A 56883-nucleotide genomic window follows, 5' to 3' on the forward strand; every position below is an offset into this window, starting at 1 on the left:
GAGAGGCTGTGCCATTGGCCGAGCAGGACGGCTTTGAACATGGAGAGCAAAGGATAGGCGGGACGGCCGCCGTTGTCGCGCACGTAGCGGGTTTTGCGGCCGGCGAGGTATTGTTCGATGGGTGTCCAGTCAAGAATACGGTCGAGTTTGATGAGGGGGAAGCGGTCGAGATGTTTTTCGATATGGTTGAGGGCGTCGGTGTGTAAAAAGCTGCTCATGAACAAAATCCTCTAAATTCTCGGAGTTTGATGTGAGTGGGAATTTAGAGGATTTTTGAGGGTTTTGCAAAGGTCTCAGGCTTTCATGCCGCAGCAGCTTGTCTTTTTAAACCTGCAATGTTATGTTGGGCAACCGTTTTCCAATGCCAATCCAATATGCACCAATCTTCCAAATTATTGATTTTATGCGCATGCCTGAGCGCATTTATGTTAAATGCCTGCGATTTCAGCAATGCCCGCGCCCAAACCGCCGCCGCATCTGCCGAAGTTGAAGCCGTCGTTGCCCAAGGTAATTTTTTGGAAAACGCCGAAGCGCTGCAAGCTGCCGAAACAGCGTTGAAAAACCTTCCCCAATTCCGTGGAAAAAGCCTGATTTTCTTTGAAAATATCGACTTTTTCAGCGGTGTCCGCCCCCGCATCGAGTTGAACATACAAAACCCGCACAAACCCGGGCAAATCGATCACTATCTCTACGAACACGGCAAATGGCGCTACACAGACACTTTACGCCTCACGTCCGAAACGAATGTAGCAGCCAATCTTACCCCGCTCTCTATGGTGCGTTTTGCAGACGCTGCAACCATTGCCGCCAAATGGGCGGAAAAAGCCCGCTCGGTGGACGCAGCCGTTACCGAACCTTATTATGTTTCTTTTGTTTTGCTGGAAAAAAACCAAAAACGCTTTTGGCACACCGCCACTATCGAAGCGGTGGGCAAACAGTATTATTTGAGCTTCCATTCAAACGGTACGGTATGGGAATTCAAGAAACTCTAAACCAACATGAAAGGCCGTCTGAAAAATTTTTCAGACGGCCTTATTTAACATACTTATCAAATATTTAACTCTCAATCATCCCATATTCGACAGAATCAGAACAGAGAATCCAACTGCTTCGACGATTGACCCGCTGGTGCCAAAGGTTCAGGCTGAGCCTGACCGCCGTTTCCGCCGCCCGAATTGCCGCCTCTGTCATTACGGCCGTTGAGCGGTTCTAACACTTGCTCGATCGGTGCGTAGTCGGAAGGTTGGGCTTTTTGTGCGGCGGGTTTCGCAGCCTGCCCGATTTCCGGATCGCGCTCTTCATTGCGCACCGGACGGCTTGAACGGTTATCCAGCGGCAAATCGGGGTTGGTTGTCTGCTGCTCTTTCAAGAAATAATCGTTGCCTTTGGTTACCATGCCTTCGGGTGCTTTCATGCCTTTTACCGGCACGCCTTTCAGCGCAAAACGCATGTATTCCACCCAAACCGGCAAAGCAATCGTTCCGCCGTAACCTGCACGGCCCATGCTGCGCGGCTTGTCGTAACCGATATAAACCGCCGTTACGATGTCGGGATTGAAGCCCACAAACCATGCATCTTTGTTGTCGTTGGTCGTACCCGTTTTACCTGCGATATCAGAGCGGCCCAAGGCTTTGGCACGGGTTGCCGTACCGTAGCGCACCACGTCCTGCATCATCTTATACATAATAAACGCATTACGCGGATCGATCGCCTGCGGTGCATTCTCGCCTGCAACTAAAGGCTGCATTTGCGCACGCAAACGACCTTGGCCGTCATAAATACGGTCGATCACATAAGAAGAAACTTTATAACCGCCGTTGGCAAAAACCGTATAGCCCTCGGCCATTTTCATCGGCGTGGTTTCGCCCGTACCCAAGGCCATCGACAGACCGGCAGGAATTTCAGACGGCTTAAAGCCGAAACGCTGGATATATTCTTGCGCATAATCCACTTTGATAGACATCAGAATACGGATCGACACCATATTTTTCGAAGCAGTCAAAGCCTGACGCATGCTGATAAAGCCTGCATAGCGGCCGTCTGAATTTTTAGGATTCCAAGCCGCACCGTTACGCCCTTGCCCGGGCAGCGAAATCGGCGCATCGTTCAACGGGGTAGCCATCGTCATGCCCTTCGACAAGCCGGCGGAATACACAAACGGCTTAAACGAAGAACCCGGTTGGCGCAAAGCCTGCGTAGCGCGGTTAAAGGTTTTACTGTGGAAATCGTAACCGCCCACCAAGGCACGCACCGCACCGGTTCTCGCATCCAACGCCACCAACGCACCTTGAAGCAGCGGCTGTTGTGCCACCGACCAACGCTTGCCGTTTTTCTTCACACGGATAACGGCACCGCGGCGGATTTGCGCGTCTTCCATTTTTTTATTGTTTACCGCTCTTGCCGCGAAACCCAGCTCGGCATTGCTCAAAGTGGTGCGGTTACCGCTGGCCAACTGAATTTCCACGCCTTTTTTAGACGTATTCAACACAACCGCCGGCATCATACCGTCTACCGTATAAAGTGTTGAAAGATATTGTCCAACCGTTTCTTCCACATTATCGGTCTGGCTTAAATCAAGATAATGCTCTGCACCGCGGTAGCTGCTGCCTTGGTCGAAGCCTCTCAATGCTTTACGCAAAGCTTCGGTGGCTACACGCTGATGAGCCGTACTTACCGTGGTATAAACCTTAAAACCTTGCGTGTAAGCTTCTTCGCCGTATTTTTCATACAACTCTTGGCGCACCATTTCGGCAACATACAAAGCACTTTGGTCTATTTTCTGAACATGGCGTTCGAAGTGCAGATTTTCCGCCAACGCTTTTTCACGATCCTGCGGCGTAATCATCTTCTCTTCAACCATATTGTTCAAAATATATTTCTGACGCAACTTGGCACGTTCAGGATTCACAATCGGATTGAATGTCGAAGGCGCTTTCGGCAATCCTGCCAGAATCGTTGCTTCGGCAAGCGTCAAATCTTTCACATCTTTATTAAAATAAATTTTAGATGCCGCCGCAAAGCCGTAAGCGCGCTGGCCAAGATAAATCTGATTGAAATACAGCTCCAAAATCTGGTCTTTAGTTAAAGACTTTTCGATTTTGTAAGCCAAAAGTGCCTCATTGAATTTACGGGTAAATGTACGCTCGTTACTCAAATAGAAATTACGCGCCACCTGCTGTGTAATCGTACTCGCACCCGATTGCACTCCGCCGGTCATGTTTCCGATCGCCGCACGCATCACGCCGATAACGTCTACGCCCCAATGGTCATAAAACCGCTTGTCTTCCGCCGCCAAAACGGCATCTTTCAATATTTGGGGGAAATCACCGATTTTGGTAAAAGACCGCCGCTCCTCTCCATACATGCCGATAACTTCGCCGTCTGAAGAATAAACCGTCAGCGGCATTTTCGGCTGGTAGTGCTGAACCGCTTCTAAAGAGGGCAGTTTCGGATATGTAATCAGAATGGCAATTGCAACCAAACCTACCACAAAGAGTAATAAACCTAAAACCAAACCAATACAGGTCGTTATAATTTTTTTAATCATGACTAATTAATAAAGTTGCCATTAAAAGCATTAAATAAAGTAAAATAGCTAAAGATTTCATCAACACACGGTTATTTTTTGTGTAAACCATGAAGAAATCCGTTACGGATAAAAACTGTTACTCTTCTCAAAAACACAAGGCGTTACATTATGCGATTAACAAAAAAGCAAAACAATACAAATAGTAAAACGTCATCCAACCTTGCCCACCGTTCCGCTGTCGGTATCGATATCGGCCAACATGCCATTAAGATGGTCCAGTTGTCAGGCCGTAGTTTAAACCAAATTCAGTTGGAAAAATACGTTATTACCAAACTGCCTAAAAATATTATCAAAGGCAACAAAATTCAAGATTACGATCAGCTTGTTACATATCTGCAACATTCTTATACGCAGCTCAACAGCTCTTCCAAAAACTTCATCGCAGCACTGCCTCAAAGCCTGGTTACGATTGAAACCGTTGTCTACAACGAAAAAGATTCGGACTTAGACTTGGACGGTTTTGCAGAGTTTGAAGTTTCACAAATCGCTCCGATCGAAGAAATGAACTTCGATTACCACACGATAGGTACATCCGTGGTTCCGGCCGGCACCCGTGTACTGCTTACTGCCGCAAAAAAAGACGACGTAGAACCGCGTATCGAAGCGTTTAACAATGCCGACATGCCTTTATCTGCATTGGATATTGATTTATTCGCACAAAACAATGCTTTTTCTTTTTGGATCAACCAACATGCACCCGAATTGGAGCATGAAAAAATCGCCATATTCGGCATTCATGCCACTCAAATGTATGCCGTTATTACCCAAAATGGCCAGATTCTCTACAAGCAGGAAACCACTGTCAGCACCGAACAGCTTAACCAACTCATCCAACGTACCTATCAGGTTACCGAAGAAAAAGCTGCGCAAATGATGAATGCCGCCACCAAGCCTTCCGACTACCAATCCGCAGTAGCCGACCGCTTCAACATACAGGTTGCGCAAGAAATCCAACGTGTGCTCCAGTTTTACTACACTACCCAACCCGGCGACCAATATTCGAACGTCAAACATATCCTGCTTACCGGCACGGCGGCACAACAACCCGGATTGGCGGAAACCATTTTCTCGCACACGAATACGGCAACCGAATGCATCCACCCGATTTTATATGCAGCCAACAGCAGTAAAGTCGACATTTCCCAATTACAAATAGACGCATCAACATTAACTCTTGCCTTCGGCTTGGCATTAAGGGGGCTTTAATATGATTCAACTAACCAGAATCAACCTTCTTCCCTACCGTGAAGAAATTCAGCAGAAGCAAAAACAAAACTTTAAATCGCTCATGTTGCTTGCCTTGTTAACAGGTATCGGCCTTTCTGCGCTGACCTATTTCGGCATCAACCGAGCCATCAGCAATCAAGAAGAACGCAACGGCTTTCTTTCTCAAGAAATTACCAAGCTTGATGAAAATCTTCTTGAAATCAATAAATTAAAGAAAGAGAAAGAAGAGTTTTTGGCTCGAAAACAAAAAGTTGAAGAGTTACAGGAAAAACGGTTCCAAGCCGCACAAATTATCGATACCTTAAATGTGCTGATTCCGGAAGGTACTTATCTGACTGCAATTACAGCCGAAAGCCCGACCTCATACAACATCAGCGGCAAAGCGACCAGCGATAACAAAATTGCCATGTTTATGAGATCAATTCCCAGTACAGGCATTTTTATGCAACCCGAATTGGTAAACATCAAAAAGGTAGATAATGCACAAGAATTTACACTTAAAGTGCTGTTAAACCAATCTTATTACACATTACCGGACGTTTCAGCCGCTGCTCCGGGCACAAGCGGTACGGTTTCCGACCAACAGGGAAAATAACATGGCAGCAAAAACACTAAAAAATATTGATACCAAAAACCTGCACTTATTAAGCATGCCGGCCAAGCTGGTATTGGCATCTTTGGTGGTGGTTAGCGTTCTGGCAGCCGGCTATTTAGCACTGTTCAGCAACCAGTTGGAAACATTGGACGGCGCGGTTCAGAAAGAAACCGAGTTAAAAGAAACCTACACACAAAAAAGCATTGAAGCCGCCAACCTTGATAATTTGAAAGAAGAATTGGCAGCCATCCGTTCGTCATTTAATGTTTTGCTCAAACAGCTTCCTACCGATGCAGAAATTCCGAATCTCATTCAAGAACTGCATCAAGCCGGAGCAACCAATGGTTTGCGCATGGACAGCGTTGTTCCTCAAACACCTGTAAACGACGGCCCCATCCAAGCATTGCCTTATGAAATAGCCATTACGGGCAAATACAGCCAAATCAGCCAATTTGCACGCGACGTAGGCAAGCTCTCGCGCATTATTACTTTGGAATCATTGAAAATAGGCAGCAGCAAAGATGAAAAAAGCAATCTTCTGACGCTAAGTGCAACTGCCAATACCTATAAAGCCCGCCCTGCAGAGGAAGTGGCTGCTGAATTGGAAGCAGCGAAAGCTGCAAGTGAAGCGCAGGCTTCCCAATAACCCCTGAGAGAAACATTATGAAAAAAACACTACTACTCGCAGGCATATTGGCTGTTTCGGCCTGCACATCTTCACACGACGATCTAACCAAATGGATGCGAGATACCCGCCAACAGGCCAAATCAAAAATCATTCCTTTTGAAGCACCTGCCGCTATCCAAGCAAAAAACTATACTGCTCCGAATTTTAGCGGACTTCATGCCTTCGACAGCAAAAGGCTGGTTGCCATGCAGCAAGGTGCAAACGCACCCAATAATAACCGGGCAAAAGAAGTTCTCGAAAGCTACAGCCTTGAAAATCTGAAATATGTGGGCAGCCTGACTAAAGGAAAACAAACTTCAGGCTATGTTGAAGCCAATGGCCATGTTTACACTGTCCTTCCTGGCAACTATATCGGGCAAAATCACGGTCGCATCCAATCGATCACGGCAGACAAGATTTTGATTACCGAACTGGTTGAAGACAGTTATGGAAATTGGGCATACCGTAAAGCAGAACTACCATTGAGCGGCTCAGACAACGGCAGCGATGCAGCTCAAAACAACAATTAAAGGGGCATTACTTATGAACTCACGCAACATTACAAAGATTCTTTCAGCCATTACTCTCGGCTTCGCCGTTCAGACGGCATATTCGGGCAACATTACCGATATCAACGTATCTTCTTTGCCTGACAATCAGAAAATTATCAAAATCAAATTTGATAAAGAAGTTACATCTCCCCGCGGTTTTGTAACCACTACGCCTGCCCGCATTGCACTTGACTTCAGCGGCACGTCTATCCAATTACCCCAACCTGTTTTGGAGTACGCCGATCCGCTGTTAAACCAAATTACAGCGGCACAAAATGACGACCGTGCCCGTATCCTTTTGGGGCTGAATAAGGCCAGCCAATACAACACCGAAATCAAAGGCAACGAAGTTTGGGTATACATCAGCGAAGCTAATAATAAAACCAGCAATACCGCGCCTTTGCAAAGAAACGCAGCACCAATGCCGGCTCCCGTTGCTACACCTGCTCGCCAAGAACAGATTGCGGCTTCAGCCAACATTGATTTCCGTAAAGGTACCCGCAACTCCGGTATCGTAGAGTTGAATGCTTCTTCTTTCAGCGGCGAACCTGAAATTAAGAAACAAAGCGACAGAATCATCATTACGTTGAAAAACTACCCATTGCCGACACAGGCACAGCGTAGTTTGGATGTTGCCGATTTCAACACCCCGGTACGCAACGTAACCATCAAACGCATTGGTAACAACACCCAACTCATCATCCGTAATCAAGGCAGCTGGGACGTACGCACCCAAGGAGCACATGGCCGTTACAGTTTCGAAATCAGCCAAAAAGCCAATATTGCTGCCCAAGGCTTAGCCAATACGCCAAATAAATCGTTTAATGGACGAAAAATTTCTTTGGATTTCCAAGATGTGGAAGTGCGAACCATTCTCCAGATTTTGGCTAAAGAATCAGGCATGAATATCGTTGCCAGCGATACTGTGAATGGCAAAATGACTTTATCGCTCAAAGATGTGCCTTGGGATCAGGCACTTGATTTAGTGATGCAAGCCCGTAATTTGGACATGCGCCGTCAAGGCAACATCATCAACGTTGCCCCACGTGAAGAATTATTGGCTAAAGATAAAGCAACCTTACAAGCCCAGAAAGAAATTGATGATTTGGGTCCGCTGTTGTCTCAAACTTTCCAATTGAAATACAAAAACGTAGAAGAATTCCGTAAAATTCTGCGTCTTGACGAAAGCGGCAATAATAGCGACCGCAACAGTCTGCTGAGCGGAAGAGGCAGCGCGCTGATCGACCCAGCTACCAATACCCTAATCATTACCGATAACCGCCACGTTATTCATAAGTTCCAAAAACTGATTGAAGAATTAGACGTACCGACACGTCAGGTTATGGTAGAAGCGCGCATTGTGGAAGCAGAAGACTCTTTCTCGCGCAACATCGGTGTAAAATTCGGTTACAACGCCGTCAAAGGCCGTAACACTTGGGGTTCCAACCTTAACAATGCACTAAGCAACCACAGCACTAAAGTAGATAACAACCGTACAATAACCAACAATATTTTGAGCGGTGCAAATACCGTCCCTACGACTAAACCTTTAGAGTTCTCTCCCAACATCAGTTTACCGGTTTCAGCTGCCACCTCAAGTATTGCACTGGTTCGTGCACTTTCTTCAGGCGCATTAGGTTTAGAGTTGGCTGCAATGCAGGAACAGGGTAGGGGCAAAATTATTTCCAACCCGCGCGTTTTAACGCAAGACCGTAAAGAAGCCACGATTGAGTCGGGCTCTGAAATCCCCTATGAAGAGGCAACTTCAAGCGGTGCTACTTCCATTACCTTCAAAAAAGCGGTGTTGGGTTTAACCGTTACGCCCAATATCACCCCCGACGGGCAGGTAATCATGACGGTTAAAATCAATAAAGACAGCCCGTCCGACTGTATTTCCGGCGGTGTAACAACCAAGTGTATCAGCACCAAACAGCTTCAAACCCAAGCAATGGTTGAAGATGGCGGCACTTTGATTGTCGGCGGTATTTACGAAGAAGAAAACGGTAATACTGTAGCTAAAGTACCCTTGCTGGGCGATATTCCCGTTGTGGGCAACCTGTTTAAATCACGCACCCGCAGCGAAAAACGCCGTGAGTTGTTGATTTTCATCACTCCGCGAATTATGGACAACGTAGGCAGCAACTTACGCTACTAAGGCCGTCTGAAACCGCACAAACGCAAATAAACACCTAATATGTATATTTTCGTTTACAATGCCTGCTATGGAAAACATAGCAGGCAATTTATTTTTAATCGGCTTAATGGGCGCAGGCAAAACCACTATGGGCAAACATATCGCCCAAGTTTTAGGCCGTTCTTTCTATGATAGCGATCAAGAAATTTGCAGGCGCACGGGCGTGTCGATTCCTACTATTTTCGAATTAGAAGGGGAGCAAGGCTTTCGCGACAGAGAAACTGCCGTAATAGACGAGCTAACCGCCATGAATAACATCGTGTTGGCTACCGGCGGCGGGGCAGTGCTTCGCAAAGACAACCAACATTACCTTCGCACACGCGGCACAGTAGTATATTTACACGCCACTCCCGAGGTATTGCTCGAGCGTACCAGATATGACAATAACCGGCCTTTGCTTCGAGTAGAAAATCCTTTAGCCAAACTTCAAGAACTATACGGTATTCGGGATAAGATTTATCGAGAAACTGCCCACATTATTATCGAAGCCAACCGCCCGAGCTGTTATAAAACTGCCGAACATCTTTTAACACTATTGAAACAGCGGCAAAATAAAAACTCATAAACCCCCTTCATGTAATACCCAAAATTATGCGGTTTGTTTTCAGCCAATCTCCAACCAATAAGCCGGGCATGGCCATAATAAAGAGGCCGTCTGAAAACATTTATCCAACAGTTTTCAGACGGCCTAACCTTAATCACTTTTACAGCGAATCATCAATATGCGTACACTCAATGTAGCTGCTCCATCCCACCAATATCCCATATTCATCGGCGAAAATCTGCTCTCTCAAGCAGGATCTATTCTGAAGCCTTATCTCACCAAAAAAGCAGCCATCATTACCAATGAAACCATTGCCCCTTTGTATTTGAATACCCTTCAGACGGCCTTAGCGTCAGAAGGTATCGACTGTTTCAATATTATATTGCCTGACGGCGAACAGTATAAAAATTGGGAAACCCTCAATCTGATTTTTGACGGACTGATGGAAAACCGTGCCGAGCGCAAAACCACACTGATCGCACTGGGCGGCGGCGTTATCGGCGATATTGTCGGATTCGCGGCCGCAACCTACCAACGGGGCGCTCCGTTTATTCAGATACCCACCACCCTGCTCAGCCAAGTCGATTCATCGGTGGGCGGGAAAACAGCCATCAACCACCCTCTCGGCAAAAACATGATAGGTGCGTTTTACCAACCCCAAGCAGTGCTCGCCGATTTAAACACCTTATCCACTCTGCCCGCGCGCGAACTTTCCGCCGGCATGGCCGAAGTGATTAAATACGGCGCACTCGGCGACAGCGCTTTCCTGTCATGGCTTGAGCACAACATAAGCGAACTGATGCAGCAAAACAAGGCTTTACTTGCCGATGCGGTTTATCATTGCTGCAAAATGAAAGCCGACATCGTTGCACAAGACGAAACCGAACAAGGCATTCGTGCATGGCTGAATTTAGGCCATACGTTCGGCCATGCGATTGAAGCTGAAATGGGTTACGGCGTATGGCTGCACGGAGAAGCAGTAGCAGCCGGCATGGTTTTGGCCTGCCGCCTTTCAGAAGCATTAGGCCGTCTGAACGCAAATGATACTGACCGCATGATAAGCCTAATCCAAAAAGCCAATCTTCCTACCACACCGCCTAAATTTGCTTTTGAAAAATGGATTGCCCACATGCAGCACGATAAAAAAGTCAGCAGCGGGGTGATGCGTTTCATCGCTTTGAACCGTTTAGGAGAAGCCAACATCACCGAGATTACGGATACGGCTGTTTTGAAACAAGCCATAACGCCTTATTTGTAAACGTATAGGCAAGTTGCAAAAATAAGCACACGAACTTTACTGAAGGGGTTGTACCGGATAAGCAGCTTATTATGACTGCTTATCTGGTACAGCCCCTATTTTTTAATACAAAACATCACCGCCGTAGTAAAAGTTAAGCCGTAGAGATAACATTCCGGCGAAGTTTTCGGGTCTTGTTTCAGGCGGCCTCCTTCGGAGCGGAAACCGGCAAACGGATGACGCGCGGCTGAGGTTTCGGTATATTGCGCCTTACGTTTTAATTTTATGGTAGTTGATACATGGATTCGCCCCGACCTTTGGTACAAGTGGTTGCCGGTGTGGTGCTCGACCGGCAAGGACGTTATTTGTTGAGTTCCCGACCCGAAGGCAAGCCTTATGCCGGCTATTGGGAGTTTGCCGGCGGTAAGGTAGAGGCGGGCGAAACCGAATTTCATGCCTTGCAGCGCGAGTTTGAAGAAGAGTTGGGCATCCGTATCCGGCGAGCCCGCCCGTGGCTGACCAAAATCCACGATTACGAACACGCGCGGGTGCATTTACGTTTTTTCCGCGTAGAGGCCGACGAATGGTCGGGTAAGCCTGAATCGCGCGAAGGGCAGGCGTGGTCGTGGCAGCGTGCGGGAGATTTCGACGTATCGCCCATGCTGCCCGCCAACGGCCCGTTGCTGGCGGCATTGGCCGTACCTACCGCTTTAAAAGGCCGTCTGAAAACAGGTTTTTACGGCGAAAACAGTATGGGCGAATACCGTGTTGTGCCGTTTGAATTGGCCGAGCCGCAGCACAAACATGTGTTGATTGATGAAGAAACTCTGCGTCGCCGAGGTAAGATGCCGCAGGCCGACAGCGTTTGGGTGGTGATTTCGCAGCCGCAGCAATGGCCGTTGGTTCAGGATGCCGATGTAGTGGTGTGGCGCGTGCAGAATGATGATTCTGCCGCCGCATTGTCGGCGGTGCTGGCCGACGGAGTGGGTATACCGCTGGTGGTGCTGGCAGATGAAGAGCGTGTGAAGCAATGCGGCCGACAATGGCTTGAGCGCGGCGCACATGCCGTATTGATTGATAAAGAAACCGAATGGGCTTGAGGCTGTCTGAAAATGTCCAGTTTAACCCGTCGTCAAAAAATAACCATTGCCGTTTTGCTGCTCGCATTTGCAGCGGTGAAAGTGGTGGCTTTGCTGTGGTGGCAGAGCAAACAGCCGGATGTTACGGCTATCCCGCAGGCTGCCTGTAATGTGCATGCAGGCTGTACGCTGCCGAACAGTGCCGTTGTCAAATTCAGCGACCGGGTGCATGCCAAGCAGCCGTTTGATATCCGCGTGAACAACGTGCCGCCGCAGGTTCAGGAAGTGTTTGTGAGCTTTTCGATGAGCGGCATGGATATGGGTTTTAACCGCTACAAACTGGTTCGCCAAGCCGACGGCACATGGGCGGCAAACCAAATCCGCCTGCCCGTGTGCGTGCAAAACCGCCATGATTATTTGGCGGATATCCACATCAACGGCGATGTTTTTCAGACGGCCTTTACGGCGGAGTGAGGGCGGCGGGATTGTGTTGAATGATTTGCTGTAAATAAGGTGGAAAAAAAGAGAGTTTGCTTGGGCGTAGATATTTAAAGTATATCGAGGCCGTCTGAAAGCTATGTTTTCAGACGGCCTGAGACCTTTGTAAAACCCTCAGATGTGGATGCAGTTCAAGGCGTAGCAGCACAGCGAGTGCAGACATATCATATAGATAGGCAAACGAGCGAGCAGCGCACAACGCAGAAATGCGCCGCAGATGAGGGTTTTGCAAAGGTCTCAGGCAGTGCCTCATAATGAGGCACTTTAAGGGGACTTTAGGGGTGGCTTGTCTACTTTTTACGCAAAAACAGCCGGAACATGATGAAGCATGTTCCGGCTGTTTGTTGGCGTAGGGTTTTGCAAAGGTCTCGGCCTTTGCCTATTTTTAGGAAGGCTTAGGCATCGGCATCATCAACCAGCCCTGCGGCGGTTTTTTCAGGTGTAAAGCGCACCGATTGGGGGTAGGGGAAGAAGTCGTCGTATTGGCCTTGTTGGAGGTGGTCTTTTTTAGCCTGCCAAAATTCGGCGGTGAGCAAGTCTTTATGGTGCTGCAAAAATACTTGCCGTACATCGGGTTCGCCGAGCAGGAACGGGCCGAATTCTTCGGGGAATACGTCGCCTTTGTTGACGGGGTACCACACTTCGCCCGACATTTCGTATTCGGGGTTGGGGGCGGGCGGGATTTTGCGGAAATTGCAGTCGGTCATGTATTCGATTTCGTCGTAGTCGTAAAAAATCACGCGGCCGAAACGGGTCATGCCGAAGTTTTTATACAGCATGTCGCCGGGGAAGATATTGGCGGAGGCCAGCTCTTTGAGCGCGTAGCCGTAGTCGATCACGGCGGCGGCTTTGTCGGCGGGTTTGGCTTTCTGCATAAACAGGTTGAGCGGTTTTAAGCGGTATTCGACATAAACGTGTTTGATGATCACCCAATCGTCGTTTTCTTCAAACTGGCTCGGTGCGAGCGTGCGCATTTCTTCTAAAAACTCTTCGTCGCAGCGTGATTTGGGCAGGGCGACGTTGGCGAACTCAAGCGTATCCGCCATGCGGCCGACGCGGTCGTGTTTTTTCACGAGCAGGTATTTTTGGCGCACGTATTCTTGGTCGAAATCTTTGTTCGGGCCGAAGGTGTCTTTAATCACTTTAAACACATAGGGAAACGAGGGCAGGGTAAACACGCTCATCACCAGCCCTTTTATGCCGGGCGCGAGAATGAATTTGTCGTGCGAGTATTCGAGGTGTTGGGCAAACTCGCGCCACCAAATGTTTTTGCCCTGTTTGTGCAGGCCGACCATGGTGTAGAGGTCGCCTTGCGAGCGCATCGGCAGCATGTCGCGCAGGAAATGGATGTAGCCGCTGGGCACGGGCATGTCCACCAAGAAATAGGCGCGGGCAAATGAAAACAGCACGGCAATCTGTTGGGCTTCAAACAAGGCGGCATCTACTTTCAGACGGCCTGATTCGTCGTGCAGCACGGCTAAGGCAAAGGGATGGCGCACGCCGCCGTTGATAATCTGCCCGAAAATGTAGGCGGCTTTGTTGCGGTAAAACGGCGAATGCAGCACGCGCACATGCAGGTTCATTTCTTGCGGCGGCCATTCGGCTTGGAAGTGTTTGCGCGCCGAGCGCAGAATGTTGCTGATGTCTTTGCCGAGATGGGCAAACGGTACGTTCCAGCCGAAGTGGTGCAGAATATCGCGCAGGCAGCCTCGCAGCCCTTGTTTGCTGGGGTAAAACGAGCAGAAAGTGGGCGGGTCGGAATCGATATATTCGGTGCTGGTGGAAGGTTTAACAAAGATAAACTGGTTGTTGTAATACTCTTTGGCCAAGAGTTTGGTGGAAACCGAATTGAAAAAAGTTTCGGCCAGCTCGGGCTGTTTGTGGTTGACCAGCAGGGCGATGTATTCGGTTTTGGCCGCCGCCCATACTTCATCGTTCAAAGCCGTGGCGGCATGTTCGCGGTTGAGCGATTCTACCGCTTCGCGCACGCGCTGGTCGTACATTTGGATGCGTTCGGCCACCAAATCTTGAATACCGCGCCAGTTGCGCTGTTCAAACAATTCTTTGGCGCGGGCGGTAACTTCGCGGTAGAGGCGGTAGTGTTTGTTGAAGCCGGCCAGCATGGTTTCGGCTACCGCGCGCCCAAGTTGTTGGGTAAGTTGTCGGGACATTATTTTTCCTTTGCGTTGGCGGCCGGCGTTGTTTCAGACGGCCTTTTTTGTTTATATGTTATCCGATGTAACCTTAGGGGGTTTTGTGCGGTTTGGCAAGTGAGGGATTGTGAAAAGCGGTGGGCTTAAAGAGGTTTCGCAGAGTATGCCGGGAAGTAGGGTTTCAAAATAGTCGAGGCCGTCTGAAAATCATTCAGACGGCCTTCAACGTTTCGGTTTGGATGGGAACGAGCGCATCAATCGCCGTTTTCGTGGTCTTTCAAAATCTTGCGGTACACAGGTTCGGGCAGATAGCGGCGAACCATGTCTCGCCAGCCTTCGGGGCCGACCAAGCCTTTGACCATGGTGGACGACACTTCGGCAAATTCGCGCGGCGGCATCAGAATCACGGTGGTGATGTCGGGTTGCAGGTCGCTGTTGATGTAGCGCATCGAGCGTTCGTATTCGTAGTCGGATGCGGTGCGGATGCCGCGGATCACAAAACGCGCACCGATGCTGTCGGCGTAATCGACCAAAAAGCGGTTGCCGAACACGGTAACTTTCACATTCGGAAATTCGCTCGTGATTGCTTCCAACATTTCGCGGCGTTCTTCAACGGTGTAGGTGCTGCGTTTTTCGGGGTTGACGCCGATGGCGATGATCAGTTCGTCAAACATGGCTTGGGCGCGGCTGATCATCCATAAATGGCCGTTGGTGGGCGGGTCGAAACTGCCGGCATACACCGCGCGGCGGATTGGGCGTGTAGTCATGTCGAAAAGATAGAAAACAGGATGGAATGTACGGCTGGCAGGATAAAGCCTGATAAAACGAATGTCAAAGCCAAAGGCCGTCTGAAATGCTTCAGACGGCCTTTGGCTTTGATTGGTATCAATTAATCTTCACCACCCAACGACAGCAGAATGTTGAGCAGGCTGCTGAAAATGTTGTAGAGGGAAATAAAGATGGTTAAAGCCGCGCTGATGTGGCTGGTTTCGCCGCCGTCGATTACGGCGCGGATTTTCCACATGATCAGCAAAGAGCTGAAAATCACGAAGCCGGCAGAGATGGTTAAACCCAGCGCAGGAATTTGCAGGAACATATTGGCTACTACGCCCACCATCAACACAACCGCACCCACCACTAAGAAGCGGCCGAGCGAATTCATGTCGGCTTTGGTGCGGCGGGCCATTGCGGCCATGGTAAAGAACACGGCGGCGGTCATGGCGGCGGCAAGGCCGACGATTTTCGCACCGTTGCTGAAGCTGAGGCTGTATTGCAGCAGCGGGCTGATCAGCACGCCCATGCCGAAAGTGAACACCATCAGCAGGGCAGCACCCACATTGCTGTAACGGTTCTTCTCAATCAGGACGCACATGCCGTAGAAAAAGGCCAGCACCACGCCGAAAGCGATCCAGCGGTTGCCGAACATGGCGTATAAGTTAAAGCCCATTTGGCTGCTCAAAAATGCGCCCGCAGCACAAGGGATGAAAGAAAGACCGAGCAGGCCGTAGGTTTTGCGCAGCACGGTATTTTTTTGTACCGCGCCGGCGGTTTGGGTGTAATCGTAAACGTCGTTTTGCATGGCGTTTGCTCCCTATTTGAGAAATGTGTGTAAAAAATGAATGAAAATCGATTTTAACAGCAAATCAAAGCTTTTTGCTGAAAATTATTACCGGCGGTTCGAATGCCGGTGCAAAAGTTTCAAATGTCAAACATGCGCCCACAAAAACAACACCCACAGCAAAATCGTGATGCTCCATTGCGGCAGCAGCTTGTCGAGCTGCGTGCAAGATTGGGCTTTTTTAAGAAAATACAAGTGGATGAATGATGCCGCCAGTAAAAAAGCATTCAGACGGCCTGCCGCCGCGTTGAAATATTGTGGCAGCCAATACCACCACATCAATCCCGCCGAAGCCAGCAAAGCAGTGTGATACAGCTTGGCGAGGCGCAGCCCCAAGCGCACGGCGACGGTGGTTTTGCCTGTGGCCGCATCGCTGTCGATATCGCGCATATTATTGAGATTCAACACCATGGCACACCACAAGCCGAGCGCGGTAGCAGGCAGCCACGACCAGGCATTCAGACGGCCTGTTTGCAGACATTCGCTACCCAATACGCCCACCCAGCCGAAAAACACCATAACGGAAAGGTCGCCCAAACCGATATAGCCGTAAGGCTTTTTACCTGCGGTATAGGAAAAAGCCGCTGTGATGGCCGCCGCACCTAGCAGCAGCCACAACATCCAATTGTGCAGCCCGCCCATGCCGATAGAGGGTAGGGCGACTGCCAACAAAGCAAGACCGCACAGGCAGCAGATCAGCGCCGACACGGTTAACCCGCGCTTCATGGCATTACGGCTGATGTTTCCTGAGCTGACCATACGTTTCGGCCCTTTGCGCAGGCATGAGTCGGCACCGTTGCAGGCATCGCCGTAATCGTTGGCGAAGTTGCTGAATATTTGCAGGGCGACGGCGGTAATCATACATAACACCAAAACCGGCGGATTGCTTTGCTGATTTAGAGCAGCAAGCACACCGCCGCATAATGCAGATGCAGCGGCCAGCGGCAAGGTACGCGGACGGGCGGCGGCGAGCCAGTGTTTAAAAGCCATGTGATGGAGGTAATGTGTTTGGGAATGTTAAAGATGGATATTATATGACGAGGCCGTCTGAATGATAACCGGATAGGGATGCAGCGCGGCGAAATGAGGCATTGCGGCAGATGGTTACGCGGCTGAATTTTCAGACGGCATTGATTTGATTAACTTAAAGAATATGGTATAAGCGATTAAAGAGGCTGGGGGAACGATTCTGCAAAATCAATTTTGTGTGTTGTCTGTTGTATGGTTTGGAGCTTGCGGTCAATATGGCCAATTGATTTTTTTAGGTCGTTTTGGGCGGTGATTGAGCAGTATTGGTTTGTTTTTTAGTTTAAACAGGTAACAAAAAAGGACGCTGAAACAGCGTCCTTTTTGCTTCCGATCAGGCCGTCTGAAAACGGCTTGGATCAGGCTTAGTCTTTTTTGTCTTTCACTTCTTCAAACTCGGCATCTACTACATCGTCGTTGCCTTTGGCACCGCTGTCGGCTTGTTGGCCGGCTGCCTCACCGTTGGCTTCGGCTTGCGCTTGGGCATACACCATTTCACCCAGTTTTTGGCTGGCTGCGCCCAATGCTTCGGCTTTAGCGTCGATGTCGGCTTTGTCGTCGCCTTTAACGGCTTCTTCGGCGGCTTTCAAAGCATCTTCAATTTTCGCTTTTTCGTCCTCATCCAGTTTGTCGCCGTATTCGCCCAATGATTTTTTCACCGAGTGAATCAGAGCTTCGGCTTGGTTGCGTGAAGCCACGAGTTCGGTCAGTTTTTTGTCCTCTTCGGCATTGGCTTCGGCATCTTTCACCATGCGCTCGATTTCTTCCTCACTCAAACCTGAAGAGCCTTGGATGGTAATCTTCGCTTCTTTGCCGGTGCCTTTGTCTTTGGCAGACACGTGCAGAATACCGTTGGCATCGATATCGAAGGTTACTTCGATTTGCGGAATGCCGCGCGGCGCAGGTGCGATGTCGCCCAAGTTGAAGTTACCCAGCGATTTGTTGGCAGAAGCGCGTTCGCGTTCGCCTTGCAGCACGTGGATGGTTACTGCGCTTTGGTTGTCTTCGGCAGTCGAAAACACTTGCGACGCTTTGGTCGGGATGGTGGTGTTTTTGTTGATGAGTTTGGTCATCACACCGCCCATGGTTTCGATACCGAGCGACAATGGGGTTACGTCGAGCAGCAATACGTCGCTGCGGCCGCCGCCCAATACTTCGCCTTGGATCGCTGCGCCCAAAGCCACGGCTTCGTCGGGGTTCACGTCTTTGCGCGGCTCTTTGCCGAAGAAGGCTTTAACGGCTTCTTGTACTTTCGGCATACGGCTTTGGCCGCCTACCAAGATCACGTCGTCGATGTCGCCCACGCTCAGGCCGGCATCTTTTACGGCTACGCGGCAAGGCTCGATAGAGCGTTCGATCAGGTCTTCAACCAAGCTCTCGAATTTGGCGCGGGTGATTTTCATTGCCAAGTGTTTCGGGCCGGTGGCATCCATGGTGATGTACGGCAGGTTAACTTCGGTTTGTTGGCCGCTGGACAATTCGATTTTGGCTTTTTCAGCCGCTTCTTTCAGGCGTTGCAGCGCCATTACGTCTTGTTTCAGATCAATGCCTTGTTCTTTTTTGAACTCGGCGATGATGTAGTCGATCAAGCGTTGGTCGAAGTCTTCGCCGCCCAAGAAGGTGTCGCCGTTGGTGGCCAACACTTCAAATTGTTTTTCACCGTCCACATCGGCGATTTCGATGATGGAAATATCGAAAGTACCGCCGCCCAAGTCGTAAACGGCAATTTTGCGGTCGCCGGTGGTGTTTTTATCCATACCGAAAGCCAAGGCTGCGGCAGTCGGTTCGTTGATGATGCGTTTAACGTCCAAACCTGCGATACGGCCTGCATCTTTGGTGGCTTGGCGTTGGCTGTCGTTAAAGTAGGCCGGTACGGTGATCACGGCTTCGGTTACCGGTTCGCCCAAGTAGGCTTCGGCGGCTTGTTTCATTTTGCGCAATACTTCGGCGGAAACTTGGGGCGGAGACAATTCTTTGCCTTGTGCTTTTACCCATGCGTCGCCGTTGGCGGCTTTGACGATTTCGAAAGGCATCAGATCGATGTCTTTTTGCACTTCTTTGTCTTCAAATTTATGGCCGATCAAGCGTTTGGCGGCATAAATGGTGTTTTTCGGGTTGGTAACGGCTTGGCGTTTGGCCGGTGCACCGACGAGGATTTCGCCGCCATCGAGGTAAGCGATGATAGACGGGGTGGTGCGTGCGCCTTCGGCGTTTTCGATTACTTTGGTTTGGCCGTTTTCAGAAATAGCCAAACATGAGTTGGTTGTACCTAAGTCGATACCGATTACTTTTGCCATATGTTTTGCTCCTTAGAAATTTTTTCAATTCAAATAGATCAAATAGAATAATGTTTGAAACTTAAACTTGGTGGGGAATCTTTCCCCTGTCGGATTCGTAAATAAGGCGGATTTTTCACTTTTCAAGTGTTGCCGTTTAATTTTTTTGGCTAAATAATTATTTTTAATTCAAGTGCTTGATTTACTTATCCACAGATAATGTTTTCAGACGGCCTGTATTGATGCAGGCCGTCTGAAAACATGTGCCATGTAAATAATCAGTTCTCGTTGCCTTGATTTTGGGCAACCGTAACCATGGCGGGGCGCAACACGCGGTCGGCAAGTTGGTAGCCTTTTTTCATAACACTCACAATGGTATTCGGTTCTTGTTCGCTTTCCACCATCTGCATGGCTTGGTGGTGGTGGGGATCGAGTTTTTCACCCGGTTGGGGATTGATTTCGGTAATTTGGGTATGCTCGAATGCTTTGTTCAGCTCGTTCAAAGTCATCTGTACGCCCATTTTCAAGGCGTCGAAATTGCCGCTTTGGTCGAGTAGGGCCATTTCCAGATAATCTTTAACCGGCAGCATTTCGGAAGCAAATTTCTGACCTGCAAATTTGTGTGCGGCTTGCAGCTCTTCCTGATGGCGGCGGCGCAAATTTTGCTCGTTGGACAAACCGCGCAGCTGTTCGTCTTTGAGGGTGCTTTCAAGTTCGGCGATTTTGGCTTCCAAATCTTCGTAAGAAGGTTTTTCCTGCACTTCTTCTGTTTGCTCGGTTTCAGTTTCAATGGTTTCAACCGATTCTACTGCTTCTTCTGTTGCTGTAACGGGGTTGTGTTCGCTCATGTGGATTATCCTGTATAGATAAGATGTGAATGGTGCTTTATATAAGGCCGTCTGAAAGCTTATTCAAGCCGTGCCGAACAAAACGGTTGGAAAAATTTTTTGTCGGTAATCTGCTGTGGATAAACCGGAATATTTCTGTTTTTTTTGACATATGTTGGGCATAGTCTATCAATATATTTTTAATGCAAGGCAGCAAGCCGCAGACGGTTGTTTTGCAAAGGTCTTTTTATCTTGGCAATCTTGATTGCGGGCGAAAAATAAAAAAGGCAAAACCAATGGGTTTTGCCTTTTCATGTGCGGAAAAGAGATTAATGAACGTCTTTCCAGTATTCTTTTTTCAGGAAGTAAGCTAAAGGCAACATCACTGCCAGCAAGAAAATCATCACGATATAACCCGTGCGTTTGCGTTGCAACTGGGCAGGTTCACCCATGTAAACCAGATAGTTCACCAAGTCGCGGGCATATTCGTCATATTCTTTGGTAATGACTTTTCCGTTTGCCAAACGGCGGGTTTGCAGACCGGTAGATTCCCAATAAAGTTTGGGAACCATGTTGCCGTGTTCGTCTTTTACCATGACCGGTTGGCCTTTTGCATCCAACTCGACGGCCTGTACGCCTTGTTGTTGCCAAAGCGGATGCGGCATACCTACTTTATCAAACACGGTGTTGTTCCAGCCGGTAGGGCGGGTCGGGTCTTTATAGAAGCCGCGCATATAGGCATACAGGTAGTCCGCACCACGGGAGCGGGCGATGAGTGTCAAGTCGGGCGGTTCTGCACCGAACCATTTCGCGCCATCTTTAGGATTCATGGCAGACTGCATGACATCGCCCACCTTATCGGTGGTAAACATCAGGTTTTTCTTGATTTCGTCTTCGCTCAAACCGATATCTTGCAGGCGGTTGAAGCGCATGCCGGTAGCGGAGTGGCAAGACAAACAGTAGTTGGTAAAAATCTGTGCGCCACGCTGCAAGCTGACTTGGTCGCGCAAATCAATATCTACCTTTTCGTAGTGGCCGCCACCGCCTGCGGCAGCGGCGATACTGATGGGTGCTGCAAGCAATAAGGCAGCAAACCAGTTTTTCAGTGTTTTTTTCATTTTCACTGCCCTCATTAAATAATTATTGCAAACAGGTATGAACCCGCCACGGCAATCGCCACATAAACAAAGAACATCAGTTTTTGTTTGGGGGTGCCCATGGTAACGCGCTCCGGAACGGGACGGTCTTTATCCATTTTGGTATAGAACGGCATGCCAAGGAAGAATGCAAAGTAAATGATAGACAGGATACGTGCAACAATCGTGCGGGTGTCGGTAGCCACTAAAGCACCCAAAATGCCCAAGCCGATGAAAGAAATGATGAACAATACCAACATGGTTTTGAAAATCGGGCCGCGGTAGCGGATGGATTTCACCGGAGAGCGGTCAAGCCACGGCAGCAGGGCAATCAATACAACCGCTGCGCCCATGCCGAGTACGCCCCAAACCTGTGTGCCGAAGAACGAAGGAATCGCGCGCAAAATAGCGTAAAACGGTGTGAAATACCATACCGGTGCGATATGTGCAGGCGTTTTCAGCGGGTTGGCCGGGTCGAAGTTCGGTGCTTCCAAGAAGTAGCCGCCGCCTTCGGGTGCGAAGAACATGATGGCACAGAATACGATTAGGAATACCACTACGCCCAGAATATCTTTAACGGTGTAGTAGGGGTGGAACGGAATACCGTCTAACGGAATGCCGTTTTCGTCTTTGAGTTTTTTGATTTCTACGCCGTCGGGGTTGTTGGAACCTACTTCGTGCAGGGCAATCAGGTGGGCAACTACCAAGCCGACCAATACCAGCGGTACGGCGATAACGTGCAGAGCGAAGAAACGGTTCAAGGTAACGTCGGATACGTTGAAGTCGCCTCGGATCCAAGTGGATAAATCGGGGCCGATAACGGGAATGGCGGCAAACAGGTTAATAATTACCTGTGCGCCCCAGAACGACATTTGACCCCAAGGCAGCAGATAACCCATAAATGCTTCGGCCATCAAAGCCAAGAAAATCAACGAGCCGAATACCCACACCAATTCGCGCGGTTTTTTGAATGAGCCGTAGATCAGGCCGCGGAACATGTGCAGATAGACCACCACGAAGAACATGGATGCGCCGGTGGAGTGCATGTAGCGGATAATCCATCCGCCCGATACGTCGCGCATGATGTATTCTACGGCGGTAAAGGCGGCGGGCAGGTGGTATGAATTCAGGTTGCCGTCGGGCTTGTAATTCATGGTCAGGAAAATACCGCTGACGATTTGAATCACCAGTACCAGCATGGCCAGCGAGCCGAAGAAATACCAGAAGTTGAAGTTTTTGGGCGCGTAATACTCGGTTACGTGCTCTTTCATCATTTTAGACAAAGGGAAACGTGCGTCCACCCAGCCTAACAATGATTTATTTTCATTATTGGTTTGGTTTGCCATGATAAGTCCCTTTATTTGTCGTCGCCTACCAAAATGGTGGTGTCGCTCAGGTATTTGTAGGGCGGAATAATCAGGTTGGTAGGTGCGGGTACGCCTTTATATACGCGGCCTGCCAAGTCGAATTTGGAACCGTGGCACGGGCAGAAGAAACCGCCTTTCCAATCTGCGCCCAAGTCGGCCGGAGCAACGTCGGGGCGGAAAGTGGGCGAGCAGCCCAAGTGCGTGCAGATGCCGATGGCAACGAAAATATTGGGCTTGATGGAGCGCATTTCGTTTTTGCAGTATTCGGGCTGCTGTTCTACTTCGGAATTGGGGTCGGCTACTGCGCCGTTGAGTGAGGCCAAATCTTTCTGCTGCTTTTCGGTGCGGTTCAGCACCCAAATGGGTTTGCCTTGCCACTCAGCTGTAACCAACTGACCGGCTTCGATTTTGCTGACATCCACTTCAACCGGCGCACCGGCTGCCTTGGCTTTTTCCGATGGGAAAAAGCTGGCAAGAAACGGTGTGGCTACGCCTAAAGCGGCCACTCCGCCCGCACCGGCGGTCGCCAGCGTCAGAAAGCGGCGGCGGCTTTGATTGATTTCTTGATTTTCCATTATTCAGTCATCCTAATTAGGGGGAATACCGAGCCATTAAACTCTTTAATTCTACCTGATTTTATGGGGATACTTAAAGAGTTATTTAAAATAAGGTAAAAATTTTGGAGTATTTTTTGATTTTATGCGGGGTTTTGTTCGTCAAAAAATACGGTTTCGATACCGAATGTTGCGGCTATGGCTTCTCCCAGAGCCTGTATGCCGTAACGCTCGGTGGCGTGGTGTCCGGCACTGATGAACGCGGTGCCGGTTTCGTTGGCCAGATGAAACTGTGCTTCTGAAATTTCTCCGGTAATGTAGGCGTCGGCACCTTCGTCTATGGCCGTCTGAAAAAAGCCCTGTGCGCCGCCCGTGCACCAAACGATGTTTTCGATGATGCGGGTTTCATCGCCTATGGCAACGGGTTTGCGACCGAGTTTCTGATGCAGCTTTGCGCTGAGTTCGCTGAGTGTTTTGGGTGTGTTCAGACGGCCTGCATTTAACAGGTTTTGTTCGCCGAAGCGGCGTTCGGTCGTCCAGTCCATAAGTTTGGCCAAACGGGCGTTGTTGCCCAGTTCGGGGTGGGCATCGAGCGGCAGATGGTAGCCTGCCATATTGATTTCGTGTTTGAGCAGGGTGGCGATGCGGTCTTTTTTCCAGCCGGTAATGGTGGCGGGTTCGCTTTTCCAAAACATGCCGTGGTGCACCAGCAGCATGTCTGCCTGCTGTTTGACGGCGTAGTCGCAGGCTGCGCGGCTGGCGGTAACGGCGGTAACGATTTTGCGGATTTCGCTGCGGCCTTCGATTTGCAGGCCGTTGGGGGCGTAGTCTTTGAATAAATCGGTTTGCAGGGTTTCATCGCACCAGTCGAGAATGGTGCGGCGCGAGTGTGTCATGGTTGTTCCTTTACTGTATGAGACCTTTGCGGAACTTTCGTCTGCGGCGCATTTCTGCGTGTGTGCCGCCCGCTTGTTTGCTTATTTGTATGATGTGCAGCACCCGCTGCGCGGTTGCGCCTTGAACTGCATCCACATTCGAGGGTTTGGCAAAGGTTTCTGTATGTATACTCAACACCGGGTGGCGGCTGTGTTGCGGCCGGATTCGGGATGTTTGAGACTGTCGGCGTATTTTACCGCAATTTTTTCAAACTTCGTTGCAGACGGTTTGGGCGGGGTGCGATATACAAACCTATTTGGCTCGGCTACAATCGGGGCCGTCTGAAACATTGGAATCAAGGAAACCGATATGACCCGTATGGTTCACTGCATCAAGTTGGGCAAGGAAGCCCCCGGTATGAAATTTGCGCCGCTGCCCAATGCTTTGGGTAAGCGTATTTTTGAAAATGTGTCGCAAGAAGCGTGGGACGCTTGGACGCGCCATCAAACGATGTTGATTAATGAAAACCGTTTGAGCTTGGCCGACCCGCGCGCGCGCGAGTATTTGGCGCAGCAGATGGAAAACTATTTTTTCGGCGAGGGTGCCGATCAAGTGCAGGGTTATGTGCCGCAAGAATAATGTTTGCGGCAGAAGTATCCGAAAGGCCGTCTGAACGTATGTTCGGTACGGCTTTTGTTGTATTCAGACGGCCTGAAACTTTTATAAAAACCTATTTGCCTGCGGATTTTTGCGCTGTGTGCTTGGCTATATGATATGTCTGCGCTCGCTCTGCTGGGCCCGGCACTTCCCTGTATTTTGGCGCAAAGTTTCAGGTTGCCCTGCTTTGAAAAACCGCTTGGAAAGCAGGTTTGAACAGACTTTTGCAGATTTGATACAAAACAATAAATAAAGCAAAAACGGCGCAACTTAAATGCTTGGCGCAGGTCTGTATGTTATAAAGGTTTCATGCCGCAAAACAACAGCGTTTTTCCACAATCTGAGGAGGTTAGCGATGTATCAACGTATTATGGTCCCCGTAGATGACAGTACGGCTTCTTTGTATGCTTTGAAAGAAGCGGGCAAACTGGCCAAGCAGCTTGGTGCAGTCGTGTTGGCTGTGCATGTGGTGGACTTGGGTCAATTCAATTGGGGTGCGCCGGGATACACCGATGCCGCTGCCGTGCGCAAGGCGGTGGAAGAAGCGGGGGTGAAAGTATTGGAGCGTGCCAAGCAAGAGCTGGACGGGCTGAGCGTGGAGCATGATGCCCTGATTATGGAAAGTGCGGGCGATAAGATTGCCGATCTGCTGATTGAGCAGGCCGGCATAGAGCGTTGCGACTTGATTGCGATGGGAACGCACGGCTTTTCGGGTTTGATGCACTTGCTGATGGGGTCGGTTGCCGAAGGCGTAGTGCGTAAGTCGGATATTCCGGTGCTGCTGGTACGCCATAAAGATGAGGATTAACGGTTTGTTTGGGTAACTAGGAAACTAGGATTAGATTTGGTTATAATAGACGGGAAGTTTGTTTAAATATGTTAAAAATTTAATCATACTTAACTCAAATTTTATTTTTAATTCAATTGCTTTATGTTGATAAGTAGCTAAATTGTCCTAATTTTTGCATACAAGTATTAAGTTATTAAGGAGTCCAGCATGAGACCTGCTAAGTTTGCACGTGATGTTTTGGACAAATATTGGGGTTTTAATATTCCTGTTAATGTTGAGCAAATTGCTCGTAATATGGGGGTAGTTGTTCGTTATGCTCGATATTTGGGTTCGATGGAAGATGATATTTCAGGTAGCTTTGATATAATTAACGGTCAGCCTATCTGCATGGTTCGTAGTACAGATGCTTTAGTTCGCCAGCGTTTTACCTTGGCACACGAACTTGGTCATTTTGTCTTGAATCACGGTAAGGCTTTCCGTGATAACGCCGCCAATTTTAATTCATATACAACTGATTACCGTGAATATGAAGCTAACCAGTTTGCAGCAGAGTTGCTGATGCCGGAAAGTGCTATTGATTATTTTGTACGCCAGTCAAATTTTACGGTTGGCGAGTTAGCAAAAAAATTTAATGTTTCCGGAGCTGCCATGGAGTTTCGTTTAAACAACTTGGGTTACTTATGAGAACAGAAGAAAACACCATATCTGCTGCAGTTGGTACTGATCTTTCGGAAGAAGAAGCATCGGCAGGTGATGCTATACCAAAACCAAAAGAAGATACTTTTAAAAGTTTGGTTAACAACAGGGAAGAGCAACGCAAGAAAACATTTGTTTGGATTATGTGCGTTGCTGGGGTGTTTTCCCTTTCACTCCTAGGGGTTTCTATGTATTTTGTTTGCAAGATAATTCTTTTTGTGAGTAATGCTGATAACCAGATTAGTGAAGCTTTAGAATCTGCAGGTAGTTTGTGGCATATTCTATTGATTTTGATTGCTCCCCCTACTGCGGTTATTACTCTCATGGTGCGAAGCATTAGCTTTACTGCCAATGAGCGTGATTTTGGGAAAAACAGCCACGATGATTCCAGCAATATTCCGATTTTGAATATGTTAAATGAGTTGGGTAAGGCTTTAATTGACCTAGTTAAGACTAAAGCAGGTTAAGTCGATTGAGCATTAATATTATGCTTTTTATGTTTAAGATTTTGATTAATTAGAATATTTTAAACTATTTAGATATAGAAAACGGGTAGATACTTTGTATTTACCCGTTTCTTTTTATTATGTTCTCTGTGTTATGTATTTTTCGGATAGCTTGAAACAGTTGAGCAGTTACGGTTGGCGTTTATTTGGCAGGGCTTTCCGGCTCTTCTTCTTTATTCATGTTTTTCAGAAGTTTTTCGACTTTTTCAGGGTCTTCGTTGCGCATCAGGCGGGCGGTTTCGTTTTCCAAATCCATGGTGTTGCTGTGCAAAACGATGTCTTTTACCGACAGCAGGTTGTTGGTGTTCATGGAAAAACGGCGTAAGCCCATGCCGAGCAGCAGGCGGGTGAAGGTGGTGTCGCCGGCCATTTCGCCGCACACCGACACGGTTTTGCCCATGCGGTTGGCGGTGCGGATGACGTGCTGGATGAGTTTGAGCACCGCGGGGTGTGCGGGTTGGTAAAGGTAGCTGACGGCATCGTCGCCGCGGTCAACCGATAAAGTGTATTGGATCAGGTCGTTGGTGCCGATGGAAATAAAATCGACGTGCTTGAGCAGACTGCCGACGGTGAGTGCCGCAGAAGGGATTTCGATCATGCAGCCGACCGATATTTCGCCGAAAGGTTCGTCGCGCTCGCTAAGCTGCCTTTGGGCGGTTTCGAGGTGAATCAGGCATTGTTTGAGTTCGGTGATAGAGGTGATCATCGGCCACATCATTTTAACGGGGCCGTGCACGGCGGCGCGGAGGATGGCGCGCATTTGGGTGCGGAACATCACGGGTTCGGCCAAGCACAGGCGGATGCCGGTCAGACCGAGTGCGGGGTTGGTGCTGCCGTTGGGCGTGCCGTTTTGGCCGAACCAGCGCGGGTTTTTGTCTACGCCCAAATCTACGGTGCGGATGGTCAGGCTTTTGCCTTTGAGTTTTTTGACGAAATGGCTGTATACCTCGTATTGCTCGTCTTCAGACGGCATGGTGTCGCGGTTGAGATAGAGAAATTCGCTGCGGAACAGGCCGACGCCGTCGGCACCCATGTTGTGTACCGATTTGATGTCGTCGGCCGATTCGATATTGGCGAGCAGTTCGATATTGACACCGTCTTCGGTGGTGGCGGCGGTTTTTTTGATTTTGTTCAGTTCGCGGGTGCGTGCGCGGTATTCGCGTGCGCGTGCGCGGTATTCGGCCAGCACGGTTTCATCGGGGTTGATGATGAGAATGCCGTTGATGCCGTCTACCACCACCCATTCGTTTTCGCTGATGAGTTTGCGGGCGTTGTGCAGGCCGATAACGGAAGGAATGTTGAGACTGCGGCCGAGAATGGCGGTATGGCTGGTGGAGCCGCCGGCATCGGTAACGAAGGCGGTAACGCGCTGTTCTTTGAAAAATACGGTGTCGGCGGGGGAAATGTCGTTTGCTACCAGCACGGTGTCTTCAAGCAGGTCTGTGTCGAGGGTAAGTTCGTTGCCTTGGCCGGCCAGATTGTTGTGGATGCGTTCCACGACTTGCAGCATGTCTTGTTTGCGGGCGCGCAGGTAGGCATCGTCGATTTCGTCGAATTGGGCGGCCAGTTTGTCGGTTTGCAGTTTCAATGCCCATTCGGCATTGATGTGCTGCTCTTCGATAATATCGACGGGTTCGCGTGAAAGGGTTACATCGGTAAGCAGCATCAGGTGCAGCGAAATAAACGCACCCAATTCGGTGGGGGCGTTTTCGGGAATGGCGCTGCGCAGCTGTTCGAGTTCTTTGCGGGTGGCTTTGACGGCAGCATCGAAGCGTGCGGTTTCCGCTGCCACTTCCGTTTCGTCCAAATCATATTGCGGCACTTCGTTCATGCCGCGTGTAATCAGGTGGGCGCGGCCGATGGCGATGCCTTTGCCTGCGCTTACGCCGTGCAATACGATAGACATATCATTCGCCTTCGCCGAAATAGTCGTTAATCAAATCGACCAATGCCTGCATGGCGGCGGCTTCGTCGGCACCGTCGGTTTCCAGTTCGACAACCGTGCCTTTGGCGGCGGCCAGCATCATTAAGCCCATGATGCTTTTGCCGTTGACGCGTTTGCCGTTGCGGCTGACCCATACTTCGCTTTGGAACTGGCCGGCGGTTTGGGTGAATTTGCTGGAGGCGCGGGCGTGCAGGCCGAGTTTGTTGATGATTTCGACTGACTGTTTCAGCATACGGGTAATCCTTCGGGCGGTTCGGTGATGTCGATAATGCCGCTGATGGCGGCCTCTTTCACGGAGCGGGCAAATGCGGCCAAGTCGGTGGCCGTGGGCGAGTAGTTGGCTGCTTTAATCATCATAGGCGCGTTCAGGCCGGTGAGCATGGCGGTTTTGCCGCTTTCGACCAGTTGGCGGGCGGCGTTGCAGGGGGTGGCGCCGAAAATGTCGGTCATGATCAGCACGCCTTCTACGCAGTGCAGGTCTGCCACCATCTGTTGGGCGCGGTTGATGATGCTTTCGTGGTCTTCGTCGGTGTGTACGCCGAGAATGCGGATGTTTTCGGGCGTTTGGCCGAAAAAGAAGTGGCGGGCAAGGCTTTGGTAGGCTTCACCTATGGCTTCGTGGGTAATAATCAGTAGGCCTATCATGTGTGTTCCTGTTGAAGCGGTGGGCAGGCCGTCTGAAAAGCGGTTCAGACGGCCTGTGCGGTTTTATTCTTGTGTATCGCGCAAGGCGTAAACCGCGCCCAGATTGCGCCATGCGCCTGCGGCATCCATGCCGTAACCGAACACATAGCGGTTGGGTACGTTGATGCCGATATAGTCGGCGGCAATCGGTTTTTCTTTGTCGATCAGTTTGTTGGCGAAAACGGCGGTGGAGCAGGATGCGGCGCCTAAATCCAATACCTGCTGTTTGATGGCGGCCATGGTGTGCCCTTCGTCGAGAATGTCGTCGAGAATCAGCACATGGCGGCCGGCCACGCTTTCTTGGGGCGCGCGCAACCAGTTGAAATTGCCGCCCTTGAGTTTGTCGCCGTAGCGGGAAACGTGCACATAGTCGAAATCCAGCGGAAAGTGCAGCAGCGGCAGAAGCTGGCCGGTAAATACTACGGCACCGCCCATCACAGGCAGAATCAGCGGATATTTGCCGCCCAAGTCTTCGGTGATTTCTCCGGCCAGGCGCAAAAGTTCGCGGCGGCAGGCGTCTTCGCCGAACAGGATTTCGGCGTTATCGAGCATGGATTGTGTGTGCAGGCGTTTGGTTTCAATGTCCATAAGGTCATTCTAAAACAGAGTAGTCAAAACCGTATTATATAGTAAGCCTTGAAAAACCACTCAATATTACCGGATGCGGTTTTTTGCCCGGCAGAACGGGCAGGCGGTGCAGAGGCCGTCTGAAACGACGGGGCGCGGGCATAGTGAAGGCTGAAATATTTGACTATAATGCCGATTTTTTTCAGACGGCCTGCCCACCATGCACGACCCTTATCTTTATCTGGAAGACCTCGATTCCGCCGCCACGCAGCAATTCGCGGCCGATGCCCATGCCGAAACCCAAGCACAATTTACCGATGGCGAAGCCTTCGCGCGCACCGTGGCCGATATGGTGAAGCAGTTGCAAGACCCGCGCCAGATTGCGTTTTGCCAAGAACACCGCGCCCGCATGTATCACTTCCATCAAGACGACGAATACCCTAAAGGCGTGTATCAGGTGTGTACGGCGGCATCTTACCGTTCCGGCTATCCCGATTGGCACAATATCTTTTCCGTGGCCGATTTCGACGACATTCTCGGCGACGACGTGTATCTCGGAGGCGTATCGCATTATGTCGAAAAGCCCAATATGGTTTTGCTCAACTTAAGCCGTGCGGGCGGCGATACGGCCTACACGCTCGAATTTGATTTGGATGCCGGCAAAATCGTCGAAGGCGGCTTCCACTTTCCCGCCGGCAAAAACCACATTTCTTGGCGCGACGAAAACAGCGTGTGGGTTTGCCCCGCGTGGGACGAACGCCAAACCACCCAAGCGGGCTATCCGCGCGAAGTGTGGTTGGTAGAACGCGGCCAAAGCTTTGAAGAAAGCACACCCGTTTACCGCATGGATTCAGACGGCATGATGGTCAGCGCATGGCGTTACCTCGATGCCCAAGGCGCGCCGATCGACCTAATCGAATCTTCAGACGGCTTCTATACCAAAACCTATCTGCAAGTGGGGGCCGACGGCGAAACCCTGCCGCTGAACCTGCCTGCCGACTGCGAACTTTCCGGCTATCTCGCCGGACAGCTCTTGCTGCACTTGCGCAGCGAGTGGAAGCGCGCCAACCAAAGCTATCCCGCCGGCAGCTTGGTGGCGGTAAAACTCAACAAAGGCACGCTCGGCGCGGCGCAACTGCTGTTCGCACCAAACGAAACACAAGCGCTGGAAAGTGTTGAAACTACCAAACGTTTCGTTGTCGCCAGCCTGCTCGACAACGTATCAGGCCGTCTGAAAGCATGGCGTTTTTCAGACGGCCTCTGGCACGAAGTCACCCTGCCCAATCTGCCGCAAGGCGCGTTGGAATTGTCCGACCAGCCGTGGGGCGGCGACGTTATCTATATAGCGACCAGCGATTTCACCACCCCGCTAACCCTGTTTGCACTCGACCTCAACGTGATGGAACTCGTCGTCGTGCGCCGTCAGCCCGTGCAGTTTAAGGCCGACGGCATCCAAGTGCGCCAATTCCACGCCCAATCCGCCGACGGCACCCGCATACCTTATTACCATGTCGGCAAAAACAGCACGCCGGATACGCCCACCATCGTTTATGTGTACGGCGGTTTTGCCGTGCCCGAACTGCCGCACTACATGGGCACCATCGGCAAATACTGGCTCGAGCGCGGCAATGCCTTCGTGCTGGCTAACGTGCGCGGCGGCGGCGAGTTCGGCCCAAGCTGGCATCAAGCTGCGCAAGGCACAAACAAACACAAAAGCGTGGACGACTTGCTTGCCGTAACCGACGACTTAACCCGCCGCGCACTCAGTTCGCCCAAACATATCGGCTTGCAAGGCGGCAGCAACGGCGGCCTGATTGTCGCCTCCGCCTTCGTGCGCCAACCCCAAGCCTTCGGAGCGATGGTATGCGAAATGCCCTTAACCGACATGCTGCGTTACCCCTATCTCTCTGCAGGCTCAAGCTGGGTTGATGAATACGGCCACCCCGAAGACCCGGCTTTTCAGACGGCCTTAACGCAGTTATCGCCCTATCACAATCTTTCAGACGGCCGCCCTTATCCGCCCGCCCTGATAACCACCAGCCTAAGCGACGACCGCGTCCACCCCGCCCATGCCCTCAAGTTTTACGCCAAACTCAAGCAAAACGGCGCATCCGCATGGCTGTATGCAGGTGATTCCGGCGGGCACACCGGCAATACCACGCAGGAAGCATCCGTAACCGAATTTGCCTGCATTCTCGCCTTCCTAAACCGTTACATCGGAACGGCACGGCACCAAGAGAAAAAGCAATAGGCCGTATGAAAACAACGGTTTCGCAACAAACACGCCCGGTATAAACCGCTATGCCCATATCTTGCAAAACAGCGTGTTTCCAGCGGAAAACTGCAAGGTTCGGCATTCTAAATAAATGAAATTAAACAGAAACCAAAAGGCTCTTGTGATTCAAAATAAGCCTATGCTAATATGCCGCCTAACACCATGCAGTTTAAAACACATGCACAAGGCTGCATTTTTCGATAGAAAACTCTAAAAGTATTCGGTACAATCCGACCGAGTTTAATTTTTTCAAAACCGCCGTAAGGCATATAAGGACCGACCGACATGTCAAACATTGAACAACAAGTTAAGAAAATTGTTGCCGAACAACTGGGCGTTAACGAAGCCGAAGTAAAAAACGAATCTTCTTTCCAAGACGACCTGGGTGCAGACTCTTTGGATACCGTTGAATTGGTAATGGCTCTGGAAGAAGCTTTCGGTTGCGAAATCCCCGACGAAGAAGCCGAAAAAATCACTACCGTGCAACTGGCTATCGACTACATCCAATCACACAGCGCCTAATTTCCGATTGCGCTGGTATAAAATGAATCAGCCTCTGCTGCGGCTTTGCCTGCCAACAGAGGCTTTTTGCCTTATCAGACTTTTATAAACTTTTATAAACACGGTTTCAGACGGCCTGCCTCCGTTTCGACAGCGGGCGGCAGACGTCTAACCCCATAAAGCGAGAACATTATGAGTCAGCGAAGAGTCGTCATCACAGGTTTGGGGCAGGTGTCGCCCGTAGGCAACGACATTGCCGCAGCCTGGAGCAACCTCTTGGCCGGGAAAAGCGGTATCGGTACCATTACCCGTTTCGACGCATCCGATATCAGCTGCCAAATTGCAGGCGAAGTAAAAGGCTTCGACATCGGCGAATTCATCAGCCCCAAAGAAGCCCGCCGCATGGACGTATTTATTCATTACGGCATAGCCGCCGCCTTGCAGGCCATTGCCGATTCGGGCTTGGACGATGTAGAAGGTCTCAATAAAGACCGCATCGGCGTGAACATCGGTTCGGGCATCGGCGGTTTGCCCAGCATCGAGGCTACCGGCAAAAGCGTGATGGAAACCGGTGCCCGCAAAATCAACCCCTTCTTTATCCCCGGTTCGCTGATCAACCTGATCGCAGGCCACGTTACCATTCTCAAAGGCTACCGCGGCCCCAGCTACGGCATGGTTTCCGCCTGTACCACCGGTGCCCACTCCATCGGCGATTCCGCCCGCATGATTAAATACGGCGATGCCGACGTGATGATTGCAGGCGGTGCCGAAGGCGCGGTTTGTACGCTCGGCATGGGCGGCTTTGCGGCCATGAAAGCCCTTTCAACCCGCAACGACGACCCCGCTACCGCTTCACGTCCGTGGGACAAAGGCCGCGACGGTTTCGTGATGGGCGAAGGTGCCGGTATTTTGGTGTTGGAAGAATTGGAGCACGCCAAAAAACGCGGTGCCAAAATTTATGCCGAGCTGGTCGGTTTCGGCATGAGTTCCGATGCCTTCCACATTACCGCGCCTAACGTAGAAGGCCCGGCACTGGCGGTTACCCGTGCGCTGAAAGATGCCGGTTTGAACCCTACCGACGTAGATTATGTGAATGCCCACGGCACGTCCACTCCGTTGGGCGATGCCAACGAAACCAACGCCTTGAAACTGGCTCTGGGCGACCATGCCTACAAAGTGGTGGTGAACTCCACCAAGTCGATGACCGGCCACTTGCTGGGTGCGGCCGGCGGTGTGGAGGCGGTGTACAGCGTGTTGGCGGTGCACAACCAAAAATCTCCGCCGACCATCAATATTTTCGAGCAAGACGTTGAATCAGGCTGTGATTTGGATTACTGCGCCAACGAAGCCCGCGATCTGAAAATCGACGTGGCGATTTCCAACTCGTTCGGTTTCGGCGGTACCAACGGCACTTTGGTATTCAAGAAATTTACAGACTAAAAACTTTTATCAAACGCTCAGGCCGTCTGAAATCATTTCAGACGGCCTGAATTTTTGCACCATTCAGATAAAAGCCTGAACAAGTTTGATGCCGTCTGAAAGTAAGGTTTGTAAGTTTCGCCAAAACTCAACAAACGGAATTTTCAGACGGCCAGAGACCTTCGCAAAACCCTCAGATGTGGATGCCGTTCAAGGCGTAGCAGCACAGCGAGTGCAGACATATCGTATAGATAGGCAAACGAGCGAGCAGCGCGCAACGCAGAAATGCGCCGCAGATGGGGGCAAAGGTCTCGGCCTGCTTTTGTGTCAGCGCTGTATCCAGCCGGCAGTTAACGCCCATTCTATCGCTTGGTAGTATTTGGGATGGCGTTCGGGCACTTTGAAATGATCGCGATAAACCACGCGGTGTCTGTCGCTGTACCAGTTGGGTACGATGATGTATTGGTGGCGCATCACGCGGTCGAGTGCGCGGGAAGCGGCTACGAGTTCGGCACGGCTTTCGAAGTGTTCGAAATGTTTTAACAAGGCTTCTACGGCGGGATGGCAGACGCCCGCCCAGTTTTGGCTGCCTTTGGTTTGGGCGGCGGCGCAGCTGAAATAGTTGGCTTGTTCGTTGCCGGGGCTTTCGCTGTTGGCGTAAACCACGATGGTCATGTCGAAATCAAAATCGTTCATACGTTTTTGAAATACAGACGGGTCGGCCAAGCGCACGTTCATGCGGATGCCGATTTTGGCCAAGTCGCGCTGCCATTTGGCGGTAATGCGTTCGTAGGTTTTGCTGGGGGAGAGAAATTCGATCACCAGCGGCTTGCCTTGCGCGTCTTTCAATACGCCTTGATGGTAGCGGTAGCCTGCTTTTTCCAACAGTGCGCGGGCTTTGAGCAGGTTGGGGCGTACGCCTAATACGGGGTCGGTAACCGGAGGTTCGGGCACGTTTTGGTCGAATACTGCGGCGGGCAGGTGCGGGCGTACTTTCTCCAGCAGGGCGAGTTCTGCGCCTTCGGGTTTGCCGCGGGCGGCGGTTTCGCCGTTGGTAAAGAAGCTGTTGCTGCGGCGGTATGCGCCGTAAAACATACGCACGTTGACGCTTTCAAAGTCGAAACTTTCTATCAGTGCGCGCCGCACGAGGATGTTGTCGAAAGGTTTGCGGCGCAGGTTCATCACGAAACCCTGCATGCCGATGGTGTTGTTTTGCTTCCACTCGTGTTTGCTCAGGTTGCGTTTGTTTAAGACGGCATCGGAATAGCCGCGCGTCCAGTTGCGGGCGACGTTTTCCTGCATGAAGTCGTATTGGCCGCCTTTGATGCCTTCGAGCCGCACGCTTTCGTCTTTGTAGTATTTGAAGCGCACGGTGTCGAAATTATACCGGCCTTTGCGTGTGGGCAGGTTTTGCGCCCAGTAGTGTTTGTCGCGCACAAACTCGCTCAAGCGGCCGTTTTCGGTTTTGCCGATGCGGTAGGGGCCGGAGCCGATGGGCGGGGTGTTGGGGGCGGCAGCCAATCCTTTAGGGTAGCTTTTGTGTGAAAACACGGGCAGCTGGCCCAAAATCAAATGCAGTTCGGCGTTGCGCTTTTTGAAGCGGAATACTGCGGTGCGGGCATCGGGGGTATCTACGCGCGCGACGTCTGCCCAGTAGAATTTATACATCGGTGCGGCGGCGGGGTCTTTGACCAATGTGTTAAACGAAGCGGCCACATCTTTGGCCAGCACGGGGTCGCCGTTGTGGAAGCGGGCTTTGGGGTGGAGTTTGAAGGTAACGGAGAGGCCGTCTGAAGCGAGCGACACGTCTTCCGCTAACAGGCCGTACATGGCAAAGGGTTCGTCCATGCCTTTTTCGAGCAGGGTATCGAGCGTGAGTGTGGTGATGCCCGATTCGTGGTCGCCCTTGAGGGTAAACGGGTTGAGCGTGTCGAATCCGCCGGGCAGGGGCATGGTAAACGTGCCGCCTTTGGGGGCGTTGGGGTTCACATAGTGAAACGATTGGAAACCGGCGGGATGGAGTACGGGCTGACCCAATGCCAAACCGTGTGCGGCGGAAACGTAGGCGGCGGGCAGAAGCAGCAATAAGGCAAACAGGGATTTCATAACGGAAAAGGGCGAGTGGTGATGAAGCGGTATTGTAGCGGATATGGCCTGCCAACTTAACCGCTTGCCTGTTTGCTGTGAGAAAAGCAGGATAAAGCCGTCTGAAAACCTGCTTTCAGACGGCCTTGTCCTGCCTGAAACCTTGTTGTCGGAACGTGCCGCCCGTATTCGGTTTACAAGCCGGTGCGGTAATTTGTTACACTTAGCGCAATTTATTTTTCGTTTGTTTTCCCATGTTGACCTACACTCCGCCCGAATCCCGTTCTCCCGCTGCTTCTCGAGAAAAACCGTGGCTGTTGCTGCTGTTGGCTTTTGCGTGGCTGTGGCCGGGCATTTTTTCGCGTGATTTGTGGAACCCTGCCGAGCCGGCGGTGTTTACCGCTGTCGAAGCATTTGCCAACGGTGGCAAAACTTGGCTGCCCGAGGTACTCGGCAAACCTTATTTCGATATTTCGCCCGTGTATGTTTGGGTGTCGGCATGGTTTCAAAAACTGCTCTCGCCGCATGTGGCCGATGCTTATTCCGCTTCGCGTTTCGCCAGCGTGCTGTTTACCGTAGTCGGGCTGGTGTGCTGCGGCAAGGCGGGGTTCCGCTTTTTGGGCCGACATCAGGGGCGCAGCGTGGCATTGATTCTGATCGGCTGTGCGGGCTTGGTAACGATGGCGCACTTCCTCGGCGGCTATGCCGTGGTGTTTGCCGCGCTCGGTATGTGCTTGTATGGCTTCGCTTTGGTGCAGACGCGCGTGATTATGGCATCGCTGCTGCTTGGTGGCGGCTGGGCGTTGCTGTTTACATCGGCCGGTTTGCTGCTGCCCATTGCGCTGATGATGTTGGCTCTGGCCTTGCCTGTTAGCCCGTTGTGGCGGTTTAAGCGTTATTACCTGACTTTGGTTGGCGCGTTGTGTTTTGCGCTGCCGCTGATGGCGGTGCATCTGTTTGCCTTGTCGAAAACCGATATGGAGGCGTTCCGATTGTGGACGGGTCAATATATATTCGGCCCGTTCGGTGGAATCGGGCATTTTCAGACGGCCTTTTCGCTGCCGTATTTTCTGAAAAACCTGCTGTGGTTCGCTTTCCCTGCGTGGCCTTTGGCGGTGTGGACGGCAACGCGCACCAAACTCGCGTCTGAAAAGTGGGGCGTGCTTGCAGTAGCATGGCTGGCAGTGATGCTGGTTCTGCTTGCACTGAATCCGCACCGCAACGCCAATCACCTGATTTGGCTGCTGCCGCCGCTGGCTTTGCTCGGAGCGGCGAAGCTGGACGCGTTGCGCCGCGGTGCGGCGGCGTTTATCAATTGGTTCGGCATTATGGCTTTCGGCCTGTTTGCGGTGTTTCTGTGGATAGGCTTTTTTGCCATGAATTACGGCTGGCCGGAAAAACTGGCGGAGCGTTCGCAATATTTCAGCCCGTATTACACGCCCGATATCGACATTATGCCGATGGTGGTGGCAGTTTTGTTTACGCCTGTGTGGTTGTGGGCGATTACCCGCCGCCATATCCGCGGCCGCCAAGCCGTAACCAACTGGGCGGCAGGGGTTACGCTGGTGTGGGCATTGATGATGACGCTGTTTCTGCCGTGGCTTGATGCAGCCAAAAGCCATGCGCCGGTGGTGAAGCAGATGGAAGCCGCACTGCCTGCGGGCTTGGCGCAATCGGTTTCCGAGGGCAGCCAATGTATCGGCGTGGACGGCAGCGCTGAAACCGCCCGTATCGTGTGGCGGCAATACGGCACGCTGCCGCTGCAAACCGATCATCCGAGCTGCCGTTACCGTTTGGTGCAACAGCCCAAAGGCAGCGCCGCGCCTACCGGTTGGAACCTGATTTGGGAAGGTGCGCGGCCGCGTAATAAGCAGGAAGGTTTTGCCTTGCTCCAAAAAGCGGAATAGCAATCGGGGCAGGGTTGTTGAATGTTGAGGCCGTCTGAAAAACTGATAGTGTTTTTCAGACGGCCTCAAGTGAGTTGCCTGTTGATCAAGCATGATCTATGTTGCTACAACAAAAAACACCCCGAACCATGGCGGCTCGGGGTGTTTTAGTATCGGTATTACAGCGAATAATACATTTCAAATTCCAGCGGATGCGGTGCCATGCGGATGCGTTTCACGTCTTCCGATTTAAACGCGATGTAGCTGTCGATCCAGTCTTTGCTGAACACGCCGCCGCGCAGCAGAAATTCGTGGTCGGCTTTCAATGCCTCCAAAGCTTCTTCGAGCGAAGCGCACACGGTCGGCACCAATGCGTCTTCTTCGGGCGGCAGGTCGTAGAGGTTTTTATCGGCAGGGTCGCCCGGGTGGATTTTGTTTTGAATGCCGTCCAAACCCGCCATCAGCAAAGCCGCGAAGCACAAATAGGGGTTGGCGGTCGGGTCGGGGAAGCGCGCTTCGATGCGGCGGGCTTTGCTGCTGTTCACCGACGGAATGCGGATGGAAGCGGAACGGTTTTTGGCTGAATAAGCCAGTTTGGTCGGTGCTTCAAAGTGCGGTACCAAACGCTTGTAGGAGTTGGTGGAGGGGTTGGTAATCGCATTCAGGGCTTTGGCGTGTTTGATGATGCCGCCGATGTAATACAGGGCGGTGTCGGACAAACCAGCATAACCGTCGCCCGCAAACAGGTTTTGGCCGTCTTTCCAAATGGATTGGTGAACGTGCATACCGCTGCCGTTGTCGCCCATCAGCGGTTTGGGCATAAAGGTGGCGGTTTTGCCGAAGTTGTGGGCGACGTTGAGAATGACGTATTTCATGTTTTGCGTCCAGTCGGCGCGTTTCAGCAGGGTACTGAATTTGGTGCCGATTTCCATTTGCGTGCCGGTGCCGACTTCGGAGTGGTGCACTTCAACGGGGATGCCGATTTCTTCGAGCACGTTCACCATGGCCGAACGCAGGTCTTGGCCGGCATCTACGGGGGCAACGGGGGCGTAGCCGCCTTTCACGAAGGGGCGGTGGCCGGTGTTTTGGCCGTCGAGGTGTTTGCCGCTGCTCCATGCGCCGCTTTCGGAAGTGATTTCGAAACGCGCTTTGTGCATGTGGGTTTCAAATTCAATGCCGTCGAACACGAAAAATTCAGGCTCGGGGCCGAAGAACGCGGTATCGCCGATGCCTGAAGATTTCAGGTAGGCTTCGGCGCGGCGGGCGATGGAGCGAGGGTCGCGGTCGTAGCCTTGACCGTTGGCAGGGTCGATTACGTCGCAGGTCAAAACGAGGGTGGCATCGTCGTAGAAAGGGTCGATGTAGGCGGTGGATGCGTCGGGGCGCAGCTGCATGTCGGAAGCCTGTATACCTTTCCAGCCGCCGATAGACGAGCCGTCGAAAGCTTGGCCGTTTTCAAACCATTCTTCGGGGTCGTCCAAAACAACGCGCGAGGGAATCGTGAAGTGGTGCTGTTTGCCTTTGGTATCGGTAAAGCGCAAATCAACGAAACGTATTTCGTTTTCTTCAATCAGTTTGACAACATCTTTAACAGACATATAAAGCTCCTGCTGGGGAATAGGGAAGATGAAAACGTGCCGGATTGGGAGTGCGCGGAGCGCAAATCGGGTATGGGCGTATTGTGCCATAAGCAAGCCTGAAAAAGGCGGCAGCGTAAAAATAAATCTGCCTTGCCGCGGTTTCGGCGAGGTGTTTTTCAGACGGCCTAGGACGGTTAAATATAAGTTTAGCGGGTATAGATTGTCAACAATTTGTAAGGTTTTGCAGCACAAGCGATACGGATGCGGCAGGGTGTGGGTTTCACTATATAATACGTCGGTTATTCCACAGCAGGTTTTTATGATGAACAGCACCAAGCCCCGTTATGCCGTGTTCGGCAACCCGATTGCACACAGTAAATCGCCGCAAATCCATCAGCAGTTTGCCGCGCAGGAAGGCGTGCAGATTGAATATGAACGTATTTTGGCCGAACCGGGTGCGTTTGCCGAGGCGGCGGCACGTTTTTTTGCCGAAGGCGGGCAGGGGGCGAATGTAACCGTGCCGTTTAAAACCGATGCTTACGATTGGGTGGACGAGCATTCCGAACGGGCGCAGGCGGCGGGTGCAGTGAATACGGTAATTCCGTTGGGCGGCGGGCGTTTTCGCGGCGACAACACCGACGGCGCAGGCTTGGTCAACGATATTCTTCAGGCGCAGGAAGTGGCGGTTGCGGGCAAACGGATTCTGATTTTGGGCGCGGGCGGAGCCGTGCGCGGCGTGATTCCCGTGCTGTTGGCGCGGCAGCCCGCCGCCGTTACCGTTGCCAACCGCACACCGGCCAAAGCGGAAGAGTTGGCGGCGCGTTTCGGCATTCAGACGGCCCCGTTGGACGCTTTGCCGCATCATCACTTCGATATTGTTATCAATGGCACGTCGGGCGGTTTGAGCGGCAGCATTCCCGATGTAGAAGCGGGCGTGTTCGGCGCGTGCGAACTTGCCTACGATATGGTGTACGGCGAAGGCGCGCAGGCGTTTCTGAACTTCGCCCGCCGTTCGGGTGCAAAGAAAACAGCCGACGGCTTGGGCATGTTGGTGGGGCAGGCGGCGTGTGCTTATGCCTTGTGGCGGGGTTTCGAGCCGGACATCAAGCCCGTTATCCGATATATGAAAGAGGCCGTCTGAAATGATTAAATGGCTGATTGCGCTGCCTTTTGCCGCCTTTATTCTGTTTAACGCCTATGTGTACGGCAACATCATTACCTACCGCGCCGTGGCGCCGCACAAAACCGCGTTTATGAGTATGCGCATGAGCGATTTCCGCGATAAGGGCAAAGACGTGGAGCTGGATTACCGTTGGGTGCCTTACGACCAAATTTCCATCAATCTTAAAAAAGCCCTGATTGCCTCGGAAGATGCCAAATTTGCCGCTCACGGCGGTTTTGATTGGAGCGGCATCCGCAACGCCATCAAACGCAACCAGCGCAGCGGCAGAATCCGCGGCGGCGGTTCGACCATCAGCCAACAGTTGGCTAAGAACCTGTTTTTAAACGAGAGCCGCAGCTATTGGCGCAAGGCGGAAGAGGCAGCGATTACGGCGATGATGGAAGCCACCACCGATAAAGACCGCATTTTCGAGCTGTATTTGAACTCCATCGAATGGGGCTACGGTATTTTCGGGGCGGAAGCCGCGTCGCAACATTTTTATAAGAAGCCGGCAGCCAAGCTGACCAAACAGCAGGCCGCGCAACTGGCCGCCCGCGTGCCGCGCCCGCTGTATTACGCCGAAAACCCGCGCGACAGAGCATTGCGTGCGAAAACGAATATTATTTTGCGGCGCATGGGTTCGGCGGAATTGCCGGATACGGAGTGAAGCAGAACAGTTTGCTCTTAATTAATCAAGCAATTTAATAACAAGTACATACGCTGAGACCTTTGCAAAACCCCCAGATGTGGATGCAGTTCAAGGCGTAGCAGCACAGCGAGTGCAGACATATCATATAGATAGGCAAACGAGCGAGCAGCGCACAACGCAGAAATGCGCCGCAGATGGGGGTTTTGCAAAGGTCTCACGCTATATTTGCGCTTGCCCAACATAACGAATAAGTTGCCCGATCGAAATGAATCAGGCCGTCTGAAATATAGGGTTTCAGACGGCCTGATGTGTTATGGGCGGTTTCGGCGGCTTAATGATTGAGCTTGGCAACCACGTCGGCCAGCGATTTTTGCCAATCCGGTGCGTTGATGCCCAGTCCGCTACGGATTTTATTGCAGTCGAGCACGCTGTATTCGGGGCGGAAGGGCGGTTCGGCGCTGTTGCCGCTTTCGGCTTTTAAAACGGGGGCGGTAAACCCGCTGCGGACATTGGAGGCCGTTTGAAGAATCTGTTCGGCAAATTCCAAACGGTTCACGGGGGTGCTGCCGCAGTAGTGGTATATGCCGCGCGGGAAAGCGTCCATATCGAGTATGTTGATCATGGTTTGCGCCAAGTCGCCCGCATAAGTGGGGCAGCCGGTTTGGTCGTTGACAACCGTTATTTCGGGCTGTGCGGCGGCTTGGTTGAGAATGGTTTTGACGAAATTGCTGCCATATTCGCTAAATACCCATGCGGTGCGGATAATCAGGCTGTCGGGGTTGGCGGCCAAGGCGAGAAATTCGCCGGAGAGTTTCGATTTGCCGTAAGCGCCGGCGGGGTCGGGCGGGGCGGTTTCGGTGTAGGGGGTTTTGCTTTTGCCGTCGAAAACATAGTCGGTGGAAATGTGGAGAAAGCGTGCTTTAACGGCGCGGGCGGCGGCGGCAAGGTTGTGGACGGCGCTGCCGTTAACGGCAAAGGCTTTGGCACGCTCTTTTTCGGCTTTATCTACGGCTGTGTAGGCGGCGGTGTTGACCACGGCGTCGGGTTGGAAGCTCTTAACCATGTTCAGCACGGCTTCGGCGTCGGTAATGTCGAGCGTGGCGGAGTCGGCGGCAATCAGCTCCCAGTTTTCGGGGAGGCGGTCTTTGAAGCAGCGGCCGAGCTGGCCTTTGGAGCCGGTAAGCAGAATTCTCATGAGAACAGTTCCTTTGAGGGTTTTCCTTGTTATGGACGTATGGTTTGAGCGGCGGATGCGTTGCTGCGCGGATTATTATAAAGCAAGTTTCGGGCCGTCTGAAAGCGTATGTAGTGTAGCGGCTGCGGCTTCGGCGTTTTGCGGGAGCAATGGGTTAGCCGTTTAAAATGTAAGGAATTGTAATTTCGGCATAAGCTTAGGGAAACAATGCTGATACCGTTTGTCTTAACTTTACGTTTGACAGGAAGGGTTTTGGTTATACTGTCGGGCGGATTTCAGACGGCATGTTTCTTGCTTTTTCTTTTGGGGTTGAGGCCGTCTGAAAGCGATATTGACGATTAATCACGGAGTAATCTTTATGTTGAAAAAATGGCTGGCCGTTTTGGCTGTATTCACATCCCTGTTTTCTTTGAGCGGCTGCGGCTATAACACCATGCAGACGCAGGACGAAGCGGCCAATGCGGCTTGGTCTGAGGTGCTCAACCAATATCAGCGCCGTGCCGATTTGATTCCTAATCTGGTCAATACCGTAAAAGGTTACGCCAAGCATGAGGAAAAAGTGCTGACCGATGTAACCGAAGCGCGCAGTAAGGTCGGCAGTATTCAGATGACGGCGGAAGATGCCACCAACGAAGAAAAAATGAAGCAATACGTCCAAGCGCAAGGCGAATTGAGCAGCGCGTTATCCCGCCTGCTGGTGGTGTCTGAAAACTATCCGCAACTGAAAGCCGACCAAAACTTCCGCGACTTGCAGGCGCAGCTCGAAGGCACTGAAAACCGCGTGACTTTGGCGCGCAACAACTACATCAAATCGGTGCAAACCTACAACACGACTTTGCGCCAGTTCCCGCAAAACATCACGGCGATGATTTTCGGCATGAAAGCGCGTCCGCAGTTTACGGTTGAAAACGAAAAAGCGGTTTCTACTTCGCCGAAAGTAGAGTTTTAATGTTCGAAGCTGATGCTTTCAGACGGCCTCTGTTGAAGCGTGAGGCCGTCTGAAATGTATGGCCGCCTGTGTTTTGACGTTGACGGAAAACGATGCTGAAAACCCTGTTGCTGTTTGTGGCTACGGCTTTGGCGGAAATCATCGGCTGCTACCTGCCTTATGTGTGGCTGCGGCAAAACGGTTCGCCGTGGCTGCTGTTGCCCGCCGCCTTGAGTTTGGCGGCATTCGCTTGGCTGCTGACGCTGCATCCGACCGCCAGCGGCAGAGTGTATGCCGCTTACGGCGGCGTGTATATCAGCATGGCCTTACTGTGGCTGTGGGCGGTGGACGGTGTGAAACCGCACCTCACCGACTGGATAGGCGTGGCTTTGTGCCTGAGCGGTATGGCGGTGATTATGGCGGGCGCGCGCCAGTAGCTTGGGTTGCGCCTGCCGTGTTTTCAGACGGCCTATAGCATAGGATGGGGCCGTCAGAAAATCTGAAATCTGTTTTGTAAAGAGGAATTCCATGCAATCTGCAATACAACGCTTCGGCGCGTTTCTGGCCATGATGCTGGCGAGCGTGTGGCTGTTTGCCGCCGAGCTGACGCCGGTGCCTGCGCTTACCGCCCCTGTGATGGATACGGCGCAGATGATGCAGCCGCAAGCCAGAGAGCAGCTGAACGCACACTTGCTGCAATACAGCCGCGAAAAAGGCAGCCAGATTATGGTGCTGACCGTGCCGACGATCGAGCCGGAAACGCCGTTTGACTACGCCGCCCGGGTAATGGAAGCTTGGCAGCCCGGCCGAAAAGACATCAGCGACGGCGTGTTGCTGCTGCTGGTGCGCGACGAACGTAAAACCCATCTTGCCGTGGGCCGGGGTTTGGAAGGCGCAATACCCGACGTGTACGCCAAACGGGTTCTCGAAGACGTATTGCGCCCGTATCTGCGTGCAGGCCAAACCGACGAAGGGATTACCGCAGCGGTGGTGCAGGTGGAAAAACTGATTGCGGGCGAGGGTTTGCCTGAAGTCGAGCCGACTGCGTCTTACGCCGATGAAGGTGGAGAAGGCTGGATGATGCTGTTGATTCTGCCGTTTTTTGCCGGCGCGTTTTTAAAAGCCTTATTTGGCCGTACTTTCGGCAGCTTGGCAACGGGCGGTTTGGTATTTGTTGCCGCGCTTGTGCTGGGCTTGGGCGTGTTTATCGGCATATTGGCCGGATTGTTCGGCACGGTATTGGCTTTTGCCTTGGGCAGCGGCGCATTCATTTCCGGCGGTGGCGGCAGAGGCGGTAGGGGGGGAGGCTTCGGCGGTGGTGGCTTTGGCGGCGGATTCGGCGGCGGCTCGGGCGGTTGGAGCAGCGGCGGAGGCGGATTTAGCGGCGGAGGCGGCGGCTTCGGCGGCGGCGGTGCATCGGGAGGATGGTAATGGAACAAAATAAATTCAAACGGTTATGGCAGCATTGGCTGCATCCGCGCTTTAGGGTGGAACGCTATCTGCCTACTTCTGATTTGCAGCGCATCAGCCGAGAAATCGGTTTGTCGGAGCAAAATCACTACGGGCAGATACGCTTCGTGGTCGAATCCCGCTACCCCAGTGCCGAGGTGCTGCGCGGTTTGGATACCCGCACCCGTGCGTGGCAGTGGTTCGGCGAGTTGGGGGTATGGAACACAGAAATGAACAGCGGCGTGCTGGTGTATATTTCGTTTGCCGATCATGCGGTTGAAATCGTGGCAGACCGAGGTATCGCAGCCAAAGTCGATGATGCGGACTGGCAGCACGTTTGCCAAACCATGCGCGAAGCTTTCCGCCAAGGTGCGTTTGTAACGGGTTTGGAAAACGGTTTGCGTGAAGTGAACGGGCTGTTGACCGAGCATCTGCCGCGCAGTGAAGGATGTAACGGCGGCGACAACGAATTGCCGGACGATGTGGTGTTGAGATAACGGCATTTAATATATGGCGTGCCTTGAAGTGTGAGGCCGTCTGAAAAACAAAAAGGGCAGAATCATCTGCCCTTTATTGTTTGAATGCCTGAACGCATCGTTCGGAATGATTAACGGAGTATCAAGCACCCAAGAACCAGAATTTGGCTGCCCATGCCACGGCCACAATCCATACCATAGGCGGTACTTCTTTAGAACGGTTGCACAGCAGTTTGATTACCGCGTAGCTGATAAAGCCCATGGCGATACCGTCGGCAATCGAATAGGTGAAGGGCATGAAAGCAATGGTCAGGAAGGCCGGAGCGGCTTCGGTAATGTCGAACCATTCAATTTCAAGCACGCTTCGCATCATTTGCACGCCGATGTAGAGCAGGGCGGGTGCGGTGGCGAAACCGGGTACGGTTTGTGCGAGCGGAGAGAACCACAAACACGCCAGCATCAGCACGCCCACAGTGATGGCGGTCAAACCGGTGCGGCCGCCTGCCGATACGCCCGATGCACTCTCGATATAAGGTGTGGTGGACGACGTGCCCAATACCGCGCCCGCTACGATGGCGGTAGAGTCGGCGAACAGTGCTTTTTTCAAGCGCGGCAGTTTGCCGTCCACCAGCAAGCCCGCACGGTGAGATACGCCCACCAGCGTGCCGGTGCTGTCGAACAAATCCACCAGAAAAAAGACGAAAATCACGGCAATCAGGCTGCCGTTAAACAGGCCGTTGAAATCCATCTGCATAAAGGTAGGCGCAATGCTGGGAATCGGTGCCGTAAAGCCTTTGAATTCGGTTAAACCCAAAAAAATGGAAATCAGCGTAACGGCGAAAATGCTGAGAATAATCGCACCGCGCACGCGGAAATAATCCAGCACGATGATCATGAAAAAGCCCAGCAAAGCCAATAAAACCGGCCAGTTGGGCAGTTTCACGCCGTTTTCGATCACATACAGCTCGCCCATTTTCACCAAAGTGGCTTCGCTGGCCACAATCAGGCCCGAGCCTTTCAGCGCAATCAGAGCCAAAAACAGGCCGATACCGGCGGCAACGGCCATTTTCAAGCTCATGGGCAGGGCATTGACCAGCATTTCGCGGATTTTGAAAAAGCTGAACAAAATAAAGATGATGCCCGACATAAACACCGCAGCCAAAGCAACCTGCCACGGCACGCCCATGCCTTTTACCACCGAAAACGTGAAGTAGGCGTTCAAGCCCATGCCGGGGGCGAGGGCAATCGGATAATTGGCCAGCGCACCCATAATAAAACAGCCGATGGCTGCGGAAATACAGGTGGCTACAAACACCGCACCGAAATCCATGCCTGTAGTCGAAAGGATGCCGGGGTTGACGATGATGATGTAGCACATGGTGAGAAAGGTCGTGAAGCCGGCCATAATCTCAGTGCGTATATTCGTGCCGTGTTCGCTTAATTTGAACAGGCGTTCCAACAAGCTGGGTTGAGAGGTATTCATAATGTATATTTAAGTTAAAGAAAGTAAAACGAGCACGCATTATAGCCGATTAGCCCGGGCTTTGAACAAACTTCGAGAGTAAAAAACCAAATCGAAGGCCAATGTGCGGGCTTCTTGCAAACGCAGGCTAACTGAATATGCCATAGATCAAGAGAGATCTTTGCAAAAACCCGTTTGGCCATTGTTTGCACTTGCCGTGCTGTTATTTTTTGCACGGCATCCACATTGGGCACAAAGGTATCGGATTGCTCGGAACGCACAATTGCCGTGCGTGTCCAATCACCAATGATTTATTTTCAGAAAGCCTGCAATGACCTATTTTCCCACACAGCTTTTGCGCCCGCGCCACGCCGTTTTATCCGGTTTGCCCGACGATGCTTCCTTAACCGTTGCTCTGCATCCGTTTCGATGGAACGAAGATTGCGAAGAAGAAACCGAAATCCGCCTCGACAATATCAGGCTGCCCTCGCTCCAACCGCAAGATTTAATCAGCCGGTCATTTCAATTTCCCCTCAACGATGCCGCCGCCACGCCAACCATGCCTTATATCGACGGATCAATTTATCTTGATGAAGTGCACCATCCGATTGACGTTACCGCTTTGGTTTTCCAAGCCGCTGCAAACGGCGGTGTTGTTGTGACGATAACAGGCGTTTATTGCTTTGAATGCGAAGGTTTGGACGACTACACCGATACACCGTTTACGTTAACCGTTCCCGTTGGTTTTACAGCGCAAAACGATTGCTGACACATCAATATAAGTAGGGAATATAAGTAAGGCCGTCTGAAATTTCCCCGACCCGTCGGCCGCTTATGCTATGATGCCGCCGTTTATCCATCCAGTTTTGAGGGCTTTGAATATGACTTGGTCGGCAGCAGACAGCGCGTCGCTTTACGGTATCCGCCATTGGGGTGACGGTTATTTTTCGGTGGGCGAAAACGGTCATGTGATGGTCAAACCCAACAACAACAGTGATACCGAAGTCGATTTATACGGTTTGGTGGCTAAGCTCAACGAGCGCGGGCAGGATTTGCCGATGCTGTTCCGCTTTCCCGATATTCTGCAAGACCGTGTGGCGCGGCTGTGTGCGGCGTTTAACCGCTCCATCCGCAAAAACGAATATCAGGGCAAATATACGGCGATTTATCCGATTAAAGTGAACCAGCAGGAATCGGTGGTGAAAAACATCATCGTGCCGAAAAACGATCAGGTGTCGATCGGTTTGGAGGCCGGTTCCAAACCGGAACTGATGATTGTGCTGGCGTTTGCACCCAAAGGCGGCACGATTGTGTGCAACGGCTATAAAGACCGCGATTTCATCCGCCTTGCGCTCATCGGCCAGCGGCTCGGCCATGAAGTGTTTATCGTGATTGAGAAAGAATCGGAAGTGGATTTGGTGATTCAGGAGTCGAGAAACCTGGGCATCAAAGCCAATATCGGCCTGCGCGTGCGTTTGTCGTCGCTGTCGTCGAGCAAATGGGCGGATACGGGCGGCGAAAAAGGCAAGTTCGGCCTTTCTGCCGCGCAACTGATTTCGGCGGTGGAAAAGCTCACGGCAGCGGGTTTGGCCGACAATGTGAAGCTGATGCACTTCCATATGGGTTCGCAAATTTCCAATATCGCCGATTACCGCATGGGCTTTAAAGAAGCGGTGCGTTATTTTGCCGAACTGCGCGGGCTGGGGCTGCCGATTGAGTATGTGGACGTGGGCGGCGGTTTGGGTGTGGACTACGACGGCACGCACTCGCGCAATGCCAGCTCCATCAACTACGATATGGGCGAATATTCGCATGTGATTGTGTCGATGCTGGCCGAATATTGCAACGAACACAATATGCCGCATCCGCATATTTTCTCCGAATCCGGCCGCGCGATGACGGCGCATCATGCGGTACTGGTGATGAATGTCACCGATGTGGAGCGGCTGCCCGAGCAAGTGCCGGAAATTTCCGATGCCGAAAATTTGTCGTTTGCCACCAAAAAACTGATTACGCTGCTGGATACCAACGACAGCGAAATGGTAACCGAAACCTATTACCGCGTCGGCCATTATCTCACCGAAGTCACCGAGCAATATCTCGAAGGCAAAGTGCCGCTGAAAGAAAAAGCCTTGGCCGAGCAGCTTCATGCCGTGTTGTGCCGCCGTTTGAAAAACCAGCTTCAGGCGGGCAGACGTTCGCAACGGCAGGTGTACGACGACCTTACCGATAAGCTGGCCGACAAATATTTCTGCAATTTCAGCGTGTTCCAAAGCCTGCCCGACACATGGGCCATCGGCCAAGTGCTGCCGATTATGCCGCTGCACCGCTTGAGCGAACGCCCCACGCGCCGCGCCGTGCTGCAAGACTTAACCTGCGATTCAGACGGCAAAATCAGCCAATATGTCGATCAGCAAAGCATCGAATCGAGCATGAGCGTGCATGACTTGAAACACGGCGAGCCGTATGTTTTAGGCGTGTTTATGGTGGGGGCGTATCAGGAAATTCTCGGCGATATGCACAACCTTTTCGGCGATACCGATTCGGTAAACGTGTATGTGCGCGACAACGGCAATATAGAATTCGGCGGCATGGAAGAGCATGACACCATTGAAGACATGCTCCACTATGTGCATCTTTCCACCGGCGAAGTGATTAACCGTTTTGAAGAAAAAACCCGCTGGGCGCAGCTTAAATCGACCGAGCGCAAACTGTTTACCGCCGAATTTATGCACGCGCTCAAGCAAAGCAGCTATTTGAGTACCGATCCGGAAGATGCAGAAGACTGATAAGCAAAGGTCTCGAGCCGTCTGAAACAGGCCGTCTGAAACATGATATAGTGCACGCGCTTTATCATTTTCAGACGGCCTGTTTCATTATGGACACATCTACGCTTTACCTCATCCTTACCGCCCTTGCCGCCGCCTTTTTCGGCATCCTCATCACTTGGCTGATTTTGCGCAACAAACATCAGGCCGAGCAAAACCGCTTGAACGGGCAGCTTGCCGAACGCACCCAGCAATACCAGTTCGCCGCGCAAGAGCAGGCCGAGGCGGAAAACGCGCTTGATGCCCTGCAACAGCAATTTCAGACGGCCCAAACCGCCCTTGCCGCCGCCGAAACCCGCAGCAGCCAGATCGAGCCGCTGCAAAACGAGCTGGCGCAAAGCCGCCGTCACGCGCAGGATTTGCAGGCCGAAGTGCAGGAAATCCACAGCCGCTTTGCCGCCGCCAAACAGCACATCGAAGGCTTGCAGGCGCGCGAAAGCGAATTAGGCCGTCTGAAAGAAGATTATGCTCAATTGCAGCAAACCGTGGCCGATTTGAAAGTGCGCAACGAAAGGCTGCATACCCAAATCGAGCAGGAACGCCTTGCCTCGGAAGAAAAACTCGCCCTGTTGAGCGAAGCACGCCAAAGCTTAACCGACCAGTTTCAAAATCTCGCCAACAATATTCTCGAAGAAAAAACCAAACGCTTTACCGAACACAACACCGAAAACATCAACCGCCTGCTCACTCCGCTCAGCGAGCGCATGGGCAAATTCAGCGAGCTGGTACAAAGCACTTACGAAAAAGAAGCCAAAGAGCGGCTCACGCTTGAAAACGAACTCAAACGCCTGCAAACCCTCAACACCCAGCTTCACACCGATGCCAAAGCCCTCACCGACGCGCTCACCGGCGTGCAAAACAAAACGCAGGGCAACTGGGGCGAGATGGTTTTGGAAACCGTGCTGGAAAATTCCGGCTTGGTGAAAGGGCGCGAATATATTGTTCAAGCGGCCTCCGTGCGCCACGAAGAAGACGGCAGCACCCGCCGTCTGCAACCCGACGTGCTGGTCAACCTGCCCGACAACAAACAAATCATCATCGACAGCAAAGTATCGCTCACCGCCTATGTGCGCTACACGCAGGCGCAAACGCCTGAAGAGGCCGAACGCGCACTCGCCGCCCACGCCGCCAGCGTACGCGCCCACATCAAGAGCCTGTCGCTCAAGCAATACAGCCATATCGAAGGCGTGAACACGCTCGATTTCGTGTTTATGTTTATCCCCGTCGAACCCGCCTACCTGTTGGCCTTGCAACACGACGACAACCTGTTTCAAGAGTGCTTCGACAGACGCATCATGCCCGTCGGCCCCAGCACCCTGCTGGCGACGCTGCGCACGGTGGCGAATATTTGGCGCAATGAACAGCAAAACCAAAACGCCATCGCCATCGCCGAAGAAGGCGGCAAGCTCTACGACAAATTCGTAGGCTTCGTGACCACGCTGGAGAGCGTCGGCAAAAACATCGAGCAGGCGCAAAGCCAATACCAAGCCGCGTTCAAACAGCTTTCCGAAGGCCGCGGCAATTTGGTGAACCGCGCCGAAAAACTGCGCAAACTGGGCGTAAAAGCCTCGAAGCAGCTGGAAAAAAGTTTGGCGGAAAAAGCCGGCGGAGAAGCATTGGAGCTGCCCGCAGGCAGCGGAGAAGCCGAATCATCGCCCTAACGGGCAGCCGTCTGAAAACTGCTTTTCAGACGGCTGTTGTTTGGTAGGGGAGTATAGTTAATCAATTTACTTAATAACACAACTGTCATACTCGGGCTTGACCCGAGTATCTCCTAAATTTGCTGAACATCACGATACTCGGGTCAAGCCCGAGTATGACGTATGTACTATTTTTAAGTGGTTCGGCTATGTTTGTAAAAACGGCGGCAGGCATGGCGACTGCGGCTTGGTACGCTGTCGGCGGCGGTTAGGAATGTTATAATCAACCGGTTCAGTCTTTTTAGGCTTTGAACAGACTCTTAATATGTAATATGGTTTGAGGCCGTCTGAAATGTTTAGCGAAGCCCGCAAGCTCGCTTTCAGACGGCCTCAATGCGGCTGTTGTTTGCCGTTTCATCATTAATTTTCTATTTTATTGATTTGATACGTTATGAAGTTATTTCCTGCTTTAGAAAAACGTTATTCCAACGAGCAGCTTTCTGCCGGCGATGCACAGCGTTTGGCACAAGAGATTGCCTTTGCGCCGGTTGTGTTCCAAGTGTCGCGGCTGATGGTAAAGTTCGGCATATTCGACCGCCTGATTGAAGAGCGCAACGGCATGACGTTGGACGAAATTGCCCGCAGTGCCGGGTTGAGCCGTTATGCGGCGCAAGTGTTGCTGGAATCTTCGCTAACCATCGGCACCGTGCTGATTCAGGGCGACCGTTACTTTATCTCTAAAGCAGGCTGGTTTTTAACCAAAGACAAGATGGCGCGCGTGAACATGGATTTTGTGCATGAGGTGTGTTATCAGGGTCTGTTTGATTTGGAAGCCACTTTGTTAAACGGCAAGCCCGAAGGGTTGAAAGTGTTCGGCGATTGGCCCACGATTTACGAAGGGCTGTCGCAGCTGCCTGAAACGGCGCAGGAAAAATGGTTTGCGTTCGACCATTACTATTCCGACAATTCGTTTGCCGAAGCATTGGAAATCGTATTTTCCCGACCGGTTAAAAAGCTACTGGATGTCGGCGGCAATACCGGCCGCTGGGCGGTGCAGTGCGTGGCTCACCGTGCCGACGTTGAGGTAACGATTATGGATTTGCCCCAGCAAATCGGCCTGATGCGCAAAGCGGTGGCGGGCAAAACCGGTGAAGAACGGATTCACGGCCACCCCGCCGATCTGCTGGATGCCGAAGTGCCGTTTCCCACGGGTTTCGATGCGGTTTGGATGAGCCAGTTTCTCGACTGTTTCTCCGAAGAAGAAGTAATCTCCATCTTAAGCCGTGCCGCCCGTTCGATGGGCGCGGAGACCGACCTCTATATCATGGAGCCGTTTTGGGACAGACAGAAATATGAAACCGCCGCCTATTGTTTGGCTCAAACCAGTGTCTATTTCACCGTAATGGCCAACGGCAACAGCAAAATCTATCATTCAGAAGACATGATCCGCTGTGTGGAACGCGCCGGTTTGCAAGTGGTGGAGATACACGACAAATTAGGCAGGGGACACAGCATTCTGCGGTGCCGTAAAAGTTCATCCGGCAAGTAAACTTTATTCTGCCAAGATATCAGTTTATTGGTTTTAATCATTAAGGCGTGCCGGTCACGCGGATGCCGTTAAAAAAGTCTGAGGCCGTCTGAAAATTTTTTCAGACGGCCTTTGCGTTGCTTTAAAGCCGGAGCTTAGATAACGGCAGCGGCGTAAGCGTTGTCGTCGTTGTACACGGCTGCGTCGCTGTTTGCATAAACGGCTGCTTCAACGGCATTCACCGAACCGCCGGCCGCAGAAACAGGCAGAACGCTGTCGAGTGCGCTGTCGAGCGAACCGGTGCTGCTGTCGAGCAGGCCGTCTGAAACGGCGTTTGCCGTTGTTTCGGATGCGGCGGGCAGGTTGTTGCCGTGCACTTCGACAGCCGGGCCGGTGTGTTCGGCCACGGTGGTCGAACCCAAAGCGGTAACGGCTAAAACAGGCTCGGTGCTTTCGACGCTGCTTGTGCTGGCGGCAACACCGGCCAGTTTGGCCAATTCGGCATTGGTCATGGTGCCGTCGGCGAACACAAACGAGGTAACGGCGGCATCTGCTTTGTCGGACTGATTGGCAATGGTCAGCGTGTCGGCGGTTTGACCGTTAACCGAAATCACCCAGTCTTGCATGCCGTTGCCGTTGGTAACGGCCTGTACGCTGATATTGCCCATCGAAATGCCGTTGAAATGCACGGTATTGCTGCCTTGGTTGTCGTAAATCACATCGTGGCCGTAGCCGATGCCGAAGTGGTAGGTATCGTTGCCTGCACCGCCGTAGAGTTTGTCGTTACCGCCCAATCCGTTGAGCGTGTCGTTGCCTGCGCCCGATCTGATTTCGTTGTCGAGGCTGTTGCCGGTGATTTTATCGTCGTAGGCGCTGCCTGCCACGTTTTCGATAAAGTCGGTTTTGGCGGTGCCGCTCACGGTGGTGGAAAGCTTGCCGATGTCGCCTTCCAAAATCGGTTCGATTTGGCCGGGCGTGCGGTCGGCGGCGGTATCGGCTACTTTGGTGCCGTCGAAGGCAATCGGTTCGAGCGCGTCTTTGGAGTAAATGCCGCCGAAGCCGATGGCGTGGGAAACGATTTTGTGTTTAATGGCAAAATCTTCCCATTGGAGCTGGCGGGGCATTTGAACGGGTGTATTGGGGTAGCCGTCTGAAAGGAACATGGAAAAGTTTTGTCCGTTTTCGTGGAATATGCTGCCGCGGTTGCTGACAAAGGCAGTTTCGGCCGTATCCAAAGCGGAATAGTAGTTGGTGCTGCCGGAAGCATACAGGGTGTTGATGGCGGCAACGGCATCGGCTTTGTTCATCCATGAATCCATGCCGTTGAACTGCACATAACCCCAACTATTAAAGCCGATGATGCGGATGGCAATGTCGCCTACTTGGCCGTATTTGTCGATGAGTTCAACGGCGGCTTTTTGGGCGTTGACCATATTCTGCCCCCACATGCTGCCCGAGGTGTCGATGATCAGCATCAGGTTGGTTTTGTCGCCGTCGCCGCCCGCTACGCCGCGGCTGCCGCCTGCGCCGATTTGGATGGTGGTGTCGCTGCCGATATGGCCTTTAAATGCGCTCAAATCGAGTTCGACGCCTTCTTTGGCATTGCTCAACACGATGGTGTCGGTATCTTTGCCGCTGCCGCCGTCGATGATGGTTTTTTTACCTTTGCCTTCGATGACGAAAAGGTCGTTGCCGTTGCGGCCCACTAAAACGTCGTTACCGTCGGCACCGTTCAATTCATCGCCGGTATTACCGCCTGAAATGTAGTCGTTACCGCTTGAGCCTTTGAGCGTGATAACGGTTGCGCCTTCTTGTTTCACGTTGTCAGCCAGCAAATCTCGATAGCTTAAATCTTTGATTTCTTGGCTGACGGCATTATCGTCGGTGGCCGATACGATGTTGTCGAGCACTTCGGCTTTACCGTAGGCAGATGTGCCGTCGGCATTTTCCACTCTTACCGACGGGGTAACGGAATGGCTGTCGGTGAGGGTGCTGGCTTCTTTAAAGCGCAGCGTGCCGTTGCCGCTGATGATTTCCAAGCCTTTGAGGGCGGCAAGGTTTTTCACTTCGATAACCACATGGCTGCCGATGTCTAAATGTTTCACATTTTTGAGCTGGTCTTCGCTCAGGGTGATGGTAGTCGGCTCGCTTTCGTCTTTGATGCGTAAGGTGCCGACACCGTCGCCGTTTACGCTCAAGCCTGCCAGTTGCTCGGCACGCAGCGTTACGTTGGAAGGCATTTCGATTTTTTCAATGCTTTCCAAAACAGTACCGCTTAAATCGGTGGTGCCGAATACATACAGCGTGTCGCTGCCTTCGCCGCCGCGCAGCACTTCTCCGTTTGCCGCCTCGCCCCAGTTTTTACCGTTCAGGTTGGCAAGCGGTTCGCCCAATACTTTGTCGTAGGCCGGATTGGTTGACTGGCTGCCGGTGGTTAAGTCGCCTGCAATGATAAAGTTGTCGTTACCGTCGCCGCCTTCGATCACGTCTGCACCGGCTCCGCCGCGCAGGGTATCGTTGCCGCCGAGACCTTTCAAAGTATCGTTGCCGTTGCCGCCAACGAGCACATCATCGTTTTCGGTGCCGATAAGGGTTTGGTCTTCATCGGGATTGGCGGATGAGCCGTTGAGTGTGTTCCACAGCTCGGCCGCAGTGTAAAGGCCGTCTGAAAACTCGAATCGGGCAACGGTTTCGCCGGCTTGGGTTTGGTTTTGGATGGTGAGCGTGTCGCCGCTGTTTTTGAGGCTCACAACCCAATTGCCGTCGGTTTCGGTAACGGTAATGTCGTTCACGCCGATGTGTTCACCGAAGCGCACGGTATTGCTGCCCATGCCGTCTGAAACGGTGTCATGGCCGTAACCTTTGGCGAACACATAGGTGTCGTTGCCGCTGCCGCCTTCGAGCTTGTCGTTACCGTTGCCGCCGTCTAGTAGGTCGTCGCCTTTGTCGCCGCGCAGAATATCGTTACCGTCGCCGCCGTAGAGTACGTCGTTGCCGTCGCCTGCCATCAACAGGTCGTTACCGTCCATGCCGTTTAAGGTGTCGTTACCGCGGCCTGCGCTCAGTCGGTTGTTTCCGCTGTTGCCGGTGAGTATGTTGTCGGCGTTATTGCCGAAAGCGTAAGTGTTGCCGCTACCGGTCAAGGTGATGTTTTCGACATTGCGCGAAGCGGTATAGGTTACGCTGCTGTAAACGGTGTCGGTGCCTTCGCCGGCTTCTTCGATTACGGTGTCGTTTACGTTGTCAACGTAGTACGTATCGTCGCCTGCTTGACCGCGCATCACGTCTTTGCCTTCGCCGCCGTCGAGCACGTCATCGCCCGCGCCGCCGAAGATGTTGTCGCGGTCGGCACCGCCGTAAAGTTTGTCGTTACCTTCGCCGCCGTCGATGGTGTCTTCACCGGCCTGACCGTAGATGCTGTCATTGCCGCGACCGCCGTTCAGACGGTTGTAGTTGTCGTTACCGGTAATCACGTTGTCTTCGTTGTTGCCGGTGCCGTTGATGCGGGCATTGCCGGTTAGGGTAATGTTCTCGACATGGCGCGGGGTAGTGTAGCTGACACTGCTGTAAATAGTGTCGGTGCCTTCGCCGGCATTTTCAACCACGGTGTCGCCTGCGCCTTTGATGTAGAAGCTGTCGTTGCCTTGACCGCCGTACATGGTATCCATGCCGGACTGGCCGTGAATGGTGTCGTTACCGGCCATACCGTAAATAACGGTTTTGCCGGTGCTGCCGTACAGCACATCGTCTTGAGAAGTCCCTTGCACGACCACGGCCGGATCGGCATTGCGGGTTGGAATGTTGGTGTTTTCGCTCATAACAATCTCCTTAGTAGATAAAGTAACAGGGGGGTAAAACGGGATTGCTCTTGGTGGCGTGTATTAAGGATATTTTTATTTTCCAGCGATATTATCCCGAGCGGTTCTAATAATGAATAACTGATATTCAAATATTTTTATAT

The 56883-nt window shown here is 51.9% G+C and carries 51 protein-coding genes and 1 pseudogene; 28 read left to right on the top strand and 24 right to left on the bottom strand.

Translation table 11 applies throughout. The features are described 5' to 3' along the window. Nucleotides 1-218: pseudogene (locus AKG43_RS05315) on the bottom strand (IS5/IS1182 family transposase); the annotation flags it as partial. Between the two features lie 156 nt (nt 219-374). Here AKG43_RS05315 and AKG43_RS05320 point away from each other — a divergent pair. Continuing rightward, on the top strand, nt 375-992 hold the full coding sequence (locus tag AKG43_RS05320) for a hypothetical protein (protein ID WP_054599530.1): 618 nt from the start codon (nt 375-377) through the stop codon (nt 990-992). A 95-nt stretch (nt 993-1087) separates the two neighbouring features. On the opposite strand, the gene AKG43_RS05325 is transcribed toward AKG43_RS05320, so the two are convergent. Then, the gene (locus AKG43_RS05325) at nt 1088-3547 is read right to left on the bottom strand and encodes a penicillin-binding protein 1A (RefSeq protein WP_054599531.1); all 2460 of its coding nucleotides are present in this window, start codon (nt 3545-3547) and stop codon (nt 1088-1090) included. Between the two features lie 150 nt (nt 3548-3697). Between AKG43_RS05325 and pilM the strand changes: the two genes are divergently transcribed. The 9 genes from pilM (at nt 3698) to AKG43_RS05370 (ending at nt 12157) form a co-directional block, all read left to right on the top strand. Continuing rightward, nucleotides 3698-4795, top strand: coding sequence for a type IV pilus assembly protein PilM (pilM, locus tag AKG43_RS05330; RefSeq protein ID WP_054599532.1), 1098 nt, complete (start codon nt 3698-3700; stop codon nt 4793-4795). Between the two features lies 1 nt (nt 4796). Further along, nucleotides 4797-5411, top strand: coding sequence for a PilN domain-containing protein (locus AKG43_RS05335; RefSeq protein WP_054599533.1), 615 nt, complete (start codon nt 4797-4799; stop codon nt 5409-5411). Between the two features lies 1 nt (nt 5412). After that, the gene (locus tag AKG43_RS05340) at nt 5413-6057 is read left to right on the top strand and encodes a type 4a pilus biogenesis protein PilO (protein ID WP_054599534.1); all 645 of its coding nucleotides are present in this window, start codon (nt 5413-5415) and stop codon (nt 6055-6057) included. Nucleotides 6058-6074: 17 nt separating this feature from the next. Next, entirely contained in the window at nt 6075-6608 is a 534-nt protein-coding gene (locus AKG43_RS05345) for a pilus assembly protein PilP (RefSeq protein ID WP_054599535.1), read from the top strand. A gap of 13 nt (nt 6609-6621) precedes the next feature. Continuing rightward, complete coding sequence (gene pilQ / locus AKG43_RS05350) at nt 6622-8784, top strand: type IV pilus secretin PilQ (protein ID WP_054599576.1); 2163 nt, start codon at nt 6622-6624, stop codon at nt 8782-8784. A gap of 58 nt (nt 8785-8842) precedes the next feature. After that, nucleotides 8843-9388 (top strand): shikimate kinase, encoded by a 546-nt coding sequence (locus AKG43_RS05355; RefSeq protein ID WP_054599536.1) that lies wholly within the window; start codon nt 8843-8845, stop codon nt 9386-9388. Nucleotides 9389-9545: 157 nt separating this feature from the next. Beyond that, nucleotides 9546-10625: a 3-dehydroquinate synthase gene (aroB, locus tag AKG43_RS05360; protein ID WP_054599537.1), complete on the top strand. Its 1080-nt coding sequence runs from the start codon at nt 9546-9548 to the stop codon at nt 10623-10625. A gap of 278 nt (nt 10626-10903) precedes the next feature. Continuing rightward, nucleotides 10904-11704, top strand: a complete 801-nt coding sequence (locus AKG43_RS05365; protein WP_054599538.1) for an NUDIX domain-containing protein — start codon at nt 10904-10906, stop codon at nt 11702-11704. Nucleotides 11705-11716: 12 nt separating this feature from the next. Continuing rightward, nucleotides 11717-12157 (top strand): hypothetical protein, encoded by a 441-nt coding sequence (locus AKG43_RS05370; protein ID WP_054599539.1) that lies wholly within the window; start codon nt 11717-11719, stop codon nt 12155-12157. Between the two features lie 109 nt (nt 12158-12266). On the opposite strand, the gene AKG43_RS13240 is transcribed toward AKG43_RS05370, so the two are convergent. The 11 genes from AKG43_RS13240 to AKG43_RS05420 form a co-directional block, all read right to left on the bottom strand. Then, complete coding sequence (locus tag AKG43_RS13240) at nt 12267-12434, bottom strand: lipoprotein signal peptidase (protein WP_082402988.1); 168 nt, start codon at nt 12432-12434, stop codon at nt 12267-12269. Between the two features lie 142 nt (nt 12435-12576). Further along, nucleotides 12577-14352, bottom strand: coding sequence for a bifunctional isocitrate dehydrogenase kinase/phosphatase (gene aceK / locus AKG43_RS05375; protein WP_054599540.1), 1776 nt, complete (start codon nt 14350-14352; stop codon nt 12577-12579). A gap of 236 nt (nt 14353-14588) precedes the next feature. Next, a complete protein-coding gene (coaD, locus tag AKG43_RS05380) occupies nt 14589-15101 on the bottom strand; it encodes a pantetheine-phosphate adenylyltransferase (protein WP_054599541.1) in 513 nt (170 codons plus the stop codon). A gap of 122 nt (nt 15102-15223) precedes the next feature. Beyond that, entirely contained in the window at nt 15224-15913 is a 690-nt protein-coding gene (locus AKG43_RS05385; RefSeq protein WP_054599542.1) for a Bax inhibitor-1 family protein, read from the bottom strand. Between the two features lie 126 nt (nt 15914-16039). Next, on the bottom strand, nt 16040-16942 hold the full coding sequence (gene menA / locus AKG43_RS05390) for a 1,4-dihydroxy-2-naphthoate octaprenyltransferase (protein WP_082402989.1): 903 nt from the start codon (nt 16940-16942) through the stop codon (nt 16040-16042). Between the two features lie 401 nt (nt 16943-17343). Beyond that, on the bottom strand, nt 17344-19275 hold the full coding sequence (gene dnaK, locus AKG43_RS05395; RefSeq protein WP_054599543.1) for a molecular chaperone DnaK: 1932 nt from the start codon (nt 19273-19275) through the stop codon (nt 17344-17346). A gap of 257 nt (nt 19276-19532) precedes the next feature. Beyond that, nucleotides 19533-20102 (bottom strand): nucleotide exchange factor GrpE, encoded by a 570-nt coding sequence (grpE, locus tag AKG43_RS05400; RefSeq protein WP_054599544.1) that lies wholly within the window; start codon nt 20100-20102, stop codon nt 19533-19535. 308 nt (nt 20103-20410) lie between these two features. Next, entirely contained in the window at nt 20411-21199 is a 789-nt protein-coding gene (locus tag AKG43_RS05405; protein WP_082402990.1) for a cytochrome c1, read from the bottom strand. Between the two features lie 14 nt (nt 21200-21213). Further along, nucleotides 21214-22563 carry a cytochrome bc complex cytochrome b subunit gene (locus tag AKG43_RS05410; RefSeq protein ID WP_054599546.1) on the bottom strand — a complete coding sequence of 450 codons (1350 nt, stop codon included), beginning with the start codon at nt 22561-22563 and terminating at the stop codon, nt 21214-21216. Between the two features lie 11 nt (nt 22564-22574). Then, nucleotides 22575-23159, bottom strand: coding sequence for a ubiquinol-cytochrome c reductase iron-sulfur subunit (petA, locus tag AKG43_RS05415; protein ID WP_054599547.1), 585 nt, complete (start codon nt 23157-23159; stop codon nt 22575-22577). Nucleotides 23160-23281: 122 nt separating this feature from the next. Beyond that, nucleotides 23282-24034 carry a Nif3-like dinuclear metal center hexameric protein gene (locus tag AKG43_RS05420; protein WP_054599548.1) on the bottom strand — a complete coding sequence of 251 codons (753 nt, stop codon included), beginning with the start codon at nt 24032-24034 and terminating at the stop codon, nt 23282-23284. A 349-nt stretch (nt 24035-24383) separates the two neighbouring features. On the opposite strand from AKG43_RS05420, the gene AKG43_RS05425 reads away from it, so the two are divergent. The 4 genes from AKG43_RS05425 to AKG43_RS05440 all read left to right on the top strand — a co-directional run bounded on the left by AKG43_RS05425 (nt 24384) and on the right by AKG43_RS05440 (nt 26624). Continuing rightward, nucleotides 24384-24653 carry an oxidative damage protection protein gene (locus tag AKG43_RS05425; RefSeq protein ID WP_054599549.1) on the top strand — a complete coding sequence of 90 codons (270 nt, stop codon included), beginning with the start codon at nt 24384-24386 and terminating at the stop codon, nt 24651-24653. A gap of 373 nt (nt 24654-25026) precedes the next feature. Continuing rightward, entirely contained in the window at nt 25027-25479 is a 453-nt protein-coding gene (locus AKG43_RS05430; RefSeq protein ID WP_054599550.1) for a universal stress protein, read from the top strand. 189 nt (nt 25480-25668) lie between these two features. Then, nucleotides 25669-26145 carry an ImmA/IrrE family metallo-endopeptidase gene (locus AKG43_RS05435; protein WP_054599551.1) on the top strand — a complete coding sequence of 159 codons (477 nt, stop codon included), beginning with the start codon at nt 25669-25671 and terminating at the stop codon, nt 26143-26145. Beyond that, on the top strand, nt 26142-26624 hold the full coding sequence (locus AKG43_RS05440; protein ID WP_054599552.1) for a hypothetical protein: 483 nt from the start codon (nt 26142-26144) through the stop codon (nt 26622-26624). Before AKG43_RS05435 ends, AKG43_RS05440 begins: the two co-directional genes overlap by 4 nt. A 181-nt stretch (nt 26625-26805) precedes the next feature. Here AKG43_RS05440 and ptsP read toward each other — a convergent pair whose 3' ends face one another. The 4 genes from ptsP to AKG43_RS05460 all read right to left on the bottom strand — a co-directional run bounded on the left by ptsP (nt 26806) and on the right by AKG43_RS05460 (nt 29880). Beyond that, nucleotides 26806-28569 (bottom strand): phosphoenolpyruvate--protein phosphotransferase, encoded by a 1764-nt coding sequence (ptsP, locus tag AKG43_RS05445; protein ID WP_054599553.1) that lies wholly within the window; start codon nt 28567-28569, stop codon nt 26806-26808. Nucleotide 28570: 1 nt separating this feature from the next. Then, nucleotides 28571-28840, bottom strand: coding sequence for an HPr family phosphocarrier protein (locus tag AKG43_RS05450; RefSeq protein WP_054599554.1), 270 nt, complete (start codon nt 28838-28840; stop codon nt 28571-28573). Beyond that, a complete protein-coding gene (locus tag AKG43_RS05455; protein WP_054599555.1) occupies nt 28834-29253 on the bottom strand; it encodes a PTS sugar transporter subunit IIA in 420 nt (139 codons plus the stop codon). The genes AKG43_RS05450 and AKG43_RS05455 overlap by 7 nt, the downstream gene beginning before the upstream one ends. A 63-nt stretch (nt 29254-29316) precedes the next feature. Next, nucleotides 29317-29880 carry a hypoxanthine-guanine phosphoribosyltransferase gene (locus tag AKG43_RS05460; protein WP_054599556.1) on the bottom strand — a complete coding sequence of 188 codons (564 nt, stop codon included), beginning with the start codon at nt 29878-29880 and terminating at the stop codon, nt 29317-29319. 199 nt (nt 29881-30079) lie between these two features. Here AKG43_RS05460 and AKG43_RS05465 point away from each other — a divergent pair, with 199 nt between their 5' ends. The 3 genes from AKG43_RS05465 to fabF all read left to right on the top strand — a co-directional run bounded on the left by AKG43_RS05465 (nt 30080) and on the right by fabF (nt 34075). After that, nucleotides 30080-32110: a prolyl oligopeptidase family protein gene (locus tag AKG43_RS05465; protein ID WP_369799568.1), complete on the top strand. Its 2031-nt coding sequence runs from the start codon at nt 30080-30082 to the stop codon at nt 32108-32110. Between the two features lie 309 nt (nt 32111-32419). Beyond that, the gene (gene acpP / locus AKG43_RS05470; RefSeq protein ID WP_054599558.1) at nt 32420-32656 is read left to right on the top strand and encodes an acyl carrier protein; all 237 of its coding nucleotides are present in this window, start codon (nt 32420-32422) and stop codon (nt 32654-32656) included. A gap of 171 nt (nt 32657-32827) precedes the next feature. Further along, a complete protein-coding gene (fabF, locus tag AKG43_RS05475) occupies nt 32828-34075 on the top strand; it encodes a beta-ketoacyl-ACP synthase II (protein WP_054599559.1) in 1248 nt (415 codons plus the stop codon). Between the two features lie 143 nt (nt 34076-34218). On the opposite strand, the gene AKG43_RS13245 is transcribed toward fabF, so the two are convergent. Together AKG43_RS13245 and AKG43_RS05480 are read right to left on the bottom strand one after the other, a co-directional pair. Next, entirely contained in the window at nt 34219-34404 is a 186-nt protein-coding gene (locus AKG43_RS13245; protein WP_082402991.1) for a lipoprotein signal peptidase, read from the bottom strand. Then, a complete protein-coding gene (locus AKG43_RS05480; RefSeq protein ID WP_054599560.1) occupies nt 34382-36160 on the bottom strand; it encodes an extracellular solute-binding protein in 1779 nt (592 codons plus the stop codon). Before AKG43_RS05480 ends, AKG43_RS13245 begins: the two co-directional genes overlap by 23 nt. 233 nt (nt 36161-36393) lie before the next feature. Between AKG43_RS05480 and AKG43_RS05485 the strand changes: the two genes are divergently transcribed. After that, complete coding sequence (locus tag AKG43_RS05485; protein ID WP_054599561.1) at nt 36394-38046, top strand: glycosyltransferase family 39 protein; 1653 nt, start codon at nt 36394-36396, stop codon at nt 38044-38046. A gap of 158 nt (nt 38047-38204) precedes the next feature. On the opposite strand, the gene glnA is transcribed toward AKG43_RS05485, so the two are convergent. After that, nucleotides 38205-39623, bottom strand: coding sequence for a type I glutamate--ammonia ligase (glnA, locus tag AKG43_RS05490; RefSeq protein WP_054599562.1), 1419 nt, complete (start codon nt 39621-39623; stop codon nt 38205-38207). Between the two features lie 301 nt (nt 39624-39924). On the opposite strand from glnA, the gene aroE reads away from it, so the two are divergent. Both aroE and mtgA read left to right on the top strand, forming a co-directional pair. Then, nucleotides 39925-40746: a shikimate dehydrogenase gene (gene aroE, locus AKG43_RS05495; protein WP_054599563.1), complete on the top strand. Its 822-nt coding sequence runs from the start codon at nt 39925-39927 to the stop codon at nt 40744-40746. Nucleotide 40747: 1 nt separating this feature from the next. Continuing rightward, nucleotides 40748-41434, top strand: coding sequence for a monofunctional biosynthetic peptidoglycan transglycosylase (mtgA, locus tag AKG43_RS05500; RefSeq protein ID WP_054599564.1), 687 nt, complete (start codon nt 40748-40750; stop codon nt 41432-41434). A gap of 17 nt (nt 41435-41451) precedes the next feature. Here mtgA and AKG43_RS13250 read toward each other — a convergent pair whose 3' ends face one another. Both AKG43_RS13250 and rfbD read right to left on the bottom strand, forming a co-directional pair. Continuing rightward, the gene (locus tag AKG43_RS13250) at nt 41452-41658 is read right to left on the bottom strand and encodes a lipoprotein signal peptidase (protein WP_082402992.1); all 207 of its coding nucleotides are present in this window, start codon (nt 41656-41658) and stop codon (nt 41452-41454) included. 89 nt (nt 41659-41747) lie between these two features. Beyond that, nucleotides 41748-42611, bottom strand: coding sequence for a dTDP-4-dehydrorhamnose reductase (rfbD, locus tag AKG43_RS05505; protein WP_054599565.1), 864 nt, complete (start codon nt 42609-42611; stop codon nt 41748-41750). A gap of 358 nt (nt 42612-42969) precedes the next feature. On the opposite strand from rfbD, the gene AKG43_RS05510 reads away from it, so the two are divergent. The 4 genes from AKG43_RS05510 (at nt 42970) to AKG43_RS05525 (ending at nt 45485) form a co-directional block, all read left to right on the top strand. After that, complete coding sequence (locus AKG43_RS05510) at nt 42970-43560, top strand: LemA family protein (RefSeq protein ID WP_054599566.1); 591 nt, start codon at nt 42970-42972, stop codon at nt 43558-43560. Nucleotides 43561-43652: 92 nt separating this feature from the next. Further along, nucleotides 43653-43976, top strand: a complete 324-nt coding sequence (locus AKG43_RS05515; RefSeq protein ID WP_197273123.1) for a YnfA family protein — start codon at nt 43653-43655, stop codon at nt 43974-43976. A 91-nt stretch (nt 43977-44067) separates the two neighbouring features. Continuing rightward, nucleotides 44068-44970 carry a YgcG family protein gene (locus AKG43_RS05520; RefSeq protein WP_054599567.1) on the top strand — a complete coding sequence of 301 codons (903 nt, stop codon included), beginning with the start codon at nt 44068-44070 and terminating at the stop codon, nt 44968-44970. Continuing rightward, on the top strand, nt 44970-45485 hold the full coding sequence (locus tag AKG43_RS05525) for a TPM domain-containing protein (RefSeq protein ID WP_054599568.1): 516 nt from the start codon (nt 44970-44972) through the stop codon (nt 45483-45485). Before AKG43_RS05520 ends, AKG43_RS05525 begins: the two co-directional genes overlap by 1 nt. Nucleotides 45486-45606: 121 nt before the next feature. On the opposite strand, the gene AKG43_RS05530 is transcribed toward AKG43_RS05525, so the two are convergent. Continuing rightward, nucleotides 45607-46947, bottom strand: coding sequence for an NCS2 family permease (locus AKG43_RS05530; RefSeq protein ID WP_172392816.1), 1341 nt, complete (start codon nt 46945-46947; stop codon nt 45607-45609). Nucleotides 46948-47257: 310 nt separating this feature from the next. On the opposite strand from AKG43_RS05530, the gene AKG43_RS05535 reads away from it, so the two are divergent. From AKG43_RS05535 to AKG43_RS05550, 4 genes are all read left to right on the top strand, one after another. Then, complete coding sequence (locus tag AKG43_RS05535) at nt 47258-47695, top strand: hypothetical protein (protein ID WP_054599570.1); 438 nt, start codon at nt 47258-47260, stop codon at nt 47693-47695. 112 nt (nt 47696-47807) lie between these two features. Then, nucleotides 47808-49715 (top strand): arginine decarboxylase, encoded by a 1908-nt coding sequence (speA, locus tag AKG43_RS05540; RefSeq protein WP_054599571.1) that lies wholly within the window; start codon nt 47808-47810, stop codon nt 49713-49715. Between the two features lie 89 nt (nt 49716-49804). After that, entirely contained in the window at nt 49805-51415 is a 1611-nt protein-coding gene (gene rmuC / locus AKG43_RS05545) for a DNA recombination protein RmuC (protein ID WP_054599572.1), read from the top strand. A gap of 430 nt (nt 51416-51845) precedes the next feature. Next, nucleotides 51846-52943 carry a class I SAM-dependent methyltransferase gene (locus AKG43_RS05550; RefSeq protein ID WP_054599573.1) on the top strand — a complete coding sequence of 366 codons (1098 nt, stop codon included), beginning with the start codon at nt 51846-51848 and terminating at the stop codon, nt 52941-52943. Between the two features lie 134 nt (nt 52944-53077). On the opposite strand, the gene AKG43_RS05555 is transcribed toward AKG43_RS05550, so the two are convergent. Then, a complete protein-coding gene (locus tag AKG43_RS05555; protein ID WP_054599574.1) occupies nt 53078-56740 on the bottom strand; it encodes a VWA domain-containing protein in 3663 nt (1220 codons plus the stop codon). Nucleotides 56741-56883 lie beyond the last annotated feature (143 nt).

Source organism: Neisseria sp. 74A18, from assembly GCF_001308005.1.
In the GTDB taxonomy this organism is placed as follows: Bacteria; Pseudomonadota; Gammaproteobacteria; order Burkholderiales; family Neisseriaceae; genus Neisseria; species Neisseria dumasiana.

Coding starts and splice junctions, on each gene's coding strand:
- AKG43_RS05335 (WP_054599533.1), top strand. CDS start 4,797: ATGATTCAACTAACCAGAATCAACCTTCTTCCCTACCGTGAAGAAATT.
- pilM (WP_054599532.1), top strand. CDS start 3,698: ATGCGATTAACAAAAAAGCAAAACAATACAAATAGTAAAACGTCATCC.
- AKG43_RS05420 (WP_054599548.1), bottom strand. CDS start 24,034: ATGACACACTCGCGCCGCACCATTCTCGACTGGTGCGATGAAACCCTG.
- coaD (WP_054599541.1), bottom strand. CDS start 15,101: ATGACTACACGCCCAATCCGCCGCGCGGTGTATGCCGGCAGTTTCGAC.
- AKG43_RS05520 (WP_054599567.1), top strand. CDS start 44,068: ATGCAATCTGCAATACAACGCTTCGGCGCGTTTCTGGCCATGATGCTG.
- acpP (WP_054599558.1), top strand. CDS start 32,420: ATGTCAAACATTGAACAACAAGTTAAGAAAATTGTTGCCGAACAACTG.
- dnaK (WP_054599543.1), bottom strand. CDS start 19,275: ATGGCAAAAGTAATCGGTATCGACTTAGGTACAACCAACTCATGTTTG.
- AKG43_RS05430 (WP_054599550.1), top strand. CDS start 25,027: ATGTATCAACGTATTATGGTCCCCGTAGATGACAGTACGGCTTCTTTG.
- AKG43_RS05535 (WP_054599570.1), top strand. CDS start 47,258: ATGACCTATTTTCCCACACAGCTTTTGCGCCCGCGCCACGCCGTTTTA.
- AKG43_RS05425 (WP_054599549.1), top strand. CDS start 24,384: ATGACCCGTATGGTTCACTGCATCAAGTTGGGCAAGGAAGCCCCCGGT.
- AKG43_RS05525 (WP_054599568.1), top strand. CDS start 44,970: ATGGAACAAAATAAATTCAAACGGTTATGGCAGCATTGGCTGCATCCG.
- AKG43_RS05435 (WP_054599551.1), top strand. CDS start 25,669: ATGAGACCTGCTAAGTTTGCACGTGATGTTTTGGACAAATATTGGGGT.
- AKG43_RS05405 (WP_082402990.1), bottom strand. CDS start 21,199: ATGAAAAAAACACTGAAAAACTGGTTTGCTGCCTTATTGCTTGCAGCA.
- rfbD (WP_054599565.1), bottom strand. CDS start 42,611: ATGAGAATTCTGCTTACCGGCTCCAAAGGCCAGCTCGGCCGCTGCTTC.
- pilQ (WP_054599576.1), top strand. CDS start 6,622: ATGAACTCACGCAACATTACAAAGATTCTTTCAGCCATTACTCTCGGC.
- grpE (WP_054599544.1), bottom strand. CDS start 20,102: ATGAGCGAACACAACCCCGTTACAGCAACAGAAGAAGCAGTAGAATCG.
- AKG43_RS05410 (WP_054599546.1), bottom strand. CDS start 22,563: ATGGCAAACCAAACCAATAATGAAAATAAATCATTGTTAGGCTGGGTG.
- AKG43_RS05510 (WP_054599566.1), top strand. CDS start 42,970: ATGTTGAAAAAATGGCTGGCCGTTTTGGCTGTATTCACATCCCTGTTT.
- AKG43_RS05340 (WP_054599534.1), top strand. CDS start 5,413: ATGGCAGCAAAAACACTAAAAAATATTGATACCAAAAACCTGCACTTA.
- AKG43_RS05515 (WP_197273123.1), top strand. CDS start 43,653: ATGCTGAAAACCCTGTTGCTGTTTGTGGCTACGGCTTTGGCGGAAATC.
- aroB (WP_054599537.1), top strand. CDS start 9,546: ATGCGTACACTCAATGTAGCTGCTCCATCCCACCAATATCCCATATTC.
- AKG43_RS05320 (WP_054599530.1), top strand. CDS start 375: ATGCACCAATCTTCCAAATTATTGATTTTATGCGCATGCCTGAGCGCA.
- AKG43_RS05555 (WP_054599574.1), bottom strand. CDS start 56,740: ATGAGCGAAAACACCAACATTCCAACCCGCAATGCCGATCCGGCCGTG.
- AKG43_RS05355 (WP_054599536.1), top strand. CDS start 8,843: ATGCCTGCTATGGAAAACATAGCAGGCAATTTATTTTTAATCGGCTTA.
- petA (WP_054599547.1), bottom strand. CDS start 23,159: ATGGAAAATCAAGAAATCAATCAAAGCCGCCGCCGCTTTCTGACGCTG.
- aroE (WP_054599563.1), top strand. CDS start 39,925: ATGATGAACAGCACCAAGCCCCGTTATGCCGTGTTCGGCAACCCGATT.
- AKG43_RS05370 (WP_054599539.1), top strand. CDS start 11,717: ATGTCCAGTTTAACCCGTCGTCAAAAAATAACCATTGCCGTTTTGCTG.
- AKG43_RS05440 (WP_054599552.1), top strand. CDS start 26,142: ATGAGAACAGAAGAAAACACCATATCTGCTGCAGTTGGTACTGATCTT.
- AKG43_RS05365 (WP_054599538.1), top strand. CDS start 10,904: ATGGATTCGCCCCGACCTTTGGTACAAGTGGTTGCCGGTGTGGTGCTC.
- ptsP (WP_054599553.1), bottom strand. CDS start 28,569: ATGTCTATCGTATTGCACGGCGTAAGCGCAGGCAAAGGCATCGCCATC.
- AKG43_RS05325 (WP_054599531.1), bottom strand. CDS start 3,547: ATGATTAAAAAAATTATAACGACCTGTATTGGTTTGGTTTTAGGTTTA.
- AKG43_RS05460 (WP_054599556.1), bottom strand. CDS start 29,880: ATGGACATTGAAACCAAACGCCTGCACACACAATCCATGCTCGATAAC.
- aceK (WP_054599540.1), bottom strand. CDS start 14,352: ATGTCCCGACAACTTACCCAACAACTTGGGCGCGCGGTAGCCGAAACC.
- menA (WP_082402989.1), bottom strand. CDS start 16,942: ATGGCTTTTAAACACTGGCTCGCCGCCGCCCGTCCGCGTACCTTGCCG.
- glnA (WP_054599562.1), bottom strand. CDS start 39,623: ATGTCTGTTAAAGATGTTGTCAAACTGATTGAAGAAAACGAAATACGT.
- mtgA (WP_054599564.1), top strand. CDS start 40,748: ATGATTAAATGGCTGATTGCGCTGCCTTTTGCCGCCTTTATTCTGTTT.
- AKG43_RS05485 (WP_054599561.1), top strand. CDS start 36,394: ATGTTGACCTACACTCCGCCCGAATCCCGTTCTCCCGCTGCTTCTCGA.
- AKG43_RS05345 (WP_054599535.1), top strand. CDS start 6,075: ATGAAAAAAACACTACTACTCGCAGGCATATTGGCTGTTTCGGCCTGC.
- AKG43_RS05450 (WP_054599554.1), bottom strand. CDS start 28,840: ATGCTGAAACAGTCAGTCGAAATCATCAACAAACTCGGCCTGCACGCC.
- rmuC (WP_054599572.1), top strand. CDS start 49,805: ATGGACACATCTACGCTTTACCTCATCCTTACCGCCCTTGCCGCCGCC.
- AKG43_RS13250 (WP_082402992.1), bottom strand. CDS start 41,658: ATGTTGGGCAAGCGCAAATATAGCGTGAGACCTTTGCAAAACCCCCAT.
- speA (WP_054599571.1), top strand. CDS start 47,808: ATGACTTGGTCGGCAGCAGACAGCGCGTCGCTTTACGGTATCCGCCAT.
- AKG43_RS05385 (WP_054599542.1), bottom strand. CDS start 15,913: ATGCAAAACGACGTTTACGATTACACCCAAACCGCCGGCGCGGTACAA.
- AKG43_RS05465 (WP_369799568.1), top strand. CDS start 30,080: ATGCACGACCCTTATCTTTATCTGGAAGACCTCGATTCCGCCGCCACG.
- fabF (WP_054599559.1), top strand. CDS start 32,828: ATGAGTCAGCGAAGAGTCGTCATCACAGGTTTGGGGCAGGTGTCGCCC.
- AKG43_RS05480 (WP_054599560.1), bottom strand. CDS start 36,160: ATGAAATCCCTGTTTGCCTTATTGCTGCTTCTGCCCGCCGCCTACGTT.
- AKG43_RS05550 (WP_054599573.1), top strand. CDS start 51,846: ATGAAGTTATTTCCTGCTTTAGAAAAACGTTATTCCAACGAGCAGCTT.
- AKG43_RS05455 (WP_054599555.1), bottom strand. CDS start 29,253: ATGATAGGCCTACTGATTATTACCCACGAAGCCATAGGTGAAGCCTAC.
- AKG43_RS13240 (WP_082402988.1), bottom strand. CDS start 12,434: ATGAGGCACTGCCTGAGACCTTTGCAAAACCCTCATCTGCGGCGCATT.
- AKG43_RS05530 (WP_172392816.1), bottom strand. CDS start 46,947: ATGAATACCTCTCAACCCAGCTTGTTGGAACGCCTGTTCAAATTAAGC.